Source organism: Pseudomonas sp. GW822-FHT02E03, from assembly GCF_058802325.1.
The window spans coordinates 1-51,549 of sequence record NZ_JBXAOA010000035.1 but is presented as its reverse complement, the minus strand read 5'-3'; the positions used below and the strand labels follow the sequence as shown (position 1 = coordinate 51,549).

The following is a 51,549-nucleotide window of genomic DNA, read 5'->3' as shown; positions in this document are numbered from 1 at the left end:
GCGTCCCCTAGGGGACTCGAACCCCTGTTACCGCCGTGAAAGGGCGGTGTCCTAGGCCACTAGACGAAGGGGACACACGTACAACATTCACTCCCTACCGCGTTTCGCTGTGTGCTTTACGCTGTAAGTGGCGCGCATTCTATGGATGGATTGAGGGGTCGTCAACCCCCAGATATAAATTTATTTAAATCAATGACTTCGCCCTGCTTTCAGCAGCGTTTGAGGCTTTTCCGTCGACTGACCTTTGGCGCCTATATTCTGGCATCCAGCAAGGCGCTATAGTCCGGCCAGGATGATGGCAATGTGCATCTCGCACGCTATTTACTTATCTATGCAGCGTTACGGCCGATATAAGCAGAGTCATTGCCGATTCAACTCGTCGAGCGACCCTAGGCGCCCAAATGCCAAGCTACTACACTCGACTCGCACGCGAACCCTAATAAAAGAGGTCTTACCGGTGACACCACTCATGATCACCCTGCTAGTCGTAGCCGGGATCGCACTATTGATCGCCATTGGCTACATGAACCATGTGGTGGAGAACAATAAGCTGGAAAAGGCCCGCACCAAGGTTGAACTCAATGACCGCCTGCGTCGCTGCGGTGAAATCACCGAGACCTTCCCCGGTCAGTTGATGACACCGCCCCTCAAGCTGCTGTTGACCCGTCTTGAATTGAACGTCTGCCAGCGCTTGCTGAACCTGGAAAAATCCAACAGCACCTTAAAGGCACGGATTGCCGAGCTGAGTGCCCTCGTCGCCCAAGGCGAATCGATCCCGGTCAACAATCCGCCGGCACCGATCCAGACCGAAGCCAAGGCCAAAGACGTGCGCTTTTTGCTCGAAGCCTTGCACGGTCAGATCACCCGCGCGGCACAGGACGGTTTCCTGCCGCCCAACGAAGCCAAGCGCTGGATCCGTGAAGTGCGCCACATCCTGGTCCTGCTGCACATCGAATTCTTCAACAACCTGGGCCAGCATTCCCTGCAACAGAACCAGCCCGGCCAGGCTCGTCTGGCCTTCGAACGCGGCGTGCAATACCTGCGCAAACAACAGGAACCGCAGATTTACGCTGAACAGCTGGAATACCTGGAAAAACTCCTGGCCCGCGCCAACGCTCAGGTCATGGACACCATCGCCCCGGTTGAAGGCGAAGTGAACCAGTTGACTGAAGGTCTCAAAGACGTCGAGGCTGATGCCGACTGGAAGAAAAAAGCGATCTACGACTGATCGTGCAAATGCTGAACGCCACTGGTTCAGGTTAATGCCGGTAAGTTCAGACGCAGAACCTGTGGGAGCGTGGCTTGCCCGCGAAGAACGCTGACGCGTAGCACCTGAAATACCGCGGTGCATTCTTCGCGGGCAAGCCACGCTCCCACAGGATTTTCGTCGCTCAAGCGTTGGGAGTGTTGGAGGGCAGCGCTTACAACCTGAAATGCCCCACCATCCCCTTCAGTTCACCCCCCAGCTGCGCCAACTCAATACTCGACGCGGCATTGCCCTGCATCGCCAGCGACGACTGATCCGCACTGGCGCGGATACTGGTGACACTGCGATTGATCTCCTCGGCCACTGAACTCTGCTCTTCCGCAGCCGCTGCGATCTGCTGGTTCATCTGCTGAATCAACGACACCGCTACCGCAATGCTTCCCAACGCGCTCTCGGTCTGCAATGCATCGCTCACCGCCAGTTTCACCAACTCGCCGCTGTTCTGAATCTGCTGCACCGACGACTGCGCCGCCGAGCGCAAGGCACTGACCAGCTGTTCGATTTCCTCGGTTGATTGCTGGGTTCGCTTGGCCAACGCCCGAACTTCATCGGCTACCACCGCAAACCCCCTGCCCTGCTCGCCGGCCCGAGCTGCCTCGATGGCCGCATTGAGCGCCAACAGGTTGGTTTGCTCGGCAACGCTTTTGATCACGCTGAGTACCGTGCCAATGTTCTGGATTTGCGCACTGAGGCTTTCGATGCTGGAGCTGGCCGAGGTGGCCGAGTCCGCCAATTGTTCGATCCGTGCCATGCTCTGACGCACCACCTGCTGACCGCTTTCGACCTTGTCGTCGGCAGTCTGCGCCGCCTGGGCGGCCTCTTCCGCGTTACGTGCGACGTCGTGCACCGTGGCGGTCATCTGATTCATCGCGGTGGCGACCTGCTCGGTTTCTTCCTTCTGGCTGCTGACTTCAAGGTTGGTCTGTTCGGTTACCGCCGATAGCGATTGAGCAGAGCTTGCCAACTGTTCGATACCGGCCTGCAAACCACTGACGATATTGCTCAGCCCTGCGCCCATTTGCTGCATGGCTTGCATCAACTGGCCGATCTCATCACGGCGGGTCACTTCAATCGTTGCACTCAAATCGCCCGCGGCGATCCGTTGAGCAACACCAATTACGCTGCGCAGCGGCGCGACGATCAACCGGGTGATCACCCACGCAGCAATCAGCCCCACCAGCAAGGCCAGTGCCGAAGAACCGATGATCAACAGCGAGTTCTTTTTCAGCTCTGCCTGCATCGACAGGTCTTCGGCAACGTAGGCCTGATCCACCCGTTCCACCACTTGAGCGGCGCGCTGGTGGAGTTGCTCGTAGACGGTTTTTTCTTGTGCCAACAGTCCGGTGTATTCGGCGAGTTTTTCACTGAAACCGGCGATGTGACCGGACACTTCATTGAGGACGGTCTGGTAACCCTCATCCTTGATCGTGGTTTTCAGTTGCTCGGCCTGGGTCAGCGCCTGATCGGCCTGCTCGATCTTGCCCTGCCCGCCGCTGTCGTCGCCCTTGCGGCTCTGGTCCAGGCGTACGCGTGCTTCGTTCATGGCCTGCAACATCAGCCGTGCAACCTGGCTGACCTGATTGGCTTGTTCGATGAATTGCGCGCCGTCCTTGCCCTCGGATTCCTTCAAGGTATAGGCACCATCATCGGCGAGCCCGGCCTGCAGCACGTCCAGGTTATTGGCCACGCTGGACACCGACCAACTGGCCATTTCCAGTGCCAGGTCCTTGGCCTGACTCAGCGAGACAAACTCGTCAAAAGCCTTGCGATAGGCCCCCAGAGATTGTTCGACGTCATTCATGATCGGCACATTGGCCGCCGACTGCGCCTTGAGTCCGGTCGCCAGAGCGATCAGAGCGTCCACCCCGGCGTGCAAGGCGTCCACGGTTTTCGGATTACCGTGCAAGGCGTATTCCTGCTCGAGCAGGCGAACCTTGAGCAAACCGCTGTTGAGCGACGACATCTGCTTGAGCCCGTCGAAGCGCTGACTGATGGTTTGCAGGGACCATACGCCGATGGCCGCTACCAGTGCGGTCAACAGCAGCACCAGTACAAACCCGACACCCAGTTTTTTCGCCATACCGAGGTTGGCAAAACGTCCTTGCACGGCCGAAATCATTGCGCTTAGTCCCCTGCCATTGTCTGTTGATGCAGATTCGCAACGGGCTTGTGCCAACACAAGTCTCTGGCTGCGGAATAATGGCAAAAAGCTACGCCCGCGTCGCTTTCAGAACGCTCGAGGTCGATCCTCAGGATCTGCTGACGTTTGGCAGCGCAACGCGGTTCGTCACCAAACGTCAACAGACCCTGGCGGTGGCCTGAAAAAATGCCCGGGCGCGAGGATCACAGGCATAAGCTATGTTGATCCGCTGCCAGTCATGAGCCTGGCCGGTCGGACTGAACGCCGTCGGGCAAGACAGCAGGACACCGAAGCGCCGAGCCTGAGTGCGCACCTGAGCATAGTCAGCGTTGCGCGATCGCGCCCAGATGAACAGGCCGCCAACCGGTTTGCCGAAAACCTCCCATTCCGCGTCTTCGAGGACCTGCAAGGCTGCGTCCCTGCCAATACTTAAACGCTGGCGCTGACGCTGCACCAATTTGCGGTAGGCACCGCTGGCCAACAGACTCGCCAGCACCGACTCGCTGAACCGTGAAGCGCCCATGCTGCTGATCATCTTGACCTGCGCCAGTCGCGAAATCACATCGGCACTGGCCACTACAAAGCCAACCCGCAACGAACTGCTGAGGGTTTTGGAGTAGCTGCCGACGTAGATCACGTTGTCATCGATGCCCAGTGCCGCAAGGCGCGTGCCGGGACCGCTGTGAAAATCCGCATAGACGTCGTCTTCGATCACCCGCACGCCATGGTTTTTGGCCAGTTGCAGGACCTGCTGAGCCACCCCCGGGGTCAAACTGCTGCCAGTGGGGTTGTGATAAAAGCTGTTGATGAACAAGCCACGGGGTTTGTACTTCAGCAGCACTGCCTCGAGTGCTTCGGTGTCTGGCCCGCGCGGGGTTCGTGGCACTTCGATCATGCTGACCCCGTGCAGCCTGAGCAGATCGAACAGCATCGAATAACCGGGACTCTCCACCACCACGCAATCGCCCGGTTTGAACAGCGTGCGTACAATCAGATCGAGCCCATGACTGGCCCCTGCCGTGGTCAGTATTCGGCTTTCATCCACCTCGATACTCAGTTGTTTCAACCGCTTGAGGATCTGCTGGCGCAAAGCAGGCAGGCCCAGCGGCGTGCTGTAGTTGAACAACCCGGCCATGTCGGTGCGACTGACCTGGCGTATGGCGTAGCTCAGGTCGTCAGTCTCGCGCCAGCTTTCGGGCAGGCCGCCGCAACCCAGTTTCAGTTCCTCGACATGGCCGCTTTGCTTCTCCTCAACCCCTTCGAACCAGGGAAGATCGCATTGCTCCTGAGCGGCCAGCACCGTTGCCGCGACAAAGAAACCCGCCCCGTTACGCGTCTCCAGTACCCCTTGAGCCACCAGCCGTTCACAGGCCTCGACGACACTGGATTGACTGAGCAGATTGATCCGCGCGATTTGTCGCACGGAAGGCAAACGCCCCCCCGGCGTCACCTCGCCGCGACGGAGCCAGTCGGCCAATGCGTCGACGATTTGCTGCACGACAGGCACCAATGCCTGTCGATCGATTCTCAACTCCATGAGCAAGCAAACTCCTGTTCGTTTTGCGGGGAACAGTTAATCACAGGAGCGCTTCAGGGGATGTGCGACAACGCCGCCAAAACCCTCAGATCTAATCATTTGAAACACATTGACCGGCGCCTTCACGGAATCAACGCCGATGTGTGTAGTGCTGAGATACCTGTGGCGAGGGAGCTTGCTCCCGCTTGAGTGCGTAGCACTCACAAGATTTTGGGGCCGCTACGCAGCCCAGCGCGAGCAAGCTCGCTCGCCACAAAGGTAGGTGTGCCTGATTCTGCATCACGACCTAAAAAGTTAAAACGCCGTGACCCCACCATCCACCGCCAGCGAATGACCGGTGGTGAATGCCGCGCCGTCGCTGCACAGGTACAGCACCGCGCTGGCAATTTCTTCGACCTTGCCGATACGCCCGACCGGGTGCATGGCGTTGGCGAACTCGCCCTTCTTCGGGTCCGCTTCATAGGCTCGACGGAACATGTCGGTGTCGATCACCGCCGGGCACACCGCATTCACGCGAATCTTTTTCTTGGCGTATTCGATGGCCGCCGATTTGGTCAGGCCGATCACCGCGTGCTTGGAGGCTGCGTAGATGCTCATCTTCGGCGCAGCGCCCAAACCGGCGACCGAAGCGGTGTTGACGATCGCGCCACCGCCCTGGGCCAGCAGCAACGGCAACTGATACTTCATGCACAGCCAGACGCCTTTGACGTTGACGCCCATGATCGCGTCGAACTCATCGATCGTGCCTTCAGCCAGTTTGCCTTTCTCGATTTCGATACCGGCATTGTTGAAGGCATAGTCGAGACGGCCGTAGGTATTCACCACCTCGTCCATCAGATTTTTTACCTCGCTTTCCACCGTGACGTTGCAGCGCACGAAGGTCGCTTCACCGCCGGCGGTGCGAATCAGCGCCACAGTGCCTTCACCACCGGCCGCGTCCAGATCTGCGACCACCACTTTCAAACCTTCGGCGGCGAACGCCAAAGCGGTCGCGCGGCCAATACCGTTGGCCGCGCCTGTCACAACGGCGACCTGGCCAGAAAACGTCATGCTCATTGTTATGTCCTCAGAAGGAAGAATGCAGGGGATCGCGTGTGCCCAGTCTAGTCACAGGGGCGTATGGCACGGCAGCACTATCAGAAGGCCGGTTGGGTGCCCATGAGTTGCAGTGATAGAACGGGCGCCATGACTATCACCACACTGGATTGATGTGCATTCGTAGCGTCAGCCAACCTTGCAGCATCGCCCATGAAGGTCTATCAACAAGACTTCATTCATCTTGAGTGCCTGTCATGACTACCCAGACCAATCGCCAGTTCCTGCTCGCCAAACGTCCCGTGGGGCCGGCCACCCGTGAGACGTTCACCTATCAAGAAGTACCGGTCGGCGAACCGGCGGCGGGTCAGATTCTGGTGAAGAACGAGTACCTGTCACTGGACCCGGCCATGCGTGGCTGGATGAACGAGGGCAAGTCCTACATCCCTCCGGTCGGCATTGGCGAAGTGATGCGTGCATTGGGCGTAGGAAAAGTCATCGCTTCGAACAATCCGGGTTTCGCCGTGGGGGACTACGTCAACGGCGCCCTTGGTGTGCAGGATTATTTCCTCGGCGAGCCACGAGGTTTCTATAAAGTCGATCCGACACTGGCACCGCTGCCGCGTTATTTATCCGCGCTGGGCATGACCGGGATGACCGCCTACTTCGCCCTGCTCGATGTCGGCGCGCCGAAAGCCGGTGACACCGTGGTGCTGTCGGGCGCGGCTGGCGCGGTGGGCAGCATTGCCGGGCAGATTGCCAAGATCAAAGGCTGCCGGGTGATCGGCATTGCCGGCGGCGCGGACAAGTGCAAGTTCCTGATCGATGAACTGGGTTTTGACGGTGCCATCGACTACAAAAACGAAGATGTACACGCGGGCCTCAAACGCGAGTGCCCGAAAGGCGTCGACGTGTATTTCGATAACGTCGGCGGCGATATTCTCGATGCCGTGCTGAATCGTCTGAACATGAAGGCGCGGGTGGTGATTTGCGGTGCCATCAGCCAGTACAACAACAAAGAAGCGGTCAAAGGACCGGCCAACTACCTGTCGCTGCTGGTTAACCGCGCCCGGATGGAAGGCTTTGTGGTGATGGATTACGCCGCACAGTTCGGTGCTGCCGGGCAGGAAATGGCCGGCTGGATGGCCAAGGGGCAGCTCAAGAGCAAGGAAGATATCGTGGAAGGACTGGAAACGTTCCCGGAGACGCTGATGAAGTTGTTCAGCGGCGAGAATTTCGGGAAGTTGGTGTTGAAGGTTTAACGTATTACCTGACGACAACAAAACCTTGTGGGAGCGGGCTTGCCCGCGATGAGGGCGTGTCAGTCAACATCAATGTTGTCTGATACACCGCTATCGCGGGCAAGCCCGCTCCCACAGGTTTAGTGGCGTTTAAGCGAGTTCGGCCACTACCGCCGCCAACGCCTTCGCCGGATCCGCCGCCTGGCTGATCGGACGACCGATCACCAGGTAGTCGGAACCGGCCTCCAGCGCCTGACGCGGGGTCAGGATGCGGCGCTGATCGTCCTGGGCGCTGCCCGCCGGACGAATCCCCGGGGTCACCAGTTGCAGCGAAGGGTGCGCGGTTTTCAGTGCCCGGGCCTCCAGGGCCGAGCAGACCAGACCGTCCATCCCGGCCTTTTCCGCCAGCGCGGCCAGGCGCAGCACCTGCTCCTGCGGCTCGATGTCCAGACCGATACCCGCCAGGTCCTCACGCTCCATACTGGTCAGCACGGTCACGCCGATCAACAGCGGTTTCGGGCCGCTGCGCTGATCGAGCACTTCACGGCAGGCAGCCATCATGCGCAGACCACCGGAGCAGTGCACGTTGACCATCCACACGCCCATTTCCGCGGCGGCCTTGACGGCCATGGCGGTGGTGTTCGGAATGTCATGGAACTTGAGGTCCAGGAACACTTCGAAGCCTTTGTCGCGCAAAGTGCCGACGATTTCCGAGGCGCAACTGGTGAACAGTTCTTTACCGACTTTGACCCGGCACAGCTTCGGGTCCAGCTGATCGGCCAGCTTCAGTGCGGCGTCACGGGTAGGGAAATCCAGGGCGACGATGATAGGCGTCTGGCAGGCGGACATGAGTGGGCTCTCAGGCAAGTCGAAATCGGCGCGCATTGTAGCGGAACCAGCGCCGCTGCGGGACCCGATGATCGGTAATTCGTCGTCGCGGCTTAGACAAGACTAGCTCCTGCGACAATTGTGTCGAGTTCGGTACACACACGACACGCCCACAACACCCTTCAGCGCTACCCTCGGCAGCCGCAACAGGTCCTACAGCACTTCCCGCCTCACGGCCGGACGCCTATGCTGAAGCCACAACCTCGCAGCCTATCTTTGTGGTTGGCAGCCTATCTGGCAGATGAACGCACGCATGCACAACTCCCCAGCACCTCTGAACGACGATCAAAAAGCGCCGGCCGACGATAAACGCTGGAGCATTCGCGCCCTGATCGTCGACGATGACGTCCCGATCCGTGAACTGATGATCGACTACCTGGCCCGATTCAATATCCACGCCAGCGGTGTCACCGATGGCGCCGCCATGCGTCAGGCGCTGCAAGCCGAGCATTTCGACGTGGTGGTGCTCGACCTGATGCTGCCCGGCGAAGACGGTTTGTCGTTGTGCCGCTGGTTGCGCGCCGAATCGGACATCCCGATCCTGATGCTCACCGCCCGCTGCGAACCCACCGACCGGATCATCGGCCTGGAACTGGGTGCCGACGACTACATGGCCAAGCCATTCGAGCCACGGGAGCTGGTCGCACGGATTCAGACCATTCTGCGTCGGGTGCGCGACGACCGCACCGAACAGCGTGCGAATATTCGCTTCGACAACTGGCGCCTAAACAGTGTGCTGCGCCAGTTGATCGCCGCCGATGGCCTGGTGGTGCCGTTGTCCAACGCCGAATTCCGTTTGCTCTGGGTGTTCATCGAACGTCCGCGCCGGGTACTCAGCCGCGAACAACTGCTGGACGCCGCCCGTGGTCGCTCGATCGAAGCCTTTGATCGCAGCATCGATTTGCTCGTCTCGCGCCTGCGCCAGAAACTGGGTGATGACCCGAAAGCCCCACAACTGATCAAGACCGTTCGCGGCGAGGGTTATCTGTTCGACGCACGAGACATCGGCTGATGCGTACGCGCTTCGATACGCTGTTCGGCCGCCTGTTTGGCGTGCTGCTGCTGGCGATCGTACTGGCGCACCTGTTGGCGTTCTTCTGGTTCAGGCATTACGGTCCACCGCCTCCCCCTCCTGCGCCGTCGGAATTTTCCGAGCGCTTTGACGGACAACGCCCACCACCAGACCCGCGCTTCGGCAACCGGCCGCCACGGCCGTGGTTCGGCGGGCCGCTGGTGCCGCTGACCTTTCAGTTTGTCTCGCTGATCATTGCCGCCTGGTACGGCGCCAAGCTGCTGACCCGCCCAATTCAACGCCTGAGCGACGCTGCCGAGCGCCTGAGTGAAAACCTCGATAGCCCACCGCTGGATGAGTCGGGCCCACGGGAAGCGCGACAAGCGGCGCACACCTTCAACCTGATGCAGAAGCGCATTCTTGAACAGGTGCAGCAGCGTTCGCGGATGCTTGGCGCGGTGTCCCATGACCTGCGCACGCCGCTGTCACGGCTCAAGCTGCGGCTGGAACAGATCGACGACGACAAGCTGCAAGGCCAGATGCGTCAGGACCTGAACGACATGATCAGCATGCTCGATTCCACCCTCACCTACCTGCACGAACAGCGCACCAGTGAGGCGCCACAATGGATGGACGTGCAGGCACTGGTGGAATCCCTGAGCGAAAACGCCCAGGACCAAGGTTCCAATGTCCAGGCCAGCGGCCATTGCGCGCCGTTGCAGGTTCAGCCGATGGCCCTGCGCTCGTGCATCAATAACCTGCTGGACAACGCCCTGCGTTATGCCGGGGACGCGCTGATCACGCTTGAGGACAGTCGCGAGGAACTGGTGATCCGGGTCATCGACCATGGCCCGGGTATCGCGGCGGATAAACGTGAAGCGGTGTTTGAGCCATTCTTTCGCCTGGAAGGTTCACGTAATCGCAACTCCGGCGGCGTCGGCCTGGGCATGACCATCGCAAGGGAAGCAGCGGAGCGGTTGGGTGGGCAGTTGAGTCTGGAAGAGACTTCCGGTGGTGGTTTAACCGCCGTCATCCGCCTGCCCCGCCTCTAAGCCACAACGACTCCCCTGTGGGAGCGGGCTTGCCCGCGATAGCGATCTGACAGACAACATCGATGTTGAATATGCTGGCCTCATCGCGGGCAAGCCCGCTCCCACAGGATCGTAGGCGGGCCTGATATCTGTTTGTGTACCGGACGGTACAAACCCCACATACCCACGACAACTCCCCCCTTGAGGCTGCATAAGCCGGTGCACTCACCGGTTTCCCATTCCAAGGAGTGAGCACAATGATCGGCAGTGTCAGCAGCAACTACACGAGCTATACCAGCACCAGCAGCACCTCCACCAACAGCGCCCGCGGCCAGCAATTCCAGAAAGATCTGCTCGCCAAACTCGACAGCAACAGCGACGGCGCGGTGGATCAGGACGAACTCAAGAGCGCTCTGACGCAGAAAACCGATGACGGTTTGCTGGTCAGCCTGAGCAAGAACTTCAGCGATCTGGACAGCGACGAAAGCGGCAGCCTGAGCAGTGAAGAGATGGCCGCGATGGCCCCTCCACCGCCACCGCATGATCAGGCACCGAGCACCGAACTGGCCGATGCGCTGATCAGCGCTCTGGACACTGACGGCGACGGCGCCATCAGCAGCGATGAACTCAGCAACGGCCTGACCAGCGCCGGCAGCACTGCCGACAGCACGGAAATCTTCTCGGCGCTGGACAAGAACGAAGACGGCACCGTCAGTCAGGACGAACTTGTCGCCAGCCTGACCCCTCCGCCTCCACCGCCTCAGCAGGTGTCCAGCGAAGAGCTGTTCAGCCAGCTCGATACCGACAGCGACGGCAGTGTCACAGCCACCGAACTGAGCAACGCCCTGGCCAGCGATAGCACCTCGTCGACCAGCACCGACACCAGTGCCGCACTGCTCAAGATCCTGGACAGCGACAGCAGCGGTGGCGTGAGCAGCGATGAACTGAAAACCGCCCTGCAAGCCGGCCGCGAGCAGAACACTGACAGCTCCACCAATCAGTTCAACGTGACCGAAGCCCTGAACAAAATGATCGCCAACCTGAGCAAGCAGTATTCGCTCGACAACGTGGCGACCGTGGGCAAATACCTGAACGAAGCGACCTGAGTCAAAAGCTTCGCGGGCAAGCCTCGCTCCTACTGATGTGCAGGGCACTGATGCCACGTCCCCCCGTAGGAGCGAGGCTTGCCCGCGAAGAGGCCCTAAGCCCCAACAAAATACCAGGGCCGGATATCTGAATCCGGGCCTGGCTTTTTTGCTTCAGCGGCACAGGGTTGGTAGATCAAAAGATCGCAGCCTTCGGCAGCTCCTACGCGCGATTGTGCTCAACCGCGATAGGGCGGTGAACACCGAATCTGGAGCTGCCGAAGGCTGCGATCTGTTGACGTTCAAAAACCCAAACAACAAAAAGCCCGCCATTTCTTTCCAAAGAAATGGCGGGGTTTGTACTTTCAGATCACACAGTATCCACCTTCAACGAATGGTCATTGAGCATGCCGTTGATGATCGTCGCCGTATCCGCGCCGCCGGCAATCACCCCGCCCGCCCCGGGGGTGACGCCGTAGTGGCTGGCCAGGTTCACGCCGGCAAGGTCGATGGTCTGGTTCGGCGTAGCGCCGGCCATGGCGCTGACGTCGATGCTGGTGATGACCGATGCGCCGCTGCCGCTGACAGTGAAGTGCAGGTAGTCATCCAGCGATGCCGCGGTGCCGTTTTCCCCTTGCAGCAGTTGCGACAGGTCGAGTTTGTCGGTGCCTGGGGTGAAGTCGGTGATGACGTCGTGGCCGCTGTTGCCTTTGAGCCACTGGAAGGTGTCGGCGCCGCTGCCGCCGGTGAGGGTGTTGTTGCCCAGGCCACCGATCAGGAAGTCGTCGCCGCCCCCGCCGTTGAGCACATCGTCACCCAGACCGCCGTTGATGATGTTGCTGTTGTTGTCACCCATGAGGCTGTCGTTGAAGTTCGAGCCGGTGAGGTTTTCGATGCCGGTCAGGGTGTCAGTGCCGGCGCCAAGGGTGTCTTGTGCGGAGAGCAGGCTCAGGTCGGCGGTGACCCCGGCAGTGGCGTGGGCGTAGCTCGCGGTGTCGTTGCCGGTGCCGCCGTCGAGCAGATCATTGCCCGCGCCACTGAACAGCAAGTCATTGCCGGCGCCGCCGTGCATTTCGTTGTTGCCGGAACCGGCGGTGAGCACGTCATTGCCGTCACCGGCATTGATGACGTTGTTGCCCGCGCCCGCCACCAGTACGTCGTCACCTGAAGTGCCGGTCAGCGTATGGCCATCCTGATAGCTGATGGTCACATTGGCCGAGTCGCTGCCGCCATGGTTGTCGTTGACGGTGTAGGTGCCGTGGAAGTCCGGCGTGGTTTCGTGGGCTCCGGCGTAGTTGACGGTCATGGTCAGTTGGTAATTTTCCGACCCCTTCCCGCTGTTGCCCGGACCACCATCGTCGATGTTGGTAATGTGAATCTGGTATGTGCCGTCTGCCGAAGCGGTGATGGTCTGGCCGTCAGCGATGGCAATGAAAGCGCCGCCGTTGACCGAGTACTCCATGGTGACGTGGCCGGCCGCCAGGTTGTGGTCCAGGTTGAGGGTTTCACCCTGCTTGAGGTTGACGGTGATCTGGTCCTCGTCGTTGGTATTGTTGCTGCTGACCGCCCCCAATGCCCCGCTGACCACCAGCACCGCAGTCATGGCTGCCGTGTTGGCGACGAATGCGCTACGGGCGATGGTCACTGCCTGGTTATTTCCGGTGAAGCTGAAGTTCGAGTTGGTACCGGTGAAGTCCGCGCCCTTGGTCAGCCAACCGGTGTTGAAGGTGGTTGGCGATGCAGTGAGCGCATCGCCATCGGCATCGGTGTCGTTAGCCAGCAGCAGCTCTCCCGGCACCACAAGGCTGCCCGACAACACGTTGGTGATGACATGGTCATCGACCGCCACCGGTGGCGTGTTCGGAATCACGTTGATCACCAGCGTGGAGCTGGCCAGATCGCCGTCGTTGTCGCTGGCGGTGAAGCCGATGTTTTCGGTGATCACCGCCGCCGTGGTTTTCTGCGAGAGGTAGGTGTACTCGCCGGTATCGAGGTTCACCAGCAGCGTGCCGCTGTTGTCGGTAGCGATGCTCAGGGTGTTATCGGCGGTGTTGAAGGTGCCGTGGTTGACGCCGCCGCTGAAGATCAGCGAACCCTGATTGCTGTTGCCTTTGGGGTCATAGGTATAAGTGGTGCCATCGACGGTGATGGTTTTGATGAAGCCGCCATCGGCGCCGAACGTACCGCCCTCGCCCTCGCCCAGCAGCAAGCCGGTGACCGGCGCGCCTTGCACGGTGCCCGAGAGTACCGAGTTGAGTTGATTGAGGTCGGTCACTGCCACGGCATTGGTGTCGGTGTGCGTGCTGCCGTCATAGGCCACTGGATCGAGGCTGTCATTACTGACGCCGCTGCCCAGGCCGATGGCGTAGTTTTTGATGCCATTGGCGTCGAGGAAGACTTTGAGCGCGGCCTCGTCCGCGGTGCCGATGTCGCCTTCGTTGGGTTTGCCATCGGAGAAGAAGTAGCCGACGTTCTGCGCCCCGGTGAGTTTGCCCGAGGTATCGAACGCGGTTTGCATGGTCGCCACGGCCACGTCGTAGTTGGTCCCGCCACCCGCCGTCAACGTCGCGATGATCGACTTGGCCGTCGCCACATCGACCCACACCGAGGTCTGGTCCGTGGCGCTACTGCTGAAGGTGACAACCTGCACTTTCACATCGCCCAGATTGTCGTACTTGTCGAGCAGTGTGCTGATCGCCTGTTTGGCCAGCTCCAGTCGCGACAGGCCCGATACACCGGAGGGATCGTCCATGCTTCCGGACACGTCGATCACAAGCAGCAGGTTGGAGTCGATCTGCACCGCGGGCACCGAACGGTCCGAGGCGACGGCGTTAGACGGCACGTCATCGACGATGCTGACCACAAGGGTGCCGGTGGTGCTGTTGCCCACCGAATCGGTGGCGGTGTAGGTGAAGCTTTCGTTCAGGGTGTTCGCGCCGTCGTTGGCGTTCGGCGACGTTTTCGGCGCCGAGGTCAGGGTGTAGGTGTAGCTGCCGTCAGGGTTGAGCAGGATTTGCCCGTAGGTTCCGGTGGCGCTGCCGACCAGGGTGTAGGTGATTGCGCCGGTGGCGCCGGTGACCGAACCGACCAATGTCCCCGAACCGGTTTCTCCCGTGTTGCCAGGCTCGCTGCCGATGACCGTACCCGCCGCCAGGTCCTGCCCGTTCTGGGTCAAATCCAGGGCTTTTTCGTAGACCGTCACGTCGGTATCGGTGGTCGTTACGAGGCAGTTGTTGTGGACGTCGATGGTCAGGATGGTGGTGCTTTCATCGCCATCGGCATCACGCACGGTATAGGTGAACACATCCGTGGCGCCCGCCTCGCCGACCGAGTTCGGATTGCTGTGGTACACGGCGTTGCCGCTGGCATCCAGCGTCAGGTAGCCGTAGGTGCCGTTGATTTGCGTGTTCAAACCGCCGATGGCCGAAGTCGAAGTGTCGCTGCCGGCCCGCACGCCGACCACTGCACCACCCGACGCAGGGCCGTCAGCACCGAGCACATCGTTGTGCAGCACATTACCACTGACGGCCCCGCCCTCTACCACCGCGACTGAATCGCAGTAAGCAGTCGGCACGTCATCGACGATGGTGATCACGATGGTACTGGTGATGCTGTTGCCCACCGAATCGGTGGCGGTGTAGGTGAAGTTTTCGTTCAGGGTGTTCGCGCCGTCGTTGGCGTTGGGCGAAGTTTTCGGCGCAGAGGTCAGGGTGTAGGTGTAGCTGCCGTCGGGGTTGAGCAGGAGTTGCCCGTAGGTGCCGGTGGCGCTGCCGACCAGGCTATAAGTGATCGCGCCAGTGGCGCCGGTGATGGAACCGGCCAGCGTGCCGGAAGCGGTTTCGCCGGTATTGCCAGGGTCGCTGCCGGTGACCGTGCCTGCTGCCAGATCCTGGCCATCCTTGGTCAAATCCAGCGCTTTCTCCTGAACCGTAACGTCGGTATCGGGAGCCACAACGAGGGAGCAGTTGGACACGTCGATGGTAATGGTCGTGGTGCTTTCATCGCCGTCGCCATCGCGCACGGTGTAGGTGAACACGTCCGTAGCGCCCGGCGCGCTGACCGAGTTCGGGTTGCTGTGGTACACGGCGTTGCCGTTGGCATCCAGCGTCAGGTAGCCGTAGGTACCGTTGATTTGGCTGTTCAAGCCGCCGATGGCCGAGGTCGAAGTGTCGCTGCCGGCGCGCACGCCGACCACTGCCCCACCCGCCGCTGGGCCGTCGGCACCGAGCACATCATTGCCCAACACATTACCGCTGACGGTCCCACCCTCCGCCACCGCGACTGCATCGGCGTGAGCGGTGGGTACGTCATCGACGATATTGATCACGATAGTGCTGGTGACGCTGTTGCCCAAGGGATCAGTCGCTTGATAGGTGAAGCTTTCACTCAGGGTATTCGGCCCGTCATTGACGTTGGGCGTGGTCGCTGGCGCGGAGGTCAGGGTGTAGGTGTAGCTGCCGTCGGGGTTGAGCAGGATTTGCCCATAAGTCCCGGTGGCGCTGCCAACCAAGGTGTAAGTGATCGTGCCAGTGGCGCCAGTAACCGAGCCCACCAACGTACCGGAGCCGGTTTCACCGGCATTGCCCGGCTCGCTGCCGGTGACGGTGCCTGCTGCCAGGTCCTGGCCATCCTGGGCAAGATCCAGGGCTTTTTCGTTAACCGTCACGTCGCTGTCGCTGGCCGCTACGAGGGTGCAGTCCGCCACGTTGATGGTGATGGTTGTGGTGCTTTCATCGCCATCAGCATCGCGCACGGTATAGGTGAACACGTCCGTGGCGCCCGGTGCGCTGACCGAATTCGGGTTGCTGTGGTACACGGCATTGCCGTTGGCATCCAATGTCAGGTAGCCGTAGGTGCCGTTGATTTGCGTATTCAAGCCGCCGATGGCTGAAGTCGAGGTGTCGCTGCCGGCGCGCACGCCAACCACCGCACCACTGAGTGCCGGGCCGTCGGCGCCACCGACGTCATTGTTCAGCACGTTGCCCGAGGCCGTTGCGCCCTCCGCTATCGTGGCGAGATCAGGATTGGCGGTGGGCAAGTCATCGACGATGTTGACGTTGATCTGACCCAATGCCGTGCTGCCATCGACGTCGGTGGCGACGACGTTGAGGTTCTCGGTGATGCTGTTGGTGCCGTCGGCGTTCGGATGGGTTTCGTTATCCGTCAGAGTGTAGCTGTAACTGACTACGCCGGTGGTGCTGTTGAAACCGGTGACGGTCAGCGTATTGCCGAGCGCGGTGACAATCGATTGCGGGAAGCCGGCGACCACGCCACCGGTGACCACTGCGATGCCGCCCACGGTCAGGGTTTGCAAACCGTCGAGGGCGGTGACGGTGAAGGTGCCGCTCTGGGTCAAGGCAGGTGTGTTGGGGTTGGTGCCGTCGCTGAGGTTTTTCTCGTAGACGGTGAGTTCGCCGCCGTCGACGTTCAGGCCATCGAGGGTCACTGGGTCATCGTTGTTGTGAATCTCCAGCACCAGCGTCGCGGTGCTGGTATCGCCATCGGAATCGGTGAGGGTGTAGACGAAATTCTCGGTAGCGCTTCCCCCACCGTTCAAGGCTTTGAAGTCGGCATCGCTGGTGTTCAGGGTGTAGGTATAGGTGCCGTTGGCGTTGAGTAGCAGGGTGCCGTAAGTCCCGTTGAACGTGCCGCCGATGACCGGCCCGCTGTCGGGGCCAGTAGGAATGCGGTCAGCGCCCTGGATGTCGTTGGGCAGCACGCTGCCGATTAACGTCAGCAGGGTTTCCGAGGCGGTGTTGGCATTACTGTCGTCCACGGCTTGTGGCACGTCATCGACGATATTCACATCGAGAATGCCGTGGGCGGTGGTGCCATTGTCGTCCACCATGGTTACCGCAAATTGCCCGGCGAGCCTGTCGGCGCCGCTGGCATCCGGGTGCGCGTCGTTAGCGTTTAGGGTGTAGCTATAAGTGATCACGCCGGTGGCACGATCAAACCCGGTGATGGTCAGCGTATTGCCGAGCGGCGTGATGAACGTCTGCGGGAAGTCTGCTGCCAGACCGCCAAGCACCACGTTGATTGCACCGACGCTAAGGGTTTGCACACCGTCTGGCGCCGTGATGGTGAAAGTGCCGCTCCGGGTCAGCGCCGGTGCATCGGGGTCACTGCCGTCAGCGAGGTTTTTCTCGTAAACAGTCAACTCGCCGCCTTCGGCATTCAGCCCACCGATGATCACCGGGTCATCGTTGTTGTGAATCTCCAGCACCAGGTTCGCGGTGCTGGTATCGCCGTCGGCATCTGTCAGGGTATAGATGAAGGTTTCCGTAGCGCTGCCGCCGCCATGCAAGGCTTTGAAGTCGGCGTCGCTGGTGTTCAGGGTGTAGGTGTACGTGCCGTTGGGGTTGAGCACCAGCGTGCCGTAAGTCCCGTTGAACGTGCCGCCGATGATCGGCCCGCTGTCGGGGCCGGTGGCAATACGGTCGGCGCCCTGGAGGTCGTTGGGCAGCACGCTGCCGGTCAGGGTCAGCAAGGTTTCCGAGGCAGTATTGGCGTTGGTGTCGTCAATGGCTTTGGGCACATCGTCGGTGATGTTGACGTCCAGCGAACCGGTGGCGGTATCGCCATTGCTGTCACTCGCGACCACAGTGAACTGTTCACTGAGGTTGTTGGCGCCATCGCCAGCCGAGTGGGTTTCGTTGCCGACCAAGGTGTAGCTGTAACTCACCACGCCGGTGGCCGGGTTGTAGCCGGTAATCGTCAGGGTGTTGCCCAATTGAGTGGTGATCGACTGCGGAAAACCGGCGGGCACACCGCCACTGATCACGTTGATCCCGCCGATGTTCAGGCTGGTCAGCCCGTCAGCGGCAATGATTGTGAAGGTGCCGTTTTGAGTCAGCGCTCCAGGGTTGCTGGCCGAACCGTCCGCCAGGTGGGCTTCATTGAGGGTCAGTTCGCCTCCCGCCGCCGACAGGCCGATGAGGGTGACCGGGTTATTCGGTGCATCGCCGCTATCGCCATTGTCTGGATCAGTATCCCGGCGCTCCAGGAGAAACTCCGGAATACCGTTGAAGCCCGCGGTGGGGAAACCAACCGTGGGATCAACCCGGCCCGCCACTTCCTCCAGCAACACAAAACTGTGACCACCGCCCAATCCACCCGGCGCGCCCGAGCCCGGTCCGGCGGCAGTGGCTTCGCCTGTTTGAGTCGGGTCGGCGCCGGCGGCAATGGCTTTTTGAAGTTGCTCGACATCGGTCAGTTGCGCCTGGCTCGGCGTTACCGCATCGGCGGTCTCCACATGCGGGACCTGATGCGCCAGTAATTGGGCCGTCATCTGCAGGCTGCTGTCACGCCCCAAGGTCAGCTCCTGGCCATTTTGCAGTTGCACCGCCACCGCGCCTTCGGCCCCGGTGACCAGTTGCTCGCCGGCAAACAGCCGATCGCCCTCGACCAGGGTGCGTCGGGTGCCATCACCCGCCACTGCGTACACCTGACCGATGACCTTACTGACGATACCGATGAGCGTTGCCATGTGCATTTCCTCCGCTGCCAACTGCTGTCGGCATCCTGTTTGCGCGAAGAACGTGCCCATGGTTCAAGCAGGTTGGCCTGACGGATCGTTTGCCGAGAAAGCGTTTACCTGACGTAAACCACTGCCTCCCGACACTTTCGCCAGGCATGTCGCTCGCAAGGGGAATTTCTGGATCGGGATAAAACCCTCTGCAATCAATGGCATCGGGATCCACTTCCGAAATAACCGCCCTGCTAACGATGCGTAACGGTTTTGAATCACTCGAGTGACAAAAAATTGTCGCCCCTAAACCGTCTCGCTTCCCTCCCCTCCAGCACTTCTTCGCTCTGTGTCGAAAAGTGAATTGAACTTTCCTCAAGCCCTTCGATGCTCCTGAGAGCTCATAAACAAAGGCTTTCGCATTGAACAATGTGCTGGATTTTTCAGAGCGCATAAGTTTTTTTCGGCATAAGCGTTATGAGAAATCCTTCTTAGCTTCGCGTCAGGATGTTCTTAGCTCTGTTGTAACAAGGGTGAGACGGTTTCACTTAAAAATAACGTCAAATATTTGGCGACTCACTAAGTACCATCAGGAATCAGGGAGAGGCATCCATGCGCGTTTTAACCCCCCTCTGCAGCGCGATTTTGCTGGCCATGGCCTGCACTTCTCAGGCTCAGGCGATGTCATTGACCGAGGCGATCCAGAGCACCATTGCGACCCACCCGGAACTGGCGTCGCGGGTCGATGCCCGGCTCTCGGCCGACGAGCAGGTTAAAGTCGCAAAAGGGGGCTTTTATCCATCGGTGGATTTGAACGCCGGCTACGGGCGCGGGTACAGCGATAACACCACCACTCGGGCGCAGGGCAATCACCACACCGAAATCCTCAACTACACCCAATCGGAACTGCGCCTGCGGCAGATGCTGTTCGACGGTTTCAACACCTCCAACGAAGTCGCGCGCACCAAAGGCGTGGCCAATTCGCGAGCCTATTACGCCCAGGGCACCGCCCAGGATCTGGCCCTGCGCACCGTCGAGGTGTACCTCGAAGTGCTCAAGCGTCGCGAACTGGTGACCCTGGCCAAGAACAACCTGCAAGCGCACATGCGAGTCAACGACCAGATCGGCCTGCGCACTCAGCGTGGGGTCGGCAGCAACGCCGACTCCGACCAGTCCACCGCTCGCCGGGCACTGGCGCAAAACAACCTCGACACCGCCGAAGTCGATCTGGCCGATGCCGAGACAAATTTCTACAGCGTCGTGGGGCGCATGCCCGATGAACTCGAAGCACCGCCGTCGACCCGCGGCGAATTGCCCGCCACCCTGCCGGAAGCCCAGCAGAGCATGGTGGAAAACAACCCGTACCTGAAATCCGCCCAGGCCGATGTGCAATCGGCCGAGAGCCAGTACGAAGTCGCCAAGTCTCCGTTCTACCCGCGTTTTGACGCTGAAGCGGCGGTGGGCGCGAATAACAATATTCAGGGCGACGAAGGCCACGACAACCAATGGCGAGTGGGTGTGGTGATGAACTACAACCTGTTCCGCGGTGGCAGCGACAAGGCCCGGCTGGCCTCCGATGCGCACCAGATCAACCAGGCGCTGGACATCCGCAACAACGCCCTGCGCCAGCTCAACGAGAACATCCACCTGGCCTGGAACGCCATGCTCAACGCCAAGAAACAAACCCCGACTGCCCGTGAATACGCCGAAACCACCACCCGTGTGCGGGCCGCGTATCAGGATCAGTTCGGCCTTGGTCAACGGACCTTGCTCGACTTGCTCGACAGTGAAAACGAGCTTTACAACGCCAACCGCCGCTACACCGAAGTGCGCTACACCGAGGAGTTTTCGATGTACCGCGTGCTGGCAAACATGGGGCAGTTGTTGAGCAAACAACGGGTGGTGCTGCCCGCCGATGCGATCGCCGCCACCGAAGTAAAAAACGAAGCTCGTTTGCCTGAACTGAAATGAAGTAGCTCAACGTGACCAATTGTGGCGAGGGAGCTTGCTCCCGCTGGGTTGCGCAGCAACCCCGAACACCGATTGAAGATGAAGACAGTGTGAGTGCTGCGCACTCAAGCGGGAGCAAGCTCCCTCGCCACAGGCAATCAATATGACCAGCATGGAAACCGGCAACACGGGTGTCGATCCGCGTCTGAGCTTCGATGACCCGCTTCTGGACGGTCTGTTGATCCTCTGCAAACTTCATGGCGCGACGGTCAGTCGCGCCAGCCTGAGTGCCGGGCTGCCAATGGCACACCAACGTTTGAGCCTGGACTTGCTGCCGCGCGCAGCAGCCCGGGCCAGTTTGCAGGCGCGTGTGCTGCGCCGTGAACTGGGGGAAATTTCCGCGCTCAACCTGCCCGTGATGCTGATCCTCAACCATGGTCGCTGCGCAATTTTGCGTCGCTTTGGCGATGACGGTCAGGCGCTGATTCTGCCGAGCGAAGCCGACGGCGGAGAACAATGGGTCAGCACGGACGAGCTGGCCGCCAACTACAGCGGCCAGGCCTTGTTCGCCCGGCCGCGGCATGAACTCGAAGACTTGCGCGCGCCGCTGGTGCCAAGAGTGGAGGCATGGTTTCGCGACACGTTGAAGTTGTCGAAGTGGCTGTACAGCGATGCGATTCTGGCGAGTTTCCTGATCAACCTGCTGGGGCTGATGGTGCCGCTGTTTGTGATGCAGACCTACGACCGAGTGGTGCCAAACCAGGCCACTTCAACGTTGTGGGTGCTGTCGATCGGCTTGCTGATCGGCACCGGTTTCGAACTGGTGCTGCGGGTGGTTCGCGCGCACTTGCTGGACACCGCCGGGAAGAAAACCGACGTGATTCTTTCGGCGACCTTGTTCGAACGCATCACCGGCATGGCGATGAAAGCGCGGCCAGCAACCATCGGTGGTTTCGCCCAGAGCATTCATGACTTTCAGGGCCTTCGGGAATTTCTCACCGCCGTCACGCTGACCAGCCTGATCGACCTGCCCTTCGCGGTGCTGATGCTGGTGGTGATCGGTCTGCTCGGTGGCTGGCTGGTGGTGATTCCGCTGTTGGCATTCCCCATCACTATCATTTTTGCCATGGTGATTCAGGCACGTCTGCGCGACACCGTGCAGAAGAGTCTGAGCCTCGGCGCCGAACGTCAGGCCTTGCTGATCGAAACCCTCGGCGGCCTGGAAACCCTCAAGGCCTGCAGCGCCGAAAGCGAACGCCAGCACAAATGGGAAAGCACCCACGGCGCCCTCACCCGCCTCGACAGCCACGCGCGCAACCTCTCGGCGCTGGCCACCAACGGCACGTTGTTCATTCAGCAGTTCTGCGGCATGGCGACCATCGTCGCCGGGGTCTACAGCATCATCGCCGGCAACCTCAGCGTCGGCGCGCTGGTGGCGACCTACATGCTTGGTAGCCGCGTGCTCGCGCCGCTGGGACAGATCGCCGGGCTGATCACCCGTTATCAGCAAGCACAACTGACCATGAAAAGCACCGATGCGCTGATGTCGTTGCCACAAGAACGTGACGCCAAGCAGCGGCCGCTGGAGCGCACGCAATTGCAAGGCGCACTCGACGTCAGCGGCGTGACGTTCCACTACAACGGCCAGAATGCGCCGGCCCTGACCAACGTCAGCTTCAGCATGAAGCCGGGCGAACGGATCGGCATCATCGGCCGCAGCGGTTCAGGCAAAAGCACGTTGGCGCGGCTGGTGATGGGTTTCTATGCGCCGGAAGAAGGCCAGTTGCTGCTCGATGGCCTGGACCTGCGGCAACTGGACGTCGCCGACCTGCGCCAACAGATCGGTTACGTCGCCCACGACCTGCCGCTGCTGGCCGGCAGCCTGCGCGACAACCTGACTCTCGGCGCGCGCTACATCAGCGATGCCCGGATGCTCGAAGTCGCCGAACTGACCGGCGTCACCGAACTGGCTCGCCAACATCCCCATGGCTTCGACCGGCCGGTGGGTGAACGCGGTCAGTTGCTGTCGGGCGGTCAACGGCAAGCGGTGTTGCTGGCGCGGGCCTTATTGCTCGACCCGCCGATCATGCTGCTCGACGAACCCACCAGCGCCATGGACAACAGCAGCGAAGACGTCCTGCGGCAAAAACTCCACGGCTGGATTCAGGGCAAAACCCTGCTGCTGGTCACCCATCGCACTTCGATGCTCAGCCTGGTGGACCGGTTGGTGGTGCTGGACAACGGGCGGATCGTCGCCGACGGCCCGAAAGAAGCGGTCATCGATGCACTGCGCAAGGGCCGTGTCGGCTCTGCGACGGTTTAGGGGCACAAACACATGACCTGTGAGGGAGCTTGCTCCCGCTGGGTTGCGAAGCAGCCCCAAAGCCATTCACCAAGGTGTATCAGGTAAAACCCATATGCCGTGTTTACGACGGCTTCGCCGCCGAGCGGGAGCAAGCTCCCTCGCCACAGGTTTGTGTTCGGCTATTTCTCTAACTGACGGGTATTGCCCATGTCTGCTCAAACACCGGATTCAGCGGCCCGAAGCTACTTCGGCAGTTTCAGCAAAAGTGCCGAAAGCGAATTCATGCCAGAAACCGCAGGCGCCTCGTTGCAGGATTCGCCGCGCTGGTCGCGGATCACCGTGTGGCTGGCAGCGGCGCTGCTGATCACCGCACTGGTCTGGGCCAAGTTCGCCGTGTTGCAGGAAGTCACCACGGGCGAAGGCAAGGCGATTCCCTCGAGCAAGATTCAAGTGATCCAGAACCTGGAGGGCGGCATCGTCACGGAAATCTTCGTGCGCGAAGGGCAAATGGTGAACAAGGGCGACACCTTGCTGCGCCTGGATGACACACGATTTCTGTCGAACAAAGGTGAAAGTGAAGCGGATCGTTATGCACTGACTGCGCAGGTCGAACGGTTATCGGCGGAAGCGGAAGGTCGGCCGTTCAAGCTGTCCGCGGAAGTCATCGCCAAGGCGCCACAAGTGGCCGAGGACGAACGCTCGCTGTACGAACAACGTCAGCGCCGACTGGCTAGCGAACAGCGCACGCTGACCGAACAACTTCGGCAGAAAACCCAGGAGCTGGCGGAATTCCGTTCCAAACAGGGGCAGTTCAGTTCCAGCCTGGCGCTGCTGCAACAAGAGATGAACATGTCGGCGCCACTGGTGGGCACCGGTGCGGTTTCGCCGGTGGAAATCCTGCGACTCAAACGCAGTGCGGTGGAAATCCGCGGCTCGCTGAACGCTACGACCCTAGCGATTCCCCGTGCCGAATCGGCGATCAATGAGATCAAAAGCAAGATCGACGAGTCGGAACAATCCTTCCGTTCGGACGCGGCAAAAGAGCTGAATGAGAAACGCACCGACCTGTCGAAAATCACTGCGACGAGCATTGCCATCGACGACCGGGTGACGCGCACCACCGTGGTGTCGCCGGTTCACGGCATTATCAAAATGCTGAAGGTCAACACCATCGGCGGCGTGGTCCAGCCGGGCAACGACATGGTGGAAATCGTGCCACTGGAAGACAACCTGCTGATCGAAGCCAAGGTCCGCCCTCAAGACGTGGCGTTTCTGCACCCGGGCCAGAAAGCCATGGTCAAGTTCAGCGCTTACGACTACACGATTTATGGGGGGCTGAGTGCGAAGCTGGAGCTGATCGGGGCGGACACCATCACCGATGACAAGGGCAACAGCTTTTATCTGATTCAGGTGCGCACCGATAAGAATCACTTGGGCGGGGATGTGAAACCGCTGCTGATCATTCCGGGGATGGTGGCGACGGTGGACATTATTACCGGGGAGAAAAGTGTGTTGGATTACCTGCTTAAACCGGTATTGAAAGCGCGGACCGAGGCGATGCGCGAGCGGTAGTCAGTGATCGTTCCCACGCTCCGCGTGGGAATGCCGCCCGGGACGCTCCGCGTCCCTTCCCGGATGTGACGCAGAGCGTCACTGGATGCATTCCCACGCAGAGCATGGGAACGATCATCGCCCGTGATTTTTCTGGTAGGTCTCCTCCCCCATCGCCGCAATCTGCCCCTCGATCAACGCCTCGAACGGTTTCAACAACGGCTCAAAACTGACGGGTGACTCAAGCGTCTGCAACGCCTGCACAATCGCCTCCACCGTCGACAACGCCCCAGGCCCCGGAGCCTTGCGCAAGCGATAACGCGACACCCCGCCCTCGGCCAATGTCACCCTGGGCAACGCCGCCAACAACGGATTGAGGTGCAGCATTTTGCGCGCCTTGCGCCAGGTGCCGTCCGGGACCACCAGCAATAGCGGTTCATCATTGGTGGTGTAAGCCTGCAACGGTTGCGCATCCTCGGCGGGAAACAGCAGCCGCGCCTGATAGCCCGGCTGATTCAACAGCGCCGGCAAATCCTCGAACACCTCGCCGACGATCAACTCGGCATTCTTCAACCCCAATGCCGCCAATCGCGCGGTGTTCAGCGCATGGTTCACTTCGCTCGGATGCTGAAGCAGCAACACCCGGGTGCGGCTGTCGAGGCTCGGGATCAGCGGGCACAGGCAATGGGTTTGTGGACGCAGGCAGCGCGGGCACTGGATTCTGGACATTGTCTTAAGCCTGATTGAGCTGCGCTTTGAGCAGGTCGCGGAAGGTCTGGATCAGCGGTTCGCGGCTGCGGCCACGGCGCACGATCATCGAGAACGGCGCCTGATAACCGAACGTCGCCGGCAGCAGCACGCGTAAATCACCTTTGTCAGCCCAAGCCTGGGCGTAGTGCTCCGGCAAGTAACCGATGTAGGCGCCGGACAGCACCAGAATCAGCTGGGCTTCCATACTTTCCACGGTCGCCGCGCTGTGTTTGAAACCGTGGCGGGCCAGTTCGGCCTGGCTCCAATAGCCGCGACCGACCATGCGCTGTTGGGTGATGACTTGCTCGGGAATACGCCGCTCGGTGAACAGCGGATGCCGGCTGCTGCAATACAGCCAGTGTTGCTCGCGGTACAGCGGCATGTAGACCAGACCGCTCATGCGCGTGGAAAAGGCACCGATGGCCAGGTCGAGGCGGTTGTCCTGCACGCCGAGTTGCAGCTCGTAAGGGCTCATGACCGACAGATGCAAATGCACCGCCGGGTGCTCCTGACTGTAGGCGCCGATGGCTTCGGCAAAGGGCAAGGCCTTATCGCTGACGGTGGAGTCGATCACGCCCAGGTTCAAGGTTCCGCGCAGCTCGCCTTTGAGGGCGGCGGCGTATTGTTCGAAACCTTCGAGTTCGGCCAATAGCCGCAGGGTTTCCTGATGGAACAGCTCACCCTTGCTGGTCAGGCTGAAACCACCGCGACCGCGATGGCAAAGCACCAGGCCCAAGGCCGCTTCGAGCTGGCTCATGTAAGTGCTGATGGCCGAGGTCGAGAGGTTGAGCTCTTGCTGGGCGTTGGCGAACCCCTGATGGCGGACCACGCTGACGAAGATGCGCAATAGTTTCAGGTCGGGTAAAGCGTTGGCCATGGGGGACTCCAAGCACCTAGATCGTTCCCACGCTCTGCGTGGGAATGCAGCCCGTGACGCTCTGCGTCACATGCAGGAAACAGCTGGACGCGGAGCGTCCGTGGATGCATTCCCACGCAGAGCGTGGGAACGATCACGCGTAAGAGTCTATCTCTGCCCTCGCCATTAGTTTAGAAAAATCTGAACTAAGTATTTGCCCATAGCGATTCTTCCCGGTCACTACCTTTCGCAGAATCGGCCCACAGCGGTGCCCGTCTCTCCCCGAGCGTGCAACCGACATAAATAAAACAATGACGATGAGGCCTTACCCGTGGACAAGATTCTTCACCAACCACTGGGCGGCAACGAAATGCCGCGCTTCGGCGGCATCGCCACCATGCTGCGACTCCCCCATTTGCCATCCGCCGCCGGTCTGGACGCTGCCTTTATCGGCATCCCGCTGGACATCGGCACGTCCCTGCGCCCCGGCACCCGTTTCGGACCGCGTGAAATCCGCGCTGAATCGGTGATGATCCGCCCGTACAACATGGCCACCGGCGCCGCGCCGTTCGATTCGCTGTCGGTTGCCGACATCGGTGACGTGGCGATCAACACGTTCAACCTGCTGGACGCCGTGCGGATCATCGAAGAGGCCTACGACAATATCCTCGAACACGATGTGATCCCCCTGACTCTCGGCGGCGACCACACCATCACCTTGCCGATCCTGCGTGCCATCCATAAAAAGCACGGCAAGGTCGGCCTGGTGCACATCGACGCGCACGCCGACGTGAACGATCACATGTTCGGCGAGAAGATCGCCCACGGTACGACCTTCCGTCGCGCTGTAGAAGAAGGCCTTCTGGATTGCGACCGCGTGGTGCAAATTGGCTTGCGCGCTCAGGGTTACACCGCTGATGACTTCAACTGGAGCCGCAATCAAGGCTTCCGTGTGGTTCAGGCTGAAGAATGCTGGCACAAATCCCTGGCACCGTTGATGGCCGAAGTTCGCGAGAAAGTCGGCGGCGGTCCGGTGTACCTGAGTTTCGACATCGACGGCATTGACCCGGCCTGGGCTCCAGGCACTGGCACCCCGGAAATCGGCGGTCTGACGACCATTCAGGCGATCGAAATCGTGCGCGGCTGCCAAGGCCTCGATCTGGTCGGCTGCGATCTGGTGGAAGTCTCGCCAGCGTACGACACCACCGGCAACACCTCGCTGTTGGGCGCCAACCTGCTGTACGAAATGCTCTGCGTACTGCCGGGCGTGGTCCATCGCTGAGGATCGGTCATGAGCGAACGTGATCAGGTTCTCAACGCCGCCGCTGGGCTGGTATCGGCCTTTGCCCGTAACGATCGCGAAGCTTACTTCGGCGCATTCAGCGTTGATGCCAGCTTCGTGTTCTACACCCTCGAGCAGCCCCTGCTGTCGCGCGATGCCTATCAGGCGTTGTGGGACACCTGGCGCGCCGAGGACGGCTTCGAGGTGCTGTCGTGCACCTCGAGCAACGCCTTCGTCAGCCTGCAAGGTGACGTGGCGATTTTCATCCATGACGTGGCCACCGAGCTGCGCATGCAAGGGGAGCAACACTTCAGCCAGGAGCGCGAGACGATTGTTTTCAAAAAACAGACGTCTGGCCAAGAACAACAAGGCCTATGGCTGGCCTGCCACGAACATTTGTCCGCAATGCCGGAAGGGCTGCCACCCCCTTAGCCAAAGTGACGCTCACGCACGATGAGCGCGCCTTTATGATCGGAGCAGATCATGAATAACAACAACAAAGACCAAAGCCTTACGCAAATCGAAACCCACGGGGTCGAACAGATCCCGGACAACGAACGCACCGCCGGCCCGACGGACTTGTTCCGGATGATCTTCGGCGGTTCCAACACCTTTGCCACCGCCGTGCTCGGCAGTTTCCCGGTACTGTTCGGCCTGTCTTTTCAGGCGGGCGTCTGGGCGATTGTGCTGGGCGTGTTGCTGGGTTCGCTGATCCTTGCGCCGATGGGCCTGTTCGGCCCGATCAATGGCACCAACAACGCCGTGTCGTCCGGTGCGCACTTCGGCGTGCACGGGCGGATCGTCGGCTCGTTCCTGTCGCTGCTGACCGCCATTGCCTTCTTCTCGCTCTCGGTGTGGAGCTCGGGCGATGCGTTAATCGGTGGCGCGAAACGCCTGATCGGCCTGCCGGAAACCGACCTGACCCTGGGCCTGGCCTACGGTCTGTTCGCGATCCTGGTGCTGACGGTGTGCATCTACGGTTTCCGCTTCCTGTTGTGGGTCAACAAGATCGCGGTATGGAGCGCCAGCCTGTTGTTCCTGCTGGGCATCTTCGCCTTCGCCGGTCCTTTCGATGTGAACTACGCCGGCAGCGTCAGCCTCGGTCAACCGGGTTTCTGGGCGGCCTTCATCGGCGCTGCGCTGGTAGCGATGAGCAACCCGATTTCCTTCGGCGCGTTCCTCGGCGACTGGTCGCGCTACATCCCGCGTGACACCTCCAAGCGCCGGATCATGGCCGCCGTGGTGATCTCGCAGATCGCCACCTTCATCCCGTTCCTGTTCGGCCTCGCCACCGCCACCATCGTGGCGATCAAGGCACCGGACTACATCGCGGCTAACAACTACGTCGGCGGTCTGCTGGCGGTGTCGCCAAGCTGGTTCTTCCTGCCGGTGTGCCTGATTGCGGTGATCGGCGGCATGTCCACTGGCACCACTTCGCTGTATGGCACCGGGCTGGACATGTCCAGCGTGTTCCCGAGGGTGCTGTCGCGGGTCAAGGCAACGTTGCTGATCGGCGTGATGTCGATTGCCTTCATCTTCATCGGGCGCTTTGCGGCGAACCTGGTGCAGAGCGTGTCGACCTTCGCCGTGCTGATCATCACCTGCACCACCCCATGGATGGTGATCATGATCATCGGCCTGCTGGTGCGTCGCGGCTTCTATTGCCCGGATGACCTGCAAGTGTTCACCCGAGGCGAGAAAGGTGGCCGTTACTGGTTCACCCACGGCTGGAACTGGCGCGGCCTGGGAGCCTGGATCCCGAGCGCGCTGGTGGGTTTGTGCTTCGTGAACCTGCCGGGGCAGTTTGTCGGGCCGCTGGGCAACCTCGCCGGTGGGATCGACATCAGCTTGCCGGTGACCCTCGGCCTGGCCTCGCTGGTGTACCTGACACTGCTGAGCCTGTTCCCGGAACCGGCTGCGGTGTTCGGCCCCAGTGATCCACGCAGCAAGGGCAAGGATTCGCTCGGTAAACCGGCGTTGCGCCAAGCCGCCTGATTCAACGCATTACCTGCGGTCAACGCATTACCTGTAGGAGCGAGGCTTGCCCGCGAAGAACGATGACGCGGTCTGCCTGATGGACCGCGGCGCAGCCATCGCGGGCAAGCCACGCTCCCACAGAAAAGACTGATTTTCGCCTCACCATAAAAAAGACAATCGGAGACACGCCATCATGGCTTTGGATTTATTCGTCGTACTCATCTACGCCGCCGCGATGCTGATACTCGGCTACTACGGCATGCGCAAGGCCAAGACCAACGAAGACTTTTTGGTCGCCGGTCGTAACCTCGGCCCGAGCCTGTACATGGGCACCATGGCCGCTACCGTTCTGGGCGGCGCATCTACCGTCGGCACCGTGCGCCTGGGCTACGTCCATGGCATCTCCGGTTTCTGGCTCTGCGCGGCCCTCGGTTGCGGGATCGTGGCGCTGAACCTGTTCCTCGCCAAACCGCTGCTGAAACTGAAAATCTATACCGTTACCCAGGTGCTGGAAAAACGCTACAACCCGATGGCCCGCTCCGCGAGCGCGGTGATCATGCTGGCCTATGCGCTGATGATCGGCGTGGTCTCGATCCTGGCCATTGGCACCGTGCTGCAAGTGCTGTTCGACCTGCCGTTCTGGCTGTCCGTATTGGTCGGCGGTGGCGTGGTGGTGATTTATTCGGCAATCGGCGGCATGTGGTCCCTGACCCTGACCGACATCGTCCAGTTCGTCATCAAGACCGTGGGCCTGATGTTCATCCTGTTGCCAATCTGCCTGTACCGCGTCGGTGGTTGGGATGAGTTGGTGTTGAAACTGCCGGCAACCGCCTTCAGCTTCACCACGATTGGCTGGGACACCATCATCACCTACTTCATGATCTACTTCTTCGGGATCCTGATCGGCCAAGACATCTGGCAGCGTGTGTTCACCGTCAAGAGCGCCAAAGTGGCTCAGGTCGCCGGTACATTCGCAGGCTTCTACTGCATCCTTTACGGACTGGCCTGCGCCCTGATCGGCATGGCCGCTCATGTGCTGATCCCGGATCTGGACAACGTCAACAACGCCTTCGCCGCCATCGTCAAACTGTCCCTGCCGGATGGTATCCGTGGCCTGGTGATTGCGGCTGCCCTGGCGGCCATGATGTCCACCGCCAGTGCCGGCTTGCTCGCGGCCTCCACCACCCTGACCGAAGACCTGCTGCCGAAACTGCGCGGCGGTAAACAGTCGAGCCTGGCGGTCAACCGCCTGTTCACCCTGCTGACCGGCATCGCCGTGCTGGGTATCGCGCTGGTGGTAAACGACGTGATCAGTGCCTTGACCCTGGCCTACAACCTGTTGGTGGGCGGCATGCTGATCCCGCTGATCGGTGCAATCTTCTGGAAACGCGCAACCACCGCCGGCGCTATCGCCAGCATGGGCATGGGCTTTGCCACCGCGCTGCTGTTCATGTTCAAGGACGGTATGGACGCCAACACTCCGATCTACTACAGCCTCGGCGTGGGTCTGGTGAGTTTCGTAGTGGTCAGCTTGCTGTCCCGTCGCCCGGCAGTGGTGGCGAGCGCCGCCTAAGCTTAAACATGACTGATGCTTTCTTCGACGGGTGTGGCGTCGGTTGCCACACCCGTTTTTTTTCGCCTGAAGGAATCTGCTTATGAAGATCGTCAGCCGCGATCAGTGGTTCGAGGTCAAACAGCTCAGCGACGGCATCCGCCTGATTCACGAGCCTTACATTAGGCCCTTTTACCGCTGCAACCTCTGGCACATTCAGGGGCGTGACAAGGATTTGCTGCTGGACAGCGGTTCCGGCCTGGTCAGCCTGCGCGAGCAATTGCCGTGGATCACCGAGCGACCACTGGTGGCGGTGGCCAGCCATTGCCATTTCGACCACATCGCCGGGCATCACGAATTCCCCGAACGGCTGGTGCACCCGGCCGAAGCACAGATTCTCGCCGAGCCCGACGGCGACAACACCCTGAGCAAGGCTTTCGTCGGTGACGACATGTTCGAGGCTCACCCCGACTGCCCGTTGTGCTACGCCGAATACCGGGTCAAAGCCGCACCAGCCACAGGTTTGATCGAAGAAGGCGACGTGCTTGATCTCGGTGATCGGGTCTTGCAAGTGCTGCACACGCCGGGTCATTCACCGGGTGGCATCAGCCTGTTCGAGGCGGCGACCGAAACCCTGTTCAGCGGCGACATCATTTACGACGGGCCACTGATCGAAGACGCCTACCATTCCAACCTCGACGACTACGCCCGCAGCCTGCAACGCTTGCGCGCGCTGCCGATCCGCACGGTGCATGGCGGACATTTCGGGAGTTTTTCCGGGGAATATTTGCACACGATGATTGACGAATGGCAGCGCCGACACGCCTGAAGCCTGCTGTACTCAGGGCAAGGGACACCCTAACGCCCTAGAAGAATAATCATGACAAGAGCCTCCGTTCGCGCCGCTGTGCATCGTTCCATCAACTACCTGCGGGAAAATCAGGATGACTTCGACGACAGCACACGCCTGGTGCAGTTGGGACTGGATAAAGAAGATATTGAGGAACTGATTTTCCGTCTGGAAGATCAGCTGGGTTTGACGGCGTCCACCGCCGAAGAAGACCGGATGCTCAAGACTGCGACGACCGTCGACGACTTGAGCCGGTTTTTGATTGAGATCGGGCGGTATTGAGACGGGTAGTCAGATACCACCGATATGACGAATGAACCTCTGTGGCGAGGGAGCTTGCTCTCGCTCGATTGCACAGCAATCGCAAGCTGCATCCGTGCTCGAGCTGATCCACCTCAGTGGCGATGAATGGGGCCGCTGCGCACCCCAGCGGGAGCAAGCTCCCTCGCCACAGGTGATTTGCCAGATTTACCGGCGGCGCTGCTGGCGGCGACGTTGTTCGTCGTCAGTGCGAATGGGTATGGGTTGCAGAGGCGGTTCGATCAAACCGAGTGCGACACCCAGGTCATGCAGCCAGTTTTGGATTTTCTCTTTCATGATGCCCCCCTTCAGGGTCGTGCCGAGCGGCCGAAGTTCTGTAGCCCCTTCGCACTGATAATAGTCCGAAGTCCTACGCAATGCTCGCCCAAGATCGCAATGATCTGTTACTAAATTGATCCAAATCCCAGACCGCCCGTTCAAGCAATTGCCTGGGCCTGAATCGCTGCCGACGGATACACCGCCTGCTGCTGCTCGATCCATGCATTCAGGTTGGCCCCGACCATGCCTTTGCGCCACATCAGCCAGGTGGTCGCGCTGGCGAACGGCTCGGCCAACGGGTGCACTGCCACGCTTTCACGCCCCGGCAGGCTGGCGAGCATCGACTCCGACATCAGCGCCACGCCAGAGCCGGCAATCACACAAGCGAGCATTCCCGGATAAGACTCGATCTCCATCGCCCGGCCCATGGCCGCGTGATCATGGGCGAACCAGGCTTCCAGACGCATCCGGTAGGAACAGCCCTGGCGAAACGTGAACACCGAACGTCCTTCGACATCCAGTGCGCTGCGTACCGGCGGATGATCGGCCTCGCTGATTAACACCAACCGTTCATCGCACAACGGCACGCCGTCGAGCCCAGCCAGTTCCAGCGGACCGTCCACCAGCGCTGCATCGAGGCGCCCGGTGAGCAGACCTTCGAGCAATTCGCCGCTGGGGCCCGATTGCACTTGCAGGTTCACCGCCGGATAGCTGCGGTGATAACGCGCCAACAGCTCTGGCAGGTGAATCGCGGCGGTGCTGTACATGGTGCCCAGTACGAAATCCCCGGCCGGTTGCCCACCCTGCACTGCCGCATGGGCTTCGTCGTGCAAGGCGAACAGCTTGGCGGTGTAGTCCAAGAGGACTTTTCCCGCAGGTGACAACTGCAAACGCTGACGCTCACGTACGAACAGTTCGACACCGAGTTGCTCTTCGAGCTGCTTGAGCCGGGTCGACAGGTTGGACGGCACACGATGCAGGCGTTCAGCAGCGCGGGTAATGGAGCCCTCCTGCGCCACCGCCTGGAAGATCCGCAATTGGCTGAATTCCACGCCATTCTCCAAATCAGAACAAGTTTCTCACTATTATTCATTTTTAAAGAAAGTCAATCAGTCCTAGCCTGACGGTCATTGATCCTCGGAACAGAACTCAGACCATGTCCCTCCTGATTCGCTTAACCGCCAGCTTTATCGCCCTGATGATGGCCATGGGTATCGGGCGTTTCGCCCTCACCCCGCAACTGCCGCACTTGCTCAGCGAAGGCCAGATCGACCTGACTGCCGCTGGTCTGATTGCCGCCGCCAACTACCTCGGCTACTTCGTCGGCGCGGTGGACGCGATGTTCGCCCGTCGTCCCGATCAGGTTCGTCGACGCCTGTTTGGCGGATTGTGGCTTTGTGTGCTGCTGACCCTGGCCTCGTTCTGGGCCGACGGGTTCTGGTCGCATCTGGTGCTGCGTTTCGGCACGGGCGTGGCTAGCGCCTGGGTGTTGGTGATGATTACCGCATTGAGTCAACCGCTGGCAGCGGCGGCCGGTCGTCCGCGCCTCGGCGCGCTGGTCTTTGCCGGACCGGGTCTGGGGATTTTTCTGACAGGATTGCTGGCCTTGGGCTCGAACCTGCTGGGGCAGACGTCCGCAGTCTTGTGGCTGGTGTATGCCGGTGTCGGGCTGGTGATGCTGCTGGGGATTCTGCCGTTCCTGCCGCAACCGGCCGATCTTTCTACGGCGACCCCGCCTGCCGTCACATCGGGTGCCCAAGGTGTCGGACGTTTACCGGTAATCTATGGTCTGTACGGTTTGGGCTACATCATCCCGGCCACTTTTCTCTCGCAAATGGCCAGCGCGCAGTTCCATGGACAATGGCAAGCCGATCTGTTCTGGCCGTGCTTCGGCCTGGCGGCGGCAATCGGGGTGGTGTTGGTGAGCCTGCGTCGGCACAACCCGAATGCCACTCGCCATTGGCTGATGGCTACTCTGTGGCTGCAGGCGGCCGGCGTGTTTGCTTGCCTGTTGGGCAGCGGTGCCGGCCTGGCGTTGGGGGTGATCCTGTGTGGCGGGCCGTTCCTGGCCTGCATGCAACTGGTGATGCAGCGCTCCCGGGAACTGGCGCCCCATGCCACCCAGCGCAACGCCGGGCTGCTGACCGCGTGCTTCGCCGTGGGTCAGCTCAGCGGGCCGTTGCTGGCCGCGCTGAGCAGTCATTTCAGCGGTGGATTGCAACCCGCGCTGATGATCGCCGGCAGCGGTTTGCTCATCGCAGGAGGCCTGTTGCTGCACCCGGTCAGGGTTGCCCAAGCGCTTTGCGCAAACGACGGCGGACCCACTGCTCTGCGCTCACAAAAGTGATCCCGAGCAGAACCAGCACCGCGCCGATCACAAAGTTGAGACTCAGTTCTTCGCCCAGCAGCACCACGCCGAATGTGACGCCGAACAGCGGCGTCATGAACGAAAACACCGCCAGGTTCGCCGCCAGATAACGACGCAGCAGCCAGAACCAGGTCAAGTAACTGAAGAACGACACCACCAACCCTTGGAATAACACACTGGCCACAGCCACAGTGGTCAGGCTGACATGGGTGACCTGCCCGCTGAGGATCGCGATCAACAGCAGGCCGACGAAGCCGACGATCAGTTGATAAAACAGCGTCAGCGTCACCGGCGCTTCCGACAGACGCGAGGCGCGCACCACCACGGTGGTCGCGCCCCATGACGCGCCGGCCAGCACGCCCAACGCATCGCCCATCAGCATGCGGTGGTCGAGGTTGTCCCAGGACACGCCACCGGCAAACGCAATGGCAATGCCGATGAAGGCGAGAACAATCCCCAGCCACTGCACCGGTCTTAAACGCTCACTCGGCAGCAGCCAATGCACGCCCAACGCGGTGAAGATCGGCGCGGTATAAAGGAACACCGACATGTGCGCGGCCGTGGTCAGTTGCAGGCCTTCGGAAATGAAGAAGAACTCCAGGCCAAACAACGCACCCGCCAGCAAGCCGCCGCGCCAGGTAGTGCCAACCTGATCCCAACCGCCCTTCCAGCAGATCAACAATCCTACGAGCAACGCGGAAATACCCGACCGCCCCGCCGCTTGCATGACCGGCGCGATGTCGGGCGCGGCCCACTTGATCATCACCTGCTGCACGCCCCAGATCAGGCACAGCCCGACCATCACTTGCAGGGCAAATCCATCGGCGCTACGCCGGGTGGCGCTCACCGGAACACCTCGATAACACAATCCATGGCAGTGACTCGACAGTAAAAGCAAAGCCCCGACCTTCTGGCTGAGCAGAGTGCCGGGGCGAAAAATTATGCCGTCGATTATTAACCAGATGGACAGAAAAAGGTGTCTGCAAAAGACCTTTAAATCGTTGCTTGCGTCATATGGCGGTCGCGTCCTCCCTGTAGGAGCTGCCGCAGGCTGCGATCTTTTGATCTTGATCTTTTACAGTCAAAAGATCGCAGCCTGCGCCAGCTTCTACACGGGCGGCGTAGGGTCAGCTGAGTTCGATACGATCAGCGTGAATGACGATCTGGCCGTTCTTGTACAACGCACCAATGGCCTTTTTGAAGTTGCCCTTGCTGACGCCGAACATACTGCTGATCAGCGTCGGGTCGCTCTTGTCGCTGACTGGCAGAGTGCCGTTGTTGTCGCGCAACTTGGCAAGAATCTTCGAGTTCAGGCTAGTGGCAGCTTCCTCGCCCACCGGTTGCAGGCTCAGGCTGATCTTGCCGTCGGCGCGGACTTCTTTGATAAAGCCCTTCTCTTCTTTACCGGCGCGCATGAACTTGAAGATTTCGTTCTTGTGGATCAGACCCCAATGCTTGTTGTTGATGATTGCCTTGAAGCCCATATCGGTCGCTTCGGCCACCAGCAAATCAACTTCCTGACCCGGGGTGTAATTGGCCGGGGTCTTGTCCAGGTAGCGGTCCAGACGCGCCGTCGCGGTGATGCGGCGCGTGTGTTTGTCGAGATAAACGTGCACCACGACATACTCGCCGGCCGTCATCTGGCGCTTTTCTTCTGAATACGGCAGCAGCAGGTCCTTCGGCAAACCCCAATCCAGGAACACGCCGATGCTGTTGACTTCAACAACTTTCAAACTGGCAAATTCACCGACCTGAACTTTCGGTTTTTCGGTCGTTGCGATAAGTTTGTCATCGCTGTCCAGATAAATAAAAACGTTGAGCCAGTCTTCATCTTCGCTGGGAATATCTTTGGGGATATAACGGTTAGGCAGAAGGATTTCGCCATCCGCGCCACCGTCCAGATATAAACCGAAGTTAGTGTGTTTAACCACTTGCAAACTGTTGTAGCGCCCGACTAAAGCCATGTCCAATACCCTCATTGCGTGGGCGGCATTCTACCCGGTTTTGCGGGCCGCGTTCGGCGGCCGGTCCGGTGGCACAAGAAAATACGTCGAAGGCCTTAATTTTCCTGGGTTTTACTCGGTGCGCTTGCCCGCTCGTCAGACCATTTGGGTGCCTCGCCCCATGGTCTGCCCATCCGAAAAACGCTTTTTCTTCACTTGGGTTCTTAGTTAAAACAGCAGCTTACGGGAACATTGCGAATAATAACTTGCGATAAATTGCGTTTCTCCGAGGTGTATTTCGGGAGGATATTTACCAAGCAATTGTCAAGTATTTCCTGTACGATGCCTGGCCAAGTTAATTTCTACAGGTTAATGGCCGCCATGCGTGTAAAAGCATCCAACAGCAAAGCAAAGCCAGCTCCAGCCGTTGAAACCAGCGAATCGATCAACAACCAGATCGCTGCGTTCCTCAAGTCCGGCGGAGAGATCCAGCAAATTGCCAAAGGCGTCAGCGGCCAGACGTTCGGCCCGTCCAAGCAGATCACATTGGGCAAAAAGTAATCCCCCTGTGTTAACTGGTCCCTAAGCGCTTTGAGCTTCGAAGCGCTTGGACTGGAACCCTCCCGCAATACCCCATCAAACAAATCAATATTTCAAAAATCGACGAACGGCCCTCGATGCCGAGCATTCGCCGGTATGCTTGCACACGTCTAGATCAAGCGTTTCAGTAGGTTTCAAGGACCTGCTCCTCGCTGTTCATGGAGTGACGCATGCTCAAGCCCTCTCTTTTCCTGCTCTGCAGCGTGCTGTGGTGTTCAGACGCCAATGCGCAAGTCTTCCAGCGCGAACTGGGCGACTTCGATCTCAAACTCGCCACCACCCCCAGCCGCAGCATGGCCCAGGGGCTGGTCAAACCTTCGACGACCGGCTCGTTCCATGGTGGCCTCGACCTGAGCCACGACAGCGGCTTCTATGTGGGTCAATGGTCCCCCAGCATGGGGCTGAGTCCCTCGAGCAATCTCGAAGTCGATTCCTACATGGGCTTTAAACAGCCCTTCGATCACTCCCTCGGCTACGAAGTGGGCATGATCCATTACAGCTACCCGAAAGTGGACACCCTCGACAGCCAGGAGCTTTTCGGCGGCCTGACCCTGCTGGGCAGTCGCTTCGGCGCGGCCTTCAGCAACGACCCGGACAAACAGAACAGCACCCTGTTCGCCGACCTCAGTGGCAACCAGCCGTTCGGCATCGGGATCAGCCTGAAATACACCACCCACCAACTCAACACACCAGTGTCCGTTGACGATGGGTATGTCGGCAGTTTTACCGACTGGTCAGTGAAATTGTCCCGGCCGTTCATGGGCATCGATCTGGACTTGATCTACAGTGATTCAAGCCTGAGCGGCAGCGATTGTTCCGCTTATTCTGGCCACAATAGCCAGTGCGACGGTCTGGTGACGCTCAAGGCTGCGCACAGCTTCTATTAATTGGCTGAACTGCCGGGCTTATCCCGCGATCACACAAGAGAACCCTTAAGAAACCAGGTCTTCGCAAGGACTCGTCATGTCGCACTGGTTGAAGCAGATCGGCGTCATCCTCACCCTTAGCCTCACCGTCGCCGCGTGCAGCCGCGTCGGCCTGGCTTACCGCAACCTCGACGTGATCATTCCCTGGACGCTCAGCGACTACCTGGAGATGAATCACGAACAAAAAGACTGGTTCAACGAGCGCCTCAAGGAACACCTGAGCTGGCACTGCACCACGCAATTGCCCGGCTACCTCGACTGGCTGGATCGCTTACAGGCCATGGTCGAGGCCAACCAGATCACCGACGCCGCACTGCAAACCCGCACCCATGAAGCCAAACAGGCCATCGCCGATACCGCCCGGGAAATCACCCCGTCGGCCATAGAGCTGTTGCAGGGCCTTGATGACAAGCAAGTCGCGGAAATGAACGATGCCTTCGCCAAGGACCAACGCAAACGCCAGGAGGCCTACCTCAAACCGTCTCTGGAACAACAGATCAGAGAGCGGAGCAAGCGCATGGAGAAACGCCTGAATGACTGGCTCGGCCCGCTCAACCCAAGCCAACAGCAACGGGTCGTGGCCTGGTCGAATGCCTTGGGTGATCAGAACAGGCAATGGATTGCCAACCGCGTCCATTGGCAACAGCAATTCAGCGCGGCAGTTGCGCAGCGGCAGAGCCCGGAATTCCCACAGCGAATCGAGACACTTCTGGTGAATCGCGAGAGTTTGTGGACACCGGCTTACCGCGAGGCCTACGCCAACACCGAAGCCCAGGCAAGGGCGTTGCTGGTGGACGTGATGGCCGAGAGCACACCGGTTCAACGTGAACGGTTGCTGCAAAAGATTGAAGGCGTGCGCAAGGATTTCGCTGATTTGAAATGCCTGAAAGCGGCGCGGAAGGTATAGGTTCTAAAGATAAAAGCTTCGCGGGCAAGCCTCGCTCCTACGGATAAGCGTCGTTCACACATTTTGTGAACAACACAAAACCCGTAGGAGCGAGGCTTGCCCGCGAAGCTTTTTACGGTATCAAGCAATCTGCGCCTTCGACGCCACCTCATCAAACGTCAACTCATCCAGCGCATCTTCCTGCTCATCCAGCACCTGCCGCGGATGCTCATTACCCGGAATGCTGCTGTCGATCAGGCTCAATAAACTCGAGCCCCGAGGCGTCAAAATGTAGTTCTCACCATTGCCACCCTGATCTTCTGGCCGAGGCTCGATATACCCCCGCAGCAGCAGTAATTTTTCATACTCGCCCGCCACGGTTTTCAGGTGATCCAGGTTCTCAAACGGCTCGCCCGCGGAGGCTTTCGCCGCCGCATACTGTTCGGCATAAGGCCGTGGGGTGAAGTTGTGGCCAGCGCCGTTCTGCACTTCATGCAGCAAGCGTTCAATCAAATCCCAGTTATAAGTCGTCATCCTGATCAACCTCCAGAGCCCGTGAGTGAAATGGCCTTCATAGGTTGTGACCGACATGAACGGCAGCCGTTCAGCCGAGGTATTTCGCCCTACCGACCGGCGGTATGTCGAATAGGGCACAGGCCAAACGACTAGGCTGTGTAAGACGGTTTACCCCTCTGCGCGGATCGACTTTCGCCAAAGCATGCAGGAGAAATCACCATGAACATTCAGAACCATCCGGTCGTGTCCCGGGAAGAATGGCTCGCTGCCCGCAAACAACACTTGGCCCACGAAAAAGCCTTCACCAAGGAACGGGACAAACTCAGCGCCGAACGCCGCGCTTTGCCCTGGGTGAAAATCGACAAACCCTACCGCTTTCAGGGCCCCAACGGCGAACTGAGCCTGGCCGACCTGTTCGGCGGCCGCAGCCAATTGATCATCTACCACTTCATGTTCGCCGCTGGCTGGGACGAAGGCTGCCCCGGTTGCTCGTTCCTGTCCGACCACATCGACGGCGCCAACCAACACCTGGCCCATCACGACGTGGCCGTGGTCGCGGTTTCCCACGCACCGTTCGCCGAATTCCAGCTTTTCAAACGGCGCATGGGGTGGAAATTCGACTGGCTCTCGTCCGAAGGCTGCGACTTCAACTATGACTTTGGCGTCTCAGCCCGAGCCGAAGACGTCGCCGCCGGAAAAGCTACCTACAACTACGAAAAAACCGACGGGGCAGAAGAAGAACTCCCCGGGCTCAGCGTGTTTTATCGCAATGAAGCGGGGGAGATTTTTCACACCTATTCAACGTATGCCCGCGGCCTGGACTTGCTGGTTGGTGCCTACAACTACCTCGACCTCACACCCAAGGGGCGTAATGAAGAGGAAATCATGGATTGGGTGAGGCATCACGATCGGTATGAGGACAAGGCAGCGGCCAGTTGCTGTCATGGGGGGTAGATTGCTTGATCCGGGTTGGTCACAGTATCCGTGAACACCACCAATCCCCTGTGGGAGCGGGCCCGCGATGACTGACTAACATTCAACATGGATGTCGACTGATGCACCGCTATCGCGAGCAGGCTCGCTCCCACAAAGTTGCGCGGTGTTCTGTAGGTTGCGTCCGGTTGACTGACTGCCACCAGGTAGATGCCCTACAACAACCTCGGAATCTGGCACCTTGCACCGCTGGAACCATGAAGCTTATAGTCCGCCCGTCGTCCACATGACGACCGGGTTTGGCGACCTGACGAACGAGTGCGAGAGCTGTCTGCTTATTTGCAGGCGCCTCCGCATCCGCAAAACTGTTTTTATGGCAGTTGTGCGCGGGAGACCTTCGTGTCTGCCGGTTACTCGTTTCCGGTTCGCCAACCTGCGTACAGCTGCCACCCCATTTCGTTTGGCGACGATCTGCTGGCAGTCTCAGCAAACTAAACGAGGCTTCAACTATGGATAGATACATGCCCTTAACCGGAATCGACCTGATCCCGGCCTCCCTGCTCATCGACACACAAGCCCCACTCGACGTCCTGCAAGCCATGGCCGACTACCGCATTCGCACCGTCACCCAAGTGCTGGAAAACATCGCCTTTCGCGCCGAGATCGGTTGCGACACAGTGGTGCTTTCCGACTTCTCCAAACTGCTAGCCATACCGCTGCGTGATGGCTGTGATTTGATGGATGTAATTGGCAGACGGTTGCGGGCGCAGGCTGCGGAGTGAATGAAAATGGGCGGCCTGTGGGTCGCCCGTTTCTGTCACTGAACTTTTTTCGCCCTTCAGCCCTCAACCGGATAACCCGCCTTAACCGGAACCGAGGCCTGACTTTATGAAAACCCTGCTCAAACTCACCCTCGCCGCCACCCTCACCTGCGCCCTCCCCGTTTGGGCCTGCCCGCCCGACGAAGCCACCGCCAAGCGCGAACAACTGGCCAAGGAGATCGCCAAGATCACGGAGCAGAACCCGGCCAAGGCCAAGGAAATCAATGACGAGTTGAAGAAGATGGACCTGGAGACGGCCAGCAAGGATTTGCCGGACAAGTGCCAGTTGATCGATCAGCGTCTCAAGGAGCTGGAATCGGCGGAGACGAAAGCCAAGAGTTAAACCGCAAGATCAAAAGATCGCAGCCTTCGGCAGCGCCTACACGGGCTTGAGCGTGCAGCTGTAAGAGCTGATGCGATTTTTTGACGTAAAAAAACCCGGACACTGTCCGGGTTTTTTATGGGAACGCTACAGCGCTTTATTCAGCAGCCGGCGCTTCCGGCTTGCGGCGTTTCAGCGGGGCCATGCCGTCCTTGCTGACCAGCGACAGGGCGTCGGTCTTCGGGCGGTTGGCGATCTTGCGCTTGGTCGGGGCCTTGGCGCCGGTTTTCTTCTTGTCGCCTTTGGCGTCGACCTTTTTCTTCTTCACCCCAACGGCTTTGCCCGAGGCCTTGACCTTTTTCGGTCCGCCGTAGGTGCCTTTGACTTCCTTGATGGTGCGGCGCTCGAAGCTCTGCTTGAGGTAGCGCTCGATGCTCGACATCAGGTTCCAGTCGCCATGGCAGATCAGCGAGATGGCCAGGCCATCGTTGCCGGCGCGGCCGGTGCGACCGATGCGGTGAACGTATTCGTCGCCGCTGCGCGGCATGTCGAAGTTGATCACCAAGTCCAGGCCTTCCACGTCGAGGCCACGGGCGGCGACGTCGGTGGCCACGAGGATTTTCACGCCGCCTTGCTTCAGACGGTCGATGGCCAGCTTGCGGTCTTTCTGGTCTTTGTCACCGTGCAGCACGAACGCTTTGTATTCCTGCGCCACCAGACGGCCATAAATACGGTCGGCCATGGCACGGGTGTTGGTGAACACGATGGCCTTCTGATAGGTCTCGTTGGCCAGCAGCCAGTTCACGATCTGTTCTTTGTGCTGATTGTGGTCGGCGGTGATGATCTGTTGACGAGTGGTGGCGTTCAGATCGCTGACGTTGTTCAGCTGCAAGTGTTCAGGGTTGTTCAGAACCTTGGCGACCATCTCGCGCAGGCCCGAACCGCCGGTGGTGGCGGAGAACAGCATGGTCTGCTGACGGTTGGTGCACTCTTCCACCAGACGCTGCACGTCTTCGGCAAAGCCCATGTCGAGCATGCGGTCGGCTTCGTCGAGCACCAGCACTTCGACTTCTTTGAGGTCGAGGTTGCCGGCGTTCAGTTGCTCGATCATCCGGCCCGGCGTACCGATCAGGATGTCCGGCACCTTGCGCAGCATGGCGGCCTGGACCTTGAAGTCTTCACCGCCGGTGATCAGGCCGGACTTGATGAAGGTGAACTGAGCGAAGCGCTCGACTTCCTTGATGGTCTGCTGGGCCAGCTCGCGGGTCGGCAGCAGGATCAGGGTCTTGATGCTGACGCGGACTTTGGCCGGGCCGATCAAGCGGTTGAGGATCGGCAAAACGAATGCAGCGGTTTTGCCGCTACCGGTTTGCGCCGTCACCCGCAGGTCACGCCCTTGGAGCGCCAGCGGTATAGCCGCTGCTTGCACAGGCGTTGGCTCGACAAATTTAAGCTCGGCCACGGCTTTGAGCAGGCGTTCGTGCAGGGCGAATTGGGAAAACACGGGTGCTACCTCGAAGAAATACAAAAAAACAGCTGCATAGGGTAACGGTTTCGAGCGCGAAGGCCGAGTTTCTTTATACAAACGGCTGCAAACAGTGGTTTTTTTGTTGCCTGTTTTGCCTCAAAACGTCATCCGGAACGTCTTAAATGCTCTAATCGCCCCGTCGCGTCCTACAGAAGAACCGTTTTCACCCATGGATATCAAACAGCTCTGGCTCAACGCCCAAGACCTCTGGGGTGCTCTCGATCAGCACCCGCTCCTGCATTCCACACTCGCGCTGATGTTGCTGCTGGTGGTGGCGCTGGTACTCGGACGAGTGGCGCGTTACCTCATTCTTCATGCGACCAAAATCCTCGGTCGCCAGCCGTCGCTGCACTGGATCACCGATTTTCGCCATAACAAAGTGTTTCATCGCCTGGCGCAGATGACGCCCTCGCTGGTGATCCAGTTCGGTCTGCACCTGGTGCCGGAGCTGAGCAAAACCGCCCTTAACTTCCTTGGCAATGTGGCGCTGTCGTTCACCATTCTGTTTCTGGTGCTGGCCGTCAGCGCATTGCTCAATGCCCTGCTGGACATTTATGCCCGCACCGAACACGCCCGCACCCGCTCGATCAAGGGCTACGTGCAACTGGCGAAAATGGTGTTGTTCGTGTTTGGCGCGATCATCATCGTTGCAACGCTGATCGACCGGTCGCCGCTGTTGCTGCTGTCGGGTCTGGGCGCCATGTCGGCGGTGATTCTGTTGGTCTACAAAGACACCCTGCTGTCGTTCGTCGCCAGCGTGCAACTGACCAGCAACGACATGCTGCGGGTCGGCGACTGGATCGAGATGCCGCAAGTGGGTGCCGACGGTGACGTGGTGGACATCACCTTGCACACGGTCAAGGTGCAGAATTTCGACAAGACGATTGTGTCGATCCCGACCTGGCGCCTGATGTCCGAGTCGTTCAAAAACTGGCGCGGCATGCAGCAGTCCGGCGGGCGGAGGATCAAGCGCAGCCTGTTCATTGACGCCAGTGGCGTGCGGTTTGTGCGCGATGACGAAGAGGCAAAACTGGCCCAGGTGCATCTGCTGACCGACTACATCAACCGCAAACAGGCCGAACTCAAGGCCTGGAACGAAGCTCAGGGCAACGTCGCGGCGATGTCGGCCAACCGTCGACGGATGACCAACATCGGCACCTTTCGCGCCTATGCGCTGGCATACCTGAAGAGTCACACGGAAATCCAGCCGAACATGACCTGCATGGTTCGCCAGATGCAGACCACCGCTCAGGGCATTCCGCTGGAAATCTACTGCTTCACCCGCACCACCGTGTGGGCCGATTACGAGCGGATTCAAGGGGATATTTTCGATTACCTGCTGGCGGTACTGCCGGAGTTTGGTTTGAGCCTTTATCAGCAGCCGAGCGGTGGGGATTTGCGGTCGGGGTTGCTCCCGGCGGTGTTGGGCGCGAGTCACATTCCCGAGCCCGAAAAACACATCATGTAGCACCACAAAACCCTGTGGGAGCGGGCTTGCCCGCGATGAGGGAGTATCAGTCAACGAATTGGTGCCTGACTTTCCGCTATCGCGGGCAAGCCCGCTCCCACAGATTCAGTGTGCTGCTACTGATTGGCGAACACCCAACCGACTAATCCACACCGCCATCAGAATCACCGACCCACCAAACAACAACCGCCCCAGCTCTTCATGCTGATTCCAGATCAACAAGTTGATCAGCAACCCCACCGGCACATGCAGGTTGTTCATCACCGCCAACGTTCCGCCGTTCACCAGGCACGCGCCCTTGTTCCACCAGTACAGACCCAACGCGGTCGAGACCAGGCCGAGGAACAGCAGCACGCCCCATTGCAGCGGCGCTTCGGGCAGGAAGTTCTGTTTGCCGAACAACAGAAACGCCGGCAACGCCACCGCCAACGCGCCCAGATAGAAGTAGCCGAAGCGTCGGTAATGCGGCAGATCACTCGGATGGCGGGCCACCAGATGTTTGTAGAGCACCTGCCCGGCGGCGTAGGTGAAGTTGGCGAGTTGCAGCAGCAGGAAACCCATGAAGAAATCCGGGTTGATCCGGTCATAACGAATCACCGCCGCGCCCGCCACCGCCACCAGTGCAGCAATCAAGGCCCACGGATTGAAGCGGCGGTTCAGCGCGTCTTCGATCAGGGTCACGTGCAATGGCGTGAGGATGGTGAACAGCAACACTTCCGGCACCGTCAGCACCCGGAAGCTCAAATACAAACAGACGTAAGTCACGCCGAACTGCAACGCGCCGATCAGCAACATCCCACGCATGAACGCCGGCTCGACCTGACGCCAGCGCGTCAGCGGAATGAACACCAGCCCCGCCAGCAGCACCCGCACCAGCACCGCGAAGTAACTGTCGACATGACCGGCCAGGTATTCGCCGATCAAGCTGAAGGAAAACGCCTGGATCAGCGTGACAAAAAGTAGATAGCCCATGGTCGCCTCATTTCGAATGGCGGCGACGATAGCGGGTTTTGCCTTTCATCGCGAACAGTCAGGTAATACACAAAACCCTGTGGGAGCGGGCTTGCCCGGGTAGAAACCGGAGACATCCTTTACGTTTTAAACCGGAGACATCGTTTACAGGTATGAAATACGGTCAGGAGGTGCCTGACACACCGTCATCGCGGGCAAGCCCGCTCCCACAGGTTTATGTTGTGCTCACAAAATCGCAGGCAAAAAAAAGCCCGATCTCGCTAATGCGTTCAATCGGGCTAGAGCACTCAGGAGCAACAAGTGCAAAGGGAGGTTCGATGCGCGTGCAGGCTTGAAGGGTTGCGCCAGGTCACTAGACCATCCAGCGATTATCTGGCGATTAACGGCTCAGGCGACCTGGGAAAGCTTGGCGTTGGCCTGGTTCAGGCCTTTCTCCTGGAAGTCACCGCCCAGGTTCATGCCTTCGGCGTGAATGAACGTGACGTCGTGGATGCCGATGAAGCCCATGACTTGGCGCAGGTAAGGTTCCTGGTGATCCGCGGTGCTGCCGGCGTAGATCCCGCCGCGAGCGGTCAGCACATAGGCGCGCTTGCCGCTGAGCAGTCCTTGCGGGCCTGTTTCGGTGTACTTGAAGGTCACTCCGGCACGCAGCACGTGGTCGAGCCAGGCTTTGAGGGTGCTCGGAATGGCGAAGTTGTACATCGGCGCAGCCATTACCAGTACGTCGGCGGCCAGCAGTTCATCAGTCAGCAGGTTGGAGCGTTCCAGCGAGGCCTGCTCGATCTCGTTGCGTTGTTCGGCAGGCTTCATCCAGCCGCCCAGCAAGTTGATGTCCAGGTGTGGCACCGGGGTTGTAGCAAGGTCACGGACGGTGATCTGGTCGGCCGGGTGTGCGGCTTTCCATTGGCTGATGAAGGTCTGGGTCAGCTGGCGGGAAACCGAGTCTTGCTGACGGGCGCTGCTTTCGATGATCAGAACGCGGGACATGGGATGTAGCCTCCATCTGAGAATGCTGTAGGTCGATGGAGTGAAGGTTAAACAGAGTCATATCGATGAAAAAGCGCAAATAACTGCTATAAAGCATCGATAAATTCGTTTATAAGCGATGCATGTCCTGTGGGGGCGGGCTTGCTCGCGAAAGCGGTGTGTCAGCCAACAGTGGTTTCGACTGACACGATGCCTTCGCGAGCAAGCCCGCTCCCACAGGGTTGTAAAGTCATTTCGGGGTGCAGGTCAGGTTGATACGCATCTTGATGATGGTGCGGGTGAACTTGGCGGTGGCGTTTTTGTGTTTACCGGCAGGCACTTCGATTGTGCGGTTACGCGGTGCTTCCGGGCCATTGTTGAAAACCACCTTGCAGATCGCATCGGTGCTGCCGTAGTTGTTCACCTGAATGGAGGCGATATCGGCATCTGTATCAAAGGCGTTGTAGTCGATGCTCAAGCCGTTCAATTGCTTTTGAACGTCGATCGAATACGCAATCGCCGTCAGTGGCAGCAGCGCCAACACCGCACAACCCGCCATCACACTACAAAGTTTTTTCATTCAGCAGCCTCCAATAAGGACTGCCAGCTTAGGACAAGAGGAGCTCAACATGAAAGCGCCCCGCGTGACCCTTGATCAATGGCGAACATTACAGGCCGTGGTCGATCACGGCGGTTTCGCCCAGGCCGCCGAAGCGCTGCACCGCTCGCAATCGTCGGTCAGCTACACCGTAGCGCGCATGCAGGACCAACTCGGTGTGCCATTGCTACGCATCGACGGCCGCAAAGCGGTGCTCACCGAAGCCGGCGGCGTGCTGCTGCGCCGTTCCCGGCAACTGGTGAAACAGGCCAGCCAACTGGAAGACCTGGCCCATCACATGGAGCAAGGCTGGGAAGCGGAAGTGCGGCTGGTGGTCGACGCAGCCTACCCCAGCGCCCGCCTCGTTCGCGCCCTGACCGCGTTCATGCCACAAAGCCGTGGCTGCCGGGTGCGCCTGCGCGAAGAAGTGTTGTCGGGTGTCGAGGAAGTGTTGCTCGAAGGCGTGGCCGATCTGGCCATCACCGGTTTCAGCATTCCCGGTTATCTGGGTGCAGAATTGAGCGACGTCGAATTTATCGCGGTCGCTCACCCCGAGCATTCCTTGCATCGCCTGAACCGCGAACTGAACTTCCAGGACCTGGAAAGCCAGATGCAAGTGGTGATCCGAGACTCCGGCCGTCAACAACCGCGAGACGTCGGCTGGCTCGGCGCCGAGCAGCGCTGGACCGTCGGCAGCCTGGCCACCGCCGCGACTTTCGTCAGCAGCGGCCTGGGTTTCGCCTGGCTGCCCCGGCACATGATCGAGCGCGAACTCAAGGAAGGCACGCTCAAAGTGCTACCGTTGGATCAGGGTGGCAGCCGCAACCCGAGCTTCTATCTGTATTCAAACAAGGACAAACCCTTGGGCCCGGCCACGCAGATTCTCATCGAACTGCTGCGCACCTTTGATACCGCGCCGCTGGATGCACCTTTCGCCGCCCCTGAACAAGCCTGACATGGAGTGTACGTATGGCCTATTTCGAACATGAAGGTTGCAACCTGCACTATGAGGAATATGGCCACGGCACGCCGTTGCTATTGGTTCACGGGTTGGGCTCCAGCACCCTGGACTGGGAAATGCAGATCCCGGCGCTGTCAGCCCACTACCGGGTGATCGTCCCGGACGTACGCGGCCACGGGCGCTCCGATAAACCCCGTGAGCGTTACAGCATCGCCGGGTTCAGCGCCGACCTGATCGCTCTCATTGAACACTTGCACCTCGGCCCGACACATTATGTAGGGCTTTCCATGGGTGGCATAATCGGCTTTCAACTGGCGGTGGATCAGCCGCAATTGCTCAAAAGTCTATGCATCGTCAATAGCCAGCCGCAAGTCAAAATGCAAAAGCCCAGTGACTACTGGTGGCTAATCAAACGCTGGAGCATGGCCCGACTGCTGAGCATGGAAACAATCGGCAAAGCCTTGGGGCGCATGCTGTTTCCCAAACCCGACCAAGCCGATTTGCGGCAAAAAATTGCCGTGCGCTGGGCAAAGAACCACAAACATGCTTATCTCGCCAGCTTCGATGCCCTCATAGGCTGGGGGGTTCAGGAACGACTTTCGCGAGTCACCTGTCCAACCCTCATCGTTAGCGCAGACCACGATTACACACCGGTCTCGGTGAAGGAAACTTACGTAAAACTGCTGCCCGATGCGCGGCTGGTGGTGATCGCCGATTCGCGCCACGCCACCCCGCTGGATCAACCCGAACGCTTCAACCAAACGCTGCTCGAGTTTCTCACCGCAGTCGACACCACCACTCAGGATCACTGACTTATGCTGAAAAAAATCGCCCTCGTCGCCGGCTCCGTTCTGTTTGCCGCCAACCTGATGGCCGCCACGCCCGCCAAGGCGCCGCACGTGCTGCTGGAAACCACCAATGGCCAGATCGAAATCGAACTGGACCCGGTCAAGGCGCCGATCAGTACCAAGAACTTCCTTGAGTACGTCGACAGCGGCTTCTACAACAACACGATTTTTCACCGTGTGATTCCTGGCTTTATGGTCCAGGGCGGCGGTTTCACTCAACAGATGCAGCAAAAAGAAACCAAGGCGCCGATCAAGAACGAATCCAAAAACGGCCTGCATAACGTGCGTGGCACGCTGTCCATGGCCCGTACTTCCGTCCCGGATTCGGCCACCAGCCAGTTCTTCATCAACGTCAAAGACAACGACTTCCTGGACCAGGGCGACGGCTATGCCGTGTTCGGTAAAGTCGTTAAAGGGATGGACGTCGTCGATGTCATCGTCAACTCCCAGACCACCACCAAAAGCGGCATGAAAGACGTGCCGGCCGACCCAGTCTTCATCAAGTCGGCCAAGCGCATCGACTGAGAGTAAGCTGGACAGGGAGTCTTGAGCGGCCGCCGGTTCTGCCGGCGCCGCTCATATCGTTTAAAGGAGAGCCCGTACGCGGGCGGAGAACTGATGCTTTATCGTCGTTTTGAAAAACTGATCGACATTTTCCGCGATGCACCGACGGCGGCTCCGCCGGATCGGGTTCTCCCCTTCTATACCTATTACCTGAAGCAGGTCTGGCCGAGTTTCGCCGTCCTGCTGATCGTCGGCCTGTTCGGCGCGCTGATCGAAGTGGCGCTGTTCAGCTATCTGAGCCGCATCATCGACCTCGCCCAAGGCACGCCCAACGCCGACTTCTTCAAGGATCACGGCATCGAACTGGCCTGGATGGCGGTGGTGGCGTTGGTCCTGCGCCCGATATTCGTCGGCTTGCATGACTTGCTGGTACACCAGACCTTGAGCCCCAGCCTGACCAGCCTGATCCGCTGGCAAAACCACAGTTATGTGCTCAAACAGAGCCTCAATTTCTTCCAGAACGACTTCGCCGGACGCATCGCCCAACGCATCATGCAGACCGGTAACTCGTTGCGCGATTCGGCTGTGCAAGCGGTGGACGCGTTATGGCACGTGCTGATCTACGCGATCAGTTCACTGGTGCTGTTCGCCGAAGCCGACTGGCGCCTGATGATCCCGCTGCTGACCTGGATCGCCGCCTTCATTGGCGCCCTCTACTACTTCGTTCCACGGGTCAAGGAACGCTCGGTGGTGTCGTCCGATGCACGCTCCAAACTCATGGGACGGATCGTCGATGGCTACACCAACATCACCACCCTGAAACTGTTCGCCCACACCAACTTCGAGCAGCAATACGCCCGCGAAGCGATCAAGGAACAAACCGAAAAAGCCCAACTGGCTGGCCGTGTGGTGACCAGCATGGACGTGGCCATCACCAGCATGAACGGCCTGCTGATCGTCAGCACCACCGGCCTCGCGCTGTGGCTGTGGACGCAGTCGTTGATCTCAGTGGGTGCAATTGCCTTGGCCACGGGTCTGGTGATCCGCATCGTCAACATGTCTGGCTGGATCATGTGGGTGGTGACGGGCATTTTCGAAAACATCGGCATGGTTCAGGACGGTTTGCAGACCATTTCCCAGCCAGTCAGCATCACCGACCGCGAGCAGGCCAAGCCTTTGAAGGTGGCGCGTGGCGAGGTGCGTTTCGATCACGTCGATTTCCACTACGGCAAGAAAAGCGGGATCATCAGCGACCTCAACCTGACGATCAAACCCGGCGAGAAAATCGGCTTGATCGGCCCGTCCGGTGCCGGCAAATCGACGCTGGTCAATCTGCTGCTGCGCCTCTATGACGTGCAGGGTGGGCGGATTCTCATCGATGGCCAGAACATCGCCGAAGTTGGCCAGGAAAGCCTGCGTGAACGCATCGGCATGATCACCCAGGACACCTCGCTGCTGCACCGTTCGATCCGCGACAATTTGCTGTACGGCAAACCCGACGCCACCGATGCCGAACTCTGGGAGGCGGTGCACAAGGCCCGGGCCGACGAGTTCATCCCGTTGCTGTCGGACTCTGAAGGCCGCACCGGTTTTGATGCTCATGTCGGGGAACGCGGTGTGAAGCTCTCCGGCGGCCAGCGTCAGCGGATTGCCATCGCCAGGGTGCTGCTCAAGGACGCGCCGATCCTGATCATGGACGAAGCCACCTCGGCACTGGATTCGGAAGTCGAAGCGGCGATTCAGGAAAGCCTCGAAACCCTGATGCAAGGCAAGACTGTGATCGCCATCGCCCACCGCCTCTCGACCATCGCGCGAATGGACCGCTTGGTGGTGCTGGAAAACGGCAAGATCGCCGAAACCGGCAGCCACGCCGAACTGCTGGCCCATGGCGGCTTGTATGCGCGGTTGTGGCAGCACCAGACCGGCGGGTTTGTCGGAATCGATTGAGGCAACACCAACCTGTGGGAGCGGGGGGGGGGGGGGGGGGGGGGGGGGGGGGGGGGGGGGGGGGGGGGGGGGGGGGGGGGGGGGGG

The 51,549-nt window shown here is 59.8% G+C and carries 42 protein-coding genes, 1 tRNA gene and 1 pseudogene; 26 read left to right on the top strand and 18 right to left on the bottom strand.

The features are described from left to right. Position 1 precedes the first annotated feature (1 nt). Positions 2-74, bottom strand: a tRNA-Glu gene (locus tag AC1RQB_RS21740). Between the two features lie 395 nt (positions 75-469). Here AC1RQB_RS21740 and AC1RQB_RS21735 point away from each other — a divergent pair. Beyond that, the gene (locus tag AC1RQB_RS21735) at positions 470-1,228 is read left to right on the top strand and encodes a hypothetical protein (RefSeq protein ID WP_063341246.1); all 759 of its coding nucleotides are present in this window, start codon (positions 470-472) and stop codon (positions 1,226-1,228) included. A gap of 193 nt (positions 1,229-1,421) precedes the next feature. Here AC1RQB_RS21735 and AC1RQB_RS21730 read toward each other — a convergent pair whose 3' ends face one another. From AC1RQB_RS21730 to AC1RQB_RS21715, 4 genes and pseudogenes are all read right to left on the bottom strand, one after another. Continuing rightward, entirely contained in the window at positions 1,422-2,126 is a 705-nt protein-coding gene (locus tag AC1RQB_RS21730) for a methyl-accepting chemotaxis protein (RefSeq protein WP_404943046.1), read from the bottom strand. Positions 2,127-2,330: 204 nt separating this feature from the next. Continuing rightward, positions 2,331-2,507, bottom strand: a pseudogene (locus AC1RQB_RS21725) (HAMP domain-containing protein); the annotation flags it as partial. A gap of 1,057 nt (positions 2,508-3,564) precedes the next feature. Next, positions 3,565-4,944, bottom strand: coding sequence for an aminotransferase-like domain-containing protein (locus AC1RQB_RS21720; protein ID WP_063341248.1), 1,380 nt, complete (start codon positions 4,942-4,944; stop codon positions 3,565-3,567). 294 nt (positions 4,945-5,238) lie between these two features. After that, on the bottom strand, positions 5,239-6,000 hold the full coding sequence (locus AC1RQB_RS21715; protein ID WP_063341249.1) for an SDR family oxidoreductase: 762 nt from the start codon (positions 5,998-6,000) through the stop codon (positions 5,239-5,241). A gap of 236 nt (positions 6,001-6,236) precedes the next feature. Between AC1RQB_RS21715 and AC1RQB_RS21710 the strand changes: the two genes are divergently transcribed. Continuing rightward, the gene (locus AC1RQB_RS21710) at positions 6,237-7,241 is read left to right on the top strand and encodes an NADP-dependent oxidoreductase (RefSeq protein WP_063341250.1); all 1,005 of its coding nucleotides are present in this window, start codon (positions 6,237-6,239) and stop codon (positions 7,239-7,241) included. A 129-nt stretch (positions 7,242-7,370) separates the two neighbouring features. Here AC1RQB_RS21710 and pyrF read toward each other — a convergent pair whose 3' ends face one another. Then, positions 7,371-8,069 carry an orotidine-5'-phosphate decarboxylase gene (gene pyrF / locus AC1RQB_RS21705; protein ID WP_008011684.1) on the bottom strand — a complete coding sequence of 233 codons (699 nt, stop codon included), beginning with the start codon at positions 8,067-8,069 and terminating at the stop codon, positions 7,371-7,373. Positions 8,070-8,361: 292 nt separating this feature from the next. On the opposite strand from pyrF, the gene AC1RQB_RS21700 reads away from it, so the two are divergent. The 3 genes from AC1RQB_RS21700 to xopAW all read left to right on the top strand — a co-directional run bounded on the left by AC1RQB_RS21700 (position 8,362) and on the right by xopAW (position 11,257). Continuing rightward, positions 8,362-9,120 (top strand): response regulator, encoded by a 759-nt coding sequence (locus AC1RQB_RS21700; RefSeq protein ID WP_008070269.1) that lies wholly within the window; start codon positions 8,362-8,364, stop codon positions 9,118-9,120. Further along, complete coding sequence (locus tag AC1RQB_RS21695; protein ID WP_008070270.1) at positions 9,120-10,172, top strand: sensor histidine kinase; 1,053 nt, start codon at positions 9,120-9,122, stop codon at positions 10,170-10,172. Before AC1RQB_RS21700 ends, AC1RQB_RS21695 begins: the two co-directional genes overlap by 1 nt. A gap of 236 nt (positions 10,173-10,408) precedes the next feature. Then, positions 10,409-11,257: a XopAW family type III secretion system calcium-binding effector gene (gene xopAW, locus AC1RQB_RS21690; RefSeq protein WP_063341251.1), complete on the top strand. Its 849-nt coding sequence runs from the start codon at positions 10,409-10,411 to the stop codon at positions 11,255-11,257. Positions 11,258-11,606: 349 nt separating this feature from the next. Here the strand turns inward: xopAW and AC1RQB_RS21685 are convergent, their stop codons facing one another. Then, entirely contained in the window at positions 11,607-18,725 is a 7,119-nt protein-coding gene (locus tag AC1RQB_RS21685; RefSeq protein ID WP_063341252.1) for a retention module-containing protein, read from the bottom strand. A gap of 591 nt (positions 18,726-19,316) precedes the next feature. Between AC1RQB_RS21685 and AC1RQB_RS21680 the strand changes: the two genes are divergently transcribed. From AC1RQB_RS21680 to AC1RQB_RS21670, 3 genes are all read left to right on the top strand, one after another. Beyond that, entirely contained in the window at positions 19,317-20,675 is a 1,359-nt protein-coding gene (locus AC1RQB_RS21680; RefSeq protein WP_063341253.1) for a TolC family outer membrane protein, read from the top strand. A 142-nt stretch (positions 20,676-20,817) separates the two neighbouring features. Continuing rightward, positions 20,818-22,977, top strand: coding sequence for a type I secretion system permease/ATPase (locus AC1RQB_RS21675; protein WP_063341254.1), 2,160 nt, complete (start codon positions 20,818-20,820; stop codon positions 22,975-22,977). 189 nt (positions 22,978-23,166) lie between these two features. Next, positions 23,167-24,531, top strand: coding sequence for an HlyD family type I secretion periplasmic adaptor subunit (locus tag AC1RQB_RS21670; protein ID WP_063341255.1), 1,365 nt, complete (start codon positions 23,167-23,169; stop codon positions 24,529-24,531). A gap of 114 nt (positions 24,532-24,645) precedes the next feature. Here AC1RQB_RS21670 and AC1RQB_RS21665 read toward each other — a convergent pair whose 3' ends face one another. Next, complete coding sequence (locus AC1RQB_RS21665; protein WP_063341256.1) at positions 24,646-25,239, bottom strand: tRNA-uridine aminocarboxypropyltransferase; 594 nt, start codon at positions 25,237-25,239, stop codon at positions 24,646-24,648. A gap of 4 nt (positions 25,240-25,243) precedes the next feature. Further along, positions 25,244-26,137, bottom strand: coding sequence for a LysR family transcriptional regulator (locus AC1RQB_RS21660; protein WP_008013540.1), 894 nt, complete (start codon positions 26,135-26,137; stop codon positions 25,244-25,246). Positions 26,138-26,447: 310 nt separating this feature from the next. Here AC1RQB_RS21660 and speB point away from each other — a divergent pair, with 310 nt between their 5' ends. From speB to AC1RQB_RS21630, 6 genes are all read left to right on the top strand, one after another. Beyond that, positions 26,448-27,398, top strand: a complete 951-nt coding sequence (gene speB, locus AC1RQB_RS21655; protein ID WP_030131905.1) for an agmatinase — start codon at positions 26,448-26,450, stop codon at positions 27,396-27,398. 9 nt (positions 27,399-27,407) lie between these two features. Next, complete coding sequence (locus AC1RQB_RS21650) at positions 27,408-27,830, top strand: YybH family protein (RefSeq protein ID WP_063341257.1); 423 nt, start codon at positions 27,408-27,410, stop codon at positions 27,828-27,830. 51 nt (positions 27,831-27,881) lie between these two features. Then, positions 27,882-29,393, top strand: a complete 1,512-nt coding sequence (locus AC1RQB_RS21645) for a purine-cytosine permease family protein (protein WP_063341258.1) — start codon at positions 27,882-27,884, stop codon at positions 29,391-29,393. A gap of 175 nt (positions 29,394-29,568) precedes the next feature. Continuing rightward, entirely contained in the window at positions 29,569-30,948 is a 1,380-nt protein-coding gene (locus AC1RQB_RS21640; protein WP_008070292.1) for a sodium:solute symporter family protein, read from the top strand. 82 nt (positions 30,949-31,030) lie between these two features. Beyond that, positions 31,031-31,756: an MBL fold metallo-hydrolase gene (locus AC1RQB_RS21635; protein ID WP_063341259.1), complete on the top strand. Its 726-nt coding sequence runs from the start codon at positions 31,031-31,033 to the stop codon at positions 31,754-31,756. A gap of 51 nt (positions 31,757-31,807) precedes the next feature. Beyond that, complete coding sequence (locus tag AC1RQB_RS21630) at positions 31,808-32,059, top strand: hypothetical protein (RefSeq protein WP_063341260.1); 252 nt, start codon at positions 31,808-31,810, stop codon at positions 32,057-32,059. Positions 32,060-32,245: 186 nt separating this feature from the next. Here AC1RQB_RS21630 and AC1RQB_RS21625 read toward each other — a convergent pair whose 3' ends face one another. Together AC1RQB_RS21625 and ptrR are read right to left on the bottom strand one after the other, a co-directional pair. Further along, positions 32,246-32,374, bottom strand: coding sequence for a PA1414 family protein (locus tag AC1RQB_RS21625; RefSeq protein ID WP_007905120.1), 129 nt, complete (start codon positions 32,372-32,374; stop codon positions 32,246-32,248). Between the two features lie 140 nt (positions 32,375-32,514). Further along, the gene (ptrR, locus tag AC1RQB_RS21620) at positions 32,515-33,408 is read right to left on the bottom strand and encodes a putrescine utilization regulator PtrR (protein WP_008013546.1); all 894 of its coding nucleotides are present in this window, start codon (positions 33,406-33,408) and stop codon (positions 32,515-32,517) included. A 104-nt stretch (positions 33,409-33,512) separates the two neighbouring features. Between ptrR and AC1RQB_RS21615 the strand changes: the two genes are divergently transcribed. Further along, positions 33,513-34,703, top strand: a complete 1,191-nt coding sequence (locus AC1RQB_RS21615) for an MFS transporter (RefSeq protein ID WP_063341261.1) — start codon at positions 33,513-33,515, stop codon at positions 34,701-34,703. On the opposite strand, the gene AC1RQB_RS21610 is transcribed toward AC1RQB_RS21615, so the two are convergent. Both AC1RQB_RS21610 and AC1RQB_RS21605 read right to left on the bottom strand, forming a co-directional pair. Then, a complete protein-coding gene (locus AC1RQB_RS21610) occupies positions 34,639-35,571 on the bottom strand; it encodes a DMT family transporter (protein ID WP_063341262.1) in 933 nt (310 codons plus the stop codon). The genes AC1RQB_RS21615 and AC1RQB_RS21610 overlap by 65 nt on opposite strands. Positions 35,572-35,851: 280 nt before the next feature. Further along, positions 35,852-36,688 (bottom strand): CvfB family protein, encoded by an 837-nt coding sequence (locus AC1RQB_RS21605; protein ID WP_030131899.1) that lies wholly within the window; start codon positions 36,686-36,688, stop codon positions 35,852-35,854. 351 nt (positions 36,689-37,039) lie between these two features. Between AC1RQB_RS21605 and AC1RQB_RS21600 the strand changes: the two genes are divergently transcribed. The 3 genes from AC1RQB_RS21600 (at position 37,040) to AC1RQB_RS21590 (ending at position 39,100) form a co-directional block, all read left to right on the top strand. Next, positions 37,040-37,228 carry a PFL_1563 family small protein gene (locus tag AC1RQB_RS21600; protein WP_017337097.1) on the top strand — a complete coding sequence of 63 codons (189 nt, stop codon included), beginning with the start codon at positions 37,040-37,042 and terminating at the stop codon, positions 37,226-37,228. A gap of 209 nt (positions 37,229-37,437) precedes the next feature. Continuing rightward, the gene (locus tag AC1RQB_RS21595; RefSeq protein WP_008076706.1) at positions 37,438-38,154 is read left to right on the top strand and encodes a TorF family putative porin; all 717 of its coding nucleotides are present in this window, start codon (positions 37,438-37,440) and stop codon (positions 38,152-38,154) included. Positions 38,155-38,230: 76 nt separating this feature from the next. After that, positions 38,231-39,100 carry a DUF6279 family lipoprotein gene (locus AC1RQB_RS21590; protein ID WP_063341263.1) on the top strand — a complete coding sequence of 290 codons (870 nt, stop codon included), beginning with the start codon at positions 38,231-38,233 and terminating at the stop codon, positions 39,098-39,100. A gap of 120 nt (positions 39,101-39,220) precedes the next feature. Here AC1RQB_RS21590 and AC1RQB_RS21585 read toward each other — a convergent pair whose 3' ends face one another. Continuing rightward, on the bottom strand, positions 39,221-39,613 hold the full coding sequence (locus tag AC1RQB_RS21585) for a hypothetical protein (RefSeq protein ID WP_063341264.1): 393 nt from the start codon (positions 39,611-39,613) through the stop codon (positions 39,221-39,223). 201 nt (positions 39,614-39,814) lie between these two features. On the opposite strand from AC1RQB_RS21585, the gene AC1RQB_RS21580 reads away from it, so the two are divergent. The 3 genes from AC1RQB_RS21580 (at position 39,815) to AC1RQB_RS21570 (ending at position 41,692) form a co-directional block, all read left to right on the top strand. After that, the gene (locus tag AC1RQB_RS21580; protein WP_063341265.1) at positions 39,815-40,549 is read left to right on the top strand and encodes a DUF899 domain-containing protein; all 735 of its coding nucleotides are present in this window, start codon (positions 39,815-39,817) and stop codon (positions 40,547-40,549) included. Positions 40,550-41,037: 488 nt separating this feature from the next. Further along, positions 41,038-41,310, top strand: a complete 273-nt coding sequence (locus tag AC1RQB_RS21575) for a hypothetical protein (RefSeq protein WP_008076699.1) — start codon at positions 41,038-41,040, stop codon at positions 41,308-41,310. Between the two features lie 106 nt (positions 41,311-41,416). Continuing rightward, the gene (locus AC1RQB_RS21570) at positions 41,417-41,692 is read left to right on the top strand and encodes a hypothetical protein (RefSeq protein ID WP_063341266.1); all 276 of its coding nucleotides are present in this window, start codon (positions 41,417-41,419) and stop codon (positions 41,690-41,692) included. Between the two features lie 136 nt (positions 41,693-41,828). Here AC1RQB_RS21570 and AC1RQB_RS21565 read toward each other — a convergent pair whose 3' ends face one another. Then, positions 41,829-43,175: a DEAD/DEAH box helicase gene (locus AC1RQB_RS21565; RefSeq protein ID WP_008013572.1), complete on the bottom strand. Its 1,347-nt coding sequence runs from the start codon at positions 43,173-43,175 to the stop codon at positions 41,829-41,831. 193 nt (positions 43,176-43,368) lie between these two features. Between AC1RQB_RS21565 and AC1RQB_RS21560 the strand changes: the two genes are divergently transcribed. Next, complete coding sequence (locus AC1RQB_RS21560; RefSeq protein WP_063341267.1) at positions 43,369-44,667, top strand: mechanosensitive ion channel family protein; 1,299 nt, start codon at positions 43,369-43,371, stop codon at positions 44,665-44,667. A 105-nt stretch (positions 44,668-44,772) separates the two neighbouring features. On the opposite strand, the gene AC1RQB_RS21555 is transcribed toward AC1RQB_RS21560, so the two are convergent. From AC1RQB_RS21555 to AC1RQB_RS21545, 3 genes are all read right to left on the bottom strand, one after another. Further along, on the bottom strand, positions 44,773-45,639 hold the full coding sequence (locus AC1RQB_RS21555; RefSeq protein ID WP_063341268.1) for a carboxylate/amino acid/amine transporter: 867 nt from the start codon (positions 45,637-45,639) through the stop codon (positions 44,773-44,775). 387 nt (positions 45,640-46,026) lie between these two features. Continuing rightward, positions 46,027-46,626, bottom strand: a complete 600-nt coding sequence (locus AC1RQB_RS21550) for an FMN-dependent NADH-azoreductase (protein WP_063341269.1) — start codon at positions 46,624-46,626, stop codon at positions 46,027-46,029. A gap of 229 nt (positions 46,627-46,855) precedes the next feature. Next, the gene (locus tag AC1RQB_RS21545) at positions 46,856-47,185 is read right to left on the bottom strand and encodes a hypothetical protein (RefSeq protein ID WP_063341270.1); all 330 of its coding nucleotides are present in this window, start codon (positions 47,183-47,185) and stop codon (positions 46,856-46,858) included. Positions 47,186-47,234: 49 nt separating this feature from the next. Here AC1RQB_RS21545 and AC1RQB_RS21540 point away from each other — a divergent pair, with 49 nt between their 5' ends. The 4 genes from AC1RQB_RS21540 (at position 47,235) to AC1RQB_RS21525 (ending at position 51,463) form a co-directional block, all read left to right on the top strand. Then, positions 47,235-48,158, top strand: coding sequence for a PA3225 family LysR-type transcriptional regulator (locus tag AC1RQB_RS21540; protein ID WP_008069097.1), 924 nt, complete (start codon positions 47,235-47,237; stop codon positions 48,156-48,158). A 14-nt stretch (positions 48,159-48,172) separates the two neighbouring features. Next, positions 48,173-48,976: an alpha/beta fold hydrolase gene (locus AC1RQB_RS21535; RefSeq protein ID WP_063341271.1), complete on the top strand. Its 804-nt coding sequence runs from the start codon at positions 48,173-48,175 to the stop codon at positions 48,974-48,976. A gap of 3 nt (positions 48,977-48,979) precedes the next feature. Further along, positions 48,980-49,537, top strand: a complete 558-nt coding sequence (locus AC1RQB_RS21530) for a peptidylprolyl isomerase A (protein ID WP_007902463.1) — start codon at positions 48,980-48,982, stop codon at positions 49,535-49,537. Positions 49,538-49,630: 93 nt separating this feature from the next. Then, on the top strand, positions 49,631-51,463 hold the full coding sequence (locus tag AC1RQB_RS21525; protein ID WP_063341272.1) for an ABC transporter ATP-binding protein: 1,833 nt from the start codon (positions 49,631-49,633) through the stop codon (positions 51,461-51,463). Positions 51,464-51,549 lie beyond the last annotated feature (86 nt).

What these genes read in the sequence shown, in the direction of transcription:
- AC1RQB_RS21735 (WP_063341246.1), top strand. Translation starts at nt 470, where the DNA reads ATGATCACCCTGCTAGTCGTAGCCGGGATCGCACTATTGATCGCCATT.
- AC1RQB_RS21730 (WP_404943046.1), bottom strand. Translation starts at nt 2,126, where the DNA reads ATGACCGCCACGGTGCACGACGTCGCACGTAACGCGGAAGAGGCCGCC.
- AC1RQB_RS21720 (WP_063341248.1), bottom strand. Translation starts at nt 4,944, where the DNA reads ATGGAGTTGAGAATCGATCGACAGGCATTGGTGCCTGTCGTGCAGCAA.
- AC1RQB_RS21715 (WP_063341249.1), bottom strand. Translation starts at nt 6,000, where the DNA reads ATGAGCATGACGTTTTCTGGCCAGGTCGCCGTTGTGACAGGCGCGGCC.
- AC1RQB_RS21710 (WP_063341250.1), top strand. Translation starts at nt 6,237, where the DNA reads ATGACTACCCAGACCAATCGCCAGTTCCTGCTCGCCAAACGTCCCGTG.
- pyrF (WP_008011684.1), bottom strand. Translation starts at nt 8,069, where the DNA reads ATGTCCGCCTGCCAGACGCCTATCATCGTCGCCCTGGATTTCCCTACC.
- AC1RQB_RS21700 (WP_008070269.1), top strand. Translation starts at nt 8,362, where the DNA reads ATGCACAACTCCCCAGCACCTCTGAACGACGATCAAAAAGCGCCGGCC.
- AC1RQB_RS21695 (WP_008070270.1), top strand. Translation starts at nt 9,120, where the DNA reads ATGCGTACGCGCTTCGATACGCTGTTCGGCCGCCTGTTTGGCGTGCTG.
- xopAW (WP_063341251.1), top strand. Translation starts at nt 10,409, where the DNA reads ATGATCGGCAGTGTCAGCAGCAACTACACGAGCTATACCAGCACCAGC.
- AC1RQB_RS21685 (WP_063341252.1), bottom strand. Translation starts at nt 18,725, where the DNA reads ATGGCAACGCTCATCGGTATCGTCAGTAAGGTCATCGGTCAGGTGTAC.
- AC1RQB_RS21680 (WP_063341253.1), top strand. Translation starts at nt 19,317, where the DNA reads ATGCGCGTTTTAACCCCCCTCTGCAGCGCGATTTTGCTGGCCATGGCC.
- AC1RQB_RS21675 (WP_063341254.1), top strand. Translation starts at nt 20,818, where the DNA reads ATGACCAGCATGGAAACCGGCAACACGGGTGTCGATCCGCGTCTGAGC.
- AC1RQB_RS21670 (WP_063341255.1), top strand. Translation starts at nt 23,167, where the DNA reads ATGTCTGCTCAAACACCGGATTCAGCGGCCCGAAGCTACTTCGGCAGT.
- AC1RQB_RS21665 (WP_063341256.1), bottom strand. Translation starts at nt 25,239, where the DNA reads ATGTCCAGAATCCAGTGCCCGCGCTGCCTGCGTCCACAAACCCATTGC.
- AC1RQB_RS21660 (WP_008013540.1), bottom strand. Translation starts at nt 26,137, where the DNA reads ATGGCCAACGCTTTACCCGACCTGAAACTATTGCGCATCTTCGTCAGC.
- AC1RQB_RS21650 (WP_063341257.1), top strand. Translation starts at nt 27,408, where the DNA reads ATGAGCGAACGTGATCAGGTTCTCAACGCCGCCGCTGGGCTGGTATCG.
- AC1RQB_RS21645 (WP_063341258.1), top strand. Translation starts at nt 27,882, where the DNA reads ATGAATAACAACAACAAAGACCAAAGCCTTACGCAAATCGAAACCCAC.
- AC1RQB_RS21640 (WP_008070292.1), top strand. Translation starts at nt 29,569, where the DNA reads ATGGCTTTGGATTTATTCGTCGTACTCATCTACGCCGCCGCGATGCTG.
- AC1RQB_RS21635 (WP_063341259.1), top strand. Translation starts at nt 31,031, where the DNA reads ATGAAGATCGTCAGCCGCGATCAGTGGTTCGAGGTCAAACAGCTCAGC.
- AC1RQB_RS21630 (WP_063341260.1), top strand. Translation starts at nt 31,808, where the DNA reads ATGACAAGAGCCTCCGTTCGCGCCGCTGTGCATCGTTCCATCAACTAC.
- AC1RQB_RS21625 (WP_007905120.1), bottom strand. Translation starts at nt 32,374, where the DNA reads ATGAAAGAGAAAATCCAAAACTGGCTGCATGACCTGGGTGTCGCACTC.
- AC1RQB_RS21615 (WP_063341261.1), top strand. Translation starts at nt 33,513, where the DNA reads ATGTCCCTCCTGATTCGCTTAACCGCCAGCTTTATCGCCCTGATGATG.
- AC1RQB_RS21605 (WP_030131899.1), bottom strand. Translation starts at nt 36,688, where the DNA reads ATGGCTTTAGTCGGGCGCTACAACAGTTTGCAAGTGGTTAAACACACT.
- AC1RQB_RS21600 (WP_017337097.1), top strand. Translation starts at nt 37,040, where the DNA reads ATGGCCGCCATGCGTGTAAAAGCATCCAACAGCAAAGCAAAGCCAGCT.
- AC1RQB_RS21595 (WP_008076706.1), top strand. Translation starts at nt 37,438, where the DNA reads ATGCTCAAGCCCTCTCTTTTCCTGCTCTGCAGCGTGCTGTGGTGTTCA.
- AC1RQB_RS21590 (WP_063341263.1), top strand. Translation starts at nt 38,231, where the DNA reads ATGTCGCACTGGTTGAAGCAGATCGGCGTCATCCTCACCCTTAGCCTC.
- AC1RQB_RS21585 (WP_063341264.1), bottom strand. Translation starts at nt 39,613, where the DNA reads ATGACGACTTATAACTGGGATTTGATTGAACGCTTGCTGCATGAAGTG.
- AC1RQB_RS21580 (WP_063341265.1), top strand. Translation starts at nt 39,815, where the DNA reads ATGAACATTCAGAACCATCCGGTCGTGTCCCGGGAAGAATGGCTCGCT.
- AC1RQB_RS21575 (WP_008076699.1), top strand. Translation starts at nt 41,038, where the DNA reads ATGGATAGATACATGCCCTTAACCGGAATCGACCTGATCCCGGCCTCC.
- AC1RQB_RS21570 (WP_063341266.1), top strand. Translation starts at nt 41,417, where the DNA reads ATGAAAACCCTGCTCAAACTCACCCTCGCCGCCACCCTCACCTGCGCC.
- AC1RQB_RS21560 (WP_063341267.1), top strand. Translation starts at nt 43,369, where the DNA reads ATGGATATCAAACAGCTCTGGCTCAACGCCCAAGACCTCTGGGGTGCT.
- AC1RQB_RS21555 (WP_063341268.1), bottom strand. Translation starts at nt 45,639, where the DNA reads ATGGGCTATCTACTTTTTGTCACGCTGATCCAGGCGTTTTCCTTCAGC.
- AC1RQB_RS21550 (WP_063341269.1), bottom strand. Translation starts at nt 46,626, where the DNA reads ATGTCCCGCGTTCTGATCATCGAAAGCAGCGCCCGTCAGCAAGACTCG.
- AC1RQB_RS21545 (WP_063341270.1), bottom strand. Translation starts at nt 47,185, where the DNA reads ATGAAAAAACTTTGTAGTGTGATGGCGGGTTGTGCGGTGTTGGCGCTG.
- AC1RQB_RS21540 (WP_008069097.1), top strand. Translation starts at nt 47,235, where the DNA reads ATGAAAGCGCCCCGCGTGACCCTTGATCAATGGCGAACATTACAGGCC.
- AC1RQB_RS21535 (WP_063341271.1), top strand. Translation starts at nt 48,173, where the DNA reads ATGGCCTATTTCGAACATGAAGGTTGCAACCTGCACTATGAGGAATAT.
- AC1RQB_RS21530 (WP_007902463.1), top strand. Translation starts at nt 48,980, where the DNA reads ATGCTGAAAAAAATCGCCCTCGTCGCCGGCTCCGTTCTGTTTGCCGCC.
- AC1RQB_RS21525 (WP_063341272.1), top strand. Translation starts at nt 49,631, where the DNA reads ATGCTTTATCGTCGTTTTGAAAAACTGATCGACATTTTCCGCGATGCA.